Source organism: Cupriavidus sp. 05L411 (assembly GCF_056398045.1).
This window is the reverse complement of sequence record NZ_JBFTOQ010000005.1, coordinates 1-56,983: the sequence shown is the minus strand read 5'-3', so window position 1 is coordinate 56,983 and position 56,983 is coordinate 1. Positions and strand designations below refer to the sequence as shown.

Genomic DNA, 56,983 nt, shown 5'->3' with positions numbered 1-56,983 from the left:
CGGAAAATTGTTGCATCAGCATTCCTAGGATCTGGCGCCCCGGCATCCAGGTCACGATCCACTGGTATGCAGGGAAGATCCATGACGGAAAAACGCCGGGGGTGGTTTATCGGGCTACGACCGAAGTGCCGCAATACAACGGAGAGGATACGGCTGGCATGTGGGCCATCTTTTTGCGGGCGACCGGGTCAAGATCATGGTCGCGGATGGGAATGCTAATGGCAGAAACAGCGTCGATGTGCGTCCTGCCGACGACGATCCCTTTATCGCTCATGGTGTGCTGGATGATGAAGAGACCAAGGGCGTGCGCGCGCAGGCACGAATAGCTGACTGCGCCAGCGACGAGCGAGACTGTCCACCGGAGTTAAGGGAAAGGAACTATGAGAGCGGCTTGTGCAAGGCATGGCCTGCCATGCCCTCCGACATCCAAAAAGGAGAAGACGCGATGAATATTCTGCGCTGGCCGGCCAAGATGCCGGAACGAGACAGCGGGCGCTTGCCAGAAGGGCGCGAAGCCTATCCTCTCGGCAAGGCAAAGGTGATCGATCCGCTCGGGGCATGCGAACAGGCAATCCATGTCAACGACGGCACCACCAACAACGATGGCAAGCAAACTCATCGACGGAACGCCGCCAAGCATAACAACAGCGGTGTTGCGCGAATTTTATGGCGAATCGGCGCGAGCCTTTCTCTGGTCGCGGCACTGGGCGCATGCTCCGATCGGGTGTCGGCTTGGTTCTCGCCGGTGTTTTCCGATGCAGAAGTGGAGGCAGCACCCACGCCTGGTCGCATGCTTGGCGCAGGAGTGAGTGGGCTCAATTACACGCCGCACTTCATCGGCTGGTTCCGCATTACCGGCCCGGATGGCATGCGCGGAGGCGGACCCAATATCAGGCCGGCGCCTCCAGGAGGGCGCTCCGGCGGCGGTGCACAGAACTGCTGCATCGGTATTCCTGCGGTCTGGCGTCCCGGCATTGAGGTCACGGTCCACTGGCATGTCGAGAAAGTTCAGGACGGAAAAACACCGGGTGTGGTTTATCGTGCCACGACCGAGGTGCCGCAATACGATGGTGCCAACTCCGGGGAAATGTGGGCGATATTCCTGCCGGATGATCGGGTCAAGATCATGGTCGCGGATGGGAATGCAAATGGCCGAAACAGCGTTGATGCACGTCCCGCCGACGATGACCCCTTTATCGCTCATGGTGTGCTGGATGATGAAGAGACCAAGGGCGTGCGCGCGCAGGCACGAATAGCTGACTGCGCCAGCGACGAGCGCGACTGTCCACCGGAGTTAAGAGAAAAGAACTATGAGAGTGGCCTGTGCAAGGCGGGCCTGCCATGCCCTCCGACATCCAAAAAGGAGAAGAACCGATGAATATTCTGCGTTGGCCGGCCAAGATGCCGGAGCGAGACAGCGGGCGTTTACCGGAAGGGCAAGATGCATATTCGCTTGGCAAGGCAAAGGTGATCGATCCGTTAGGTGCATGCGAACAGACGATCCATGTCAACCTCTTTTTCGACGGCACCAATAACAACGATGACGAAAAGAACCCCTGGCGGGACTCCAAGGGCTTTGCCCACACTAATGTGGCGCGCCTATATAACGTGACGAAGGAAAGGCCAGGAGAAGGGCACTTCAAATACTACATTGTCGGAGTCGGTACGCCGTTCCCCGAAGTCGATGAGCATACTTATTCCTCGACGGGAAAGGCGTTTGCCACTGGCTTCGGCACACGCTGTGTCTGGGGTTACACACGCTTATTGCACGCGGTCCATTGGGCTATCTCAGGGAAATTCGATGAAATTTTCATGGGGAATGAAATAGCCGCCAAAATCTGCCAACAGTTAAACCCAACCGTCACCGCGACCGTGTTCGGCGCAAGACCGTCATCCCCCCTGCTTGAGCAGAAGCTGAACGCCCTGGCCGGCCTGCAGCGCGCCATGGAGAGGGATTGCCAGCGCAACAAGGTGATCAAGAAGGTATGGGTCAACGTCTTCGGCTTCTCGCGCGGGGCGGCGTCGGCGCGTGTTTTCGTCAGCAAGCTGGTCAATGAGTGGGCCAAGGACGGCAAGCTCGCCGGGCTGATCCCCTACCAGGTGAACTTCCTTGGCCTCTTCGACACCGTGGCCTCGGTGGGGCCGCCCGACTCCACCGCGAGCGCCCTCGATTTCGACACCTTCGATGGCCACTTCGACTGGGCAGGGAGCGGCCGGCTCAATGTCCCGAAGTCCGTCCGGCGCTGCGTGCATTTCTTCTCGATCCACGAGCAGCGCATGAGCTTTCCGCTCGACACGATCCGTAAGGGCCGCAGCTATCCGGGCGGCMCGGACCAGCTCCTGGAAGTGCCCTATCCCGGTGTGCATTCGGACGTGGGTGGCAGCTATCCTCCCGGAGACCAGGGCAAGTCGGTGGTGAACGATGCGCACAAGCTCGGCAAGATTCCGCTGCATGACATGTATATCGAGGCACTCAAGGCCGGAGTTCCCCTGTTGCTCAAAAGCGAGATTGAGACCAACAGATTGCTTGTGCAAGACTTCGCGATCGCCCTCCCCGTCATCCAGGCCTTCAACGCCTGGCTCGACAGGCTGCCACAAGTGGACAGCGTGGAAGAGGCCATGGACCTCGGGCTGCGCCAGAACCTGATGTGGCGGTCCCTGCGGGCGCGCGTTGGCACCGGCGAGTACGTCAGCACCCAGCCGTTCTACAAAGCCTGCGTGAGCCGCGAAGGCAAACTGACGCCGCATCAGATCGAGTCGAGGATCGAAGCTGAGCAGGCCAATGACCCGGAGACGCAGCGGATGCGGGCCGAGCTGGAGGCGCTAAAACGGCAATTCACACAGCTTGGCAGCCGGGCCGCATCGATGGGAATCGGTGGCAGCGGTACCGTGGCGCAGCGCCAGGCGTTGATGAAGGAAGACGCTCTGCTGAGGGCCAGCATTGCCGCGAAGAAGGCGGAGATCCAGCGCCGCAAGGAGGAGCTGTATGCCAAGATCGCGGGCAAGAAGCCGGAAGACGCGCGTCCCGGCGAGGGCGCGGATGAAATCGTTGCCAATGACCAGCGCGACCTGCGCGAAGCCGCGGAGGAGTTTCGGCTGCTGTTGGGCTTTCTTCACCCGGATCAGCGTGAGGCGCTGGGTGTGCAGACGCATTTTGTCAGGCGTCCGCCCATGCCTGGCGATGTCTTCGGCACCCTGCGCGGCATCGTGGGCCGCATTCTCGCTGGGCCCATCGGCGACGCGGGCAGCCTGCTCTGCGTGCGGCGGGACAGGAACCCCGACTCGGCGGTGGTCACGCTGGTCCAGCGCGATCTGATGGTGTCGACCGCCGCGGTGCGGTCCTTCAATGCGGGGGACGACGTGCTGGTGCAGCCCACCGAGGAAATGATCGACTACCTGCGCAAATGGACCTCGCCGGCAGCCGTCGATCGTTTCGCCATTCAGGAGCGGGCAGCCATTGCCCTGTTCGACGATTTTATCCATGACAGCCGGGCGTGGTTCCGGGTCCCGCACTTCCACGAGTACTCGCTGGGCGGCTATGGTTGGGCACGTACGCTCTATATTGGCGACAACACACGTGTGCGGCACCTCGGCATGACCAAGCTCAGCACCTTCGATGCCATGATCGGCGTCAGCAAGGCGGCGGTCCAGTCGGCCAGGAAGGCGGCGCTCGATACGGCGGCCGAGGCAGCAGGCCGCGCCGCGGATGCGGTGCTGGACGCCGCCAAGTCACGTGGGAAGTCGTTGCTGGACGACATGATCCCCAAGGGGCCGCCATGGCCCCGCCTGTGATGGTGCTGCCCGCGTCCCCTTACTTTCCATGCCTTTCCATTTCATTCCATTCCATTCAATTTCCACTTGAGGAGACTGCAATGCCCCAATCCATGATCGTGCTCGGCGACGAAACCTCGCATGGTGGCCGCGTGATCACCGGCTCGCCCAGCGACATGATCGACGGCCGGCCGATTGGCCGCAAAGGCGATCTGGTCGACTGTCCGATGCGGTATCCGGACGGGCGGCCGCACGGCGTCAATCCGATCATCGAGGGCGACGATTCCCACAGGCTGGATGGCCGGCCGATTGCTCTGCATGGGCACCGCTCCGAATGTGGCTGCACGCTGATCGGCAGTACCAGCAGCTTTGTCGGGGGCTGACATGGGCGCTTCGGCAAAAGCGGAAAGTCATCCGCGCTCTCAAAAGGTGCCGCGGCAAAAAACCCGGGCACGGGTGAAGCCTGTCGCGAAGACGAAATCCGAGGCGACCGCGGCAGTCGCGGTCGAGGGGGGCACCGAGCCGCTACCGACACTTGGACCGGTGCCGGAGGAGGTACTGGCGAAGCGACTGGCCGAGATGAAAAAAACGCGGAATCCGCTGCTGACGGCCGCCGACCCGCTCATGCTTTTCTTGGCAAAGATCCCACTGGGCATCATCAGCTTCAGCCAGCGTGGCAAGATCGACTTGTTTCGGGCGCAGCTTGAGCAAGAGATGGAGGCCTTCGAGACGTTGTGCTGCCAGGCAAATATCCCGCCCGCGCTTGTCGTCGGTGCCAGCTATTGCCTCTGTACGGCGCTGGATGAGGCGGTTCACGATACGAAATGGGGTGGCGACACGGCACAGGGCCTGGGCGCCTGGTCGCAAAACGCATTGTCCGTCCGGTTTCATGGAGACCGGGATGGCGGCACAAAGGTCTTCCAGCTGGTTGGCCGGCTTGTCAAGGATCCCGACGGCAATCGCGATCTGCTTGAACTGATTTTTCAGGTCATGAGCCTCGGTTTCATGGGGCGTTACCGCGTCGACAGCGATGGTCGTCGCAACCACGAACACATCCGCCAACGCCTCTATAGGCTGGTGCAGGCTGGCCGCCCGCCAGTGCCAAAAGAGCTGTCCCGGAATTGGCGGGGCGAGCCGGCTGGCAAGATGAAGCCGCTATGGCATATTCCCGTGTGGATGGCGGCGCTCACCTACAGTGTGATCTTGCTGGTCATGTACGCCTGCTTTTCCTACCAGCTATCTGTGCGGACAGATGAGGTTGTAAAGGCGATTCTTGCGATTGGGGAAATGCGCCCCCCAAGCGAATCCGACCTCGAAGCCGAGCCACCGCCCGTCACGCCAGGTGAGGCGGGGCCGGTGCGGTAATGGAAAGTGTGGGCGCGTCACGGGATGAATGGATGCGCAGGACGTGCAGGTGGTCGCACGCCGTGTGTTAACTCCGCGCATCTTGCTGGGAGGGCCAATCGATGATTGACCCTCCCGCCAGCACCAAGGTCTGCTGAGGCCGAACGTTGGCGCCCGACGAAACCCGCCAAACTAAATTCTTGTCACCGCACACCACCCCCTTCCATCCCGCCAACCCTGTCCTATAATGATTGACTCCACAATCATTGATGGAACAACAAAATGATTTCGCAGCCTCACGAGGCGCATAGCAGCGGGCAGGTGCTGCCATTCCGCGAGTCCCTGCTGGCCATGCTGGGTATCGCGTTCGTGGTGATGTTGGTCGCACTTGACCAGACCGTGGTCGGCACCGCGCTGCCGACCGTGGTGGCGGAGCTGCAGGGGTTCGAGTACTACGCCTGGGTGGCGACGGCCTATCTGCTGATGTCGGTGATCACGGTGCCGATCTTCGGGCGGCTGGGCGATTACTACGGGCGAAAGCCCTTCGTGATGGTGTCCATCGTCGTGTTCACGCTGGCTTCCGCGCTGTGCGGCATGGCGACGAGCATGCCGTTCCTGGTGCTTGCGCGCGGCCTGCAGGGCATCGGCGGCGGCATGTTGGTGGGCACTGCCTTCGCTTGTATCCCTGACCTGTTCCCCGATTCGCATGTGCGCTTGCGCTGGCAGGTGATGATGAGCGCGGCGTTTGGCATTGCCAATGCGGTGGGGCCGTCGCTTGGCGGCGTGCTGACCGAGGCCTATGGCTGGCGCTCGGTGTTCTATGTGAACTTGCCCGTGGGCTTGCTGGGGTTGTGGTTTGCCTGGCGCTACCTGCCGCACTTGCGCCAGCAGGCTAATACCGGCGCGATCAAGGTGGATTGGCTCGGCGCGGCGTTGATCGGCGTGGGGCTGGGCGGCTTGCAGTTGTGCGTGGAGTTGATGCCCGAGCGTGGGTTCGGGCTGGTCACCGGCGGCTTGCTGGTGATGTCGGCGTGTGCCTTGGTTGGGTTATGGCAATGGGAGCGCTACACGCCGAACCCGATCCTGCCGCTGGAGATGTTCCGCAATCCCGGGCTGGCGCCGTTGTTCTTGCTGGCCGTGTTCGTCGGCTTCGCGATGTTCTCGTTGCTGCTGTACGCGCCGCTGCTGTTTCAGGGGGGCTTTGGCTATTCGCCGAAGGAGGCGGGCGTGCTGGTGACCCCGCTGGTGGTGTGCATCACGGTGGGCAGTATCATCAATGGGCGCATCATCACCCGCATCCGCCAGCCTAACAATATGCTGTATGCGGGATTCGGCATGCTGGCGCTGGCTTGCCTTGGGCTGTCCCAGGCAACGCGCGGGATGTCGCACCATTTGTTGCTGGGCATGATGCTGCTATGTGGCTTCGGGCTCGGTTTCATCATGCCCAACCTGACGGTGTTCGCGCAGCAGACCGCGGGCCGCGAGCATCTGGGCATTGCCACGGCGATGCTGCAGTCGCTGCGCATGGTCGGCGGCATGATCGGTACTGCCGTGGTGGGCACGTTGGTCACGCGCAGTTACCTCAGTGGCGTGCACGACGCGCTGCAGAGCGCCGGTGCCGGGCAGTGGCAGGCGCGCATGGCGGATCCGCAGATCCTGATCGACCGTGCGGCGCAGGCAAGCCTGCTGTCGCAGCTGGAGGCGGCCGGGCACAATGGCGCCCTGTTGCTGGAGCAGGCCCGGCTGTCGCTGGTTGGGGCCATCCATATGGGGCTGGCGCTGGCCGCGGTGATTGCGGTGCTGGGCCTGTGGCGTTCACGGCGGGTGCCGCCGATCAAGCTGGAGCGTGCCGTCAAGCCGGTCATGGCAACGGAGTAGGGCGGGACGCGGGGCTAGCCGATAATGTGGGGGAGGTTGCCCGTCGCGTGACGGAGCCCCAAGCAGGAGATTGGAGTGGAATTGGAGCGTCAAAGCCTGGCTGTGCTACAGCAGTTCGGGCGAACTTACCGGGCTTATGCCGCGGCTTTCGAGCAGCGCATCGGCCATCCCTTGCCGCGCTGGCGCATTCTGTCCGCGTTGTACGCCCATGCCGGGCCCATAGCGCAGAAGCCCCTTGCCGACCGCGTCGGCATGGACCCGGGCGCGCTCACGCGCCAGCTCAAGGCGCTGCAGGAGCTCGGCTGGGTAGAGCGCAACACCAGCGAGCGCGACAACCGCGTGACCAATGTCACGCTGTCGGCGCTCGGCCATGGCGTTGTGGAGCAGGCATTGCCGCTGCGCTCGGCATTTCTGCAGGACGTGCTGGAAAACGTCTCCGAGACCACCATGCGCAATCTGTCCAAGGGCCTGGAAGAGCTTGAGGGCGGCATTGCCGAAGCGGTGCTGCGCACACAGCAGGACAAGGCGGACGCCGTGTGAGCGCGGCATCCACGACGACCTTGATCCAACCGTCCTGACTAGCTCAGCCCTCCCTACGGCCGAGCCAGTTGCAGCCTCAAGGGCGCCGTCCATATCTCGGCCAGCAGCACGCCCAACACCGTGAGCACCCCACCGACCGCGTGATATGGCGCAAGCGATTCGCCCAGCAAGCCCGCCGCAATCAGCGCGGTGAGCAGGGGGATCAGGTTGAAGAACATGCTCGCACGGCTCGGCCCGATGCGGGCGACGGCGTGCATCCACACCAGCGGTGCAACCATCGACGCCATGAGCCCGGCGAACCCGACCAGAGGGAGATTGGCGGCCGAGAGGCCCATCTTTGGCGTGAGCAGGTAGAGCGGCAGCAACGCGATGACGGCGGCGACGATCTGCAGGTAAAGCATTTGCAGCGCCGGCACGTCCTTCATCTTCCAGCGCTTGAGCAAGATCACATAGACCGCGTAGGCCAGCATGGCCAGCAGCATCAGTGCGTCCCCGAGGTTGGCGCCGCTGGTCAGCAGGCTGCCCAGGTCTCCGGAAGATACGACCACCAGCACGCCGGCGATCGACAGCACGGACCCCGCCACGGCGCCGGCAGTCAGGCCCTGCCCCAGTAGCAAGATCGACAATGCCAGCACCATCATCGGCGTGAGCGAGCCGATGATGCCCATGTGCGTGGCGGTGGTCAGGTAGGCGGCATAGTAGGCCAGGCACTGATAGGCCACCATGCCGAGCAGGCCCAGCACGGCGATCCGCCCCAATCCGGGCCGGATCGCGGCCCAGTTGCGCAGCACGGGGCGCAGTGCCAGCGGCGTGAAGAGCACGGCGGCCAGGAGCCAGCGGTAGAAGCTGATCTCGGCCGGCGCGATGGTGCCAGCGGCCATTTTGCTGACGACGGTGTTGCCCGACCAGATCACGACGGCCAGGAGCGGAAAGGCGTATTGCCACATGAGCGCTTTCTCTGATGTGTATGGAACGCTATCATGAGCGCGTCTGTGTTGATCTATATAGCTCAATCAGGACATATCGACCGGAATTCCGGACTAATTCCGGACTCTGTGTAGCAACGGACCCAGCGAACATGGCTATGGCCGACAAGTGGCGTTTCCTGCCGATCCTGGATGTCGAAGGGATGGAGGGCCCCTTCTATTTGCGCTACGACGAGTTCGGCGCCGATACGCTGGCGGAGGCGCACAGCCATAGCTGGGGTCACCTGAACTACGCCGCGCACGGCTCGATGCAGATGGAAACCGAAGGCATGCGGCTGCTTTCCCCGCCGCAGTACGCGATATGGATTCCGCCAAAGGTGGTGCACAGCTGCACGTTGCGCCACGCGATCGTTTACCGCTCGATCTACATCGAGCCCGGCCTATGCGCGCAGCTGCCGGCCGAGCCTTGCACGGTGCGCATCAGCCCGATCATCAAGAGCGTGCTGGCGGACTTTGCCGCGCGCGACCTGCATGTGCCACGCACGCCGGCCGATCTTCGGCTGGCGCATGTGGTGGTCGACCAGCTTGCCGTGGCGCCGGTGCAGCGCTGCTACCTCCCGGCGGCAAGCACGCCCGCCCTGGCCGCCGTGCTGGAGGCGCTGCAGGCCGATCCTGGCGACCATCGCACGCTGGCCGAATGGGCCGCCAGCGTGCACATGACCGAACGCACCCTTGCGCGCCGTTGCCAGCACGAGCTGGCCATGTCCTTCGGCGACTGGCGCCAGCGCCTGCGTTTCCTGCGTGCTATCGATGCCCTGGAGGCGGGCCGCAGCGTGCAGGAGATCGCGTTCGAACTCGGCTACAGCACGGCCTCCGCGTTTATCGCGATGTTCCAGCGCGAGGCTGGCGCCACGCCGGAGCAGTACCGGCGCGAGTTTTGTGGCATTGCGTGATGTTTGCGCTTACCGCGCGCCGCTGAACAGCGCCGCGATGGCCAACGGGTTGGACGGGAAATACAGATGCGTGTACGACGCCGTCAGCGCGCCCTGCCGGAACACCGCCTCGCCCCGCGACCCGTCGCGCGGCACGGTGGCGTGGCAGTAGGGCGCCAGCGGGGTTTGCGCGCTGGAGTAGTGGAAGGTGTGGCCGCGCAGGGTGCCTTCGGGCAGTGCCAGTTGTTGATGGCCGAGCGCGGCAAGGCGGCGTTGCATTGTCACCGTGCCAGGCAGCAGGCCCGCCACGGCGTGGCTATCCCCGGCCTTGTCGACCAGCGTCTCGAACAACGCCATCATGCCGCCGCATTCGGCGAGGATCGGCAGGCCGTTGGCATGGGCTTGGCGCAGGGCGGCCAGCATGCCTGTGTTGGCCGAGAGGCGCGCGGCGTGCAGCTCGGGGTAGCCGCCGGGCAGCCAGAGCGCATCGCTGGCGGGCAAGGCAGCGTCGTCGAGCGGGGAGAAGAAGGCCAGCCGGGCGCCGAGTGCCTGGAGCGTATCCAGGTTGGCAGGGTAGAGAAAGCGGAAGGCGGCGTCGCGGGCGATGGCGATGGTCCTGCCGGCCAGCAGCGGCGGCAGCACGGGCAGCGGCGGCGCCGAGGCGATCTCCACGGCCGCGGGCAGGGCGCCGATGGGTTGCCCGGCGAGGGCATCCGCGAGGCGGTCCAGCCGCGTGTTGAGGTCGGGCAGTTCATCCGCCGCCAGCAGGCCCAGGTGCCGCTCGGGCAGCGATGCCGCGTTGTCGCGCGCCAGCGCGCCGGCCCAGGCGATATGCGCCGGCAGGCTCTCTTGCAGCATGTCGGCATGCCGCGGGGAGGCCACCCCATTGGCAAGCACTTGCATGGAGGCCAGCGGCTGGCCGTAGCCAGCGAGGCCGAAGGCCAGCGCGCCGAACGTCTGCGCCATTGCGCCGGCCTGGATCACGCTCAGCACGGGGAGGCCGAAATGGCGTGCCAGGTCGGCGCTGCTGGGGGTGCCGTCGTGCAGGCCCATGACGCCCTCCACCAGGATCAGGTCGGCTTCGGCCGCTGCCTGGGCAAGGCGTGCCGCGGCGTCTTCGGCGCCGGTCATCCACAAGTCGAGCGAGTAGACCGGCGCGCCGCTGGCAGCCGCGAGAATGGAGGGATCGAGGTAGTCAGGGCCGCTTTTGAAGACGCGGACGGTGCGGCCGGCCCGGCGGTGCAGCCATGCCAGCGCGGCCGTCACGGTGGTCTTGCCCTGGCCGGAGGCCGGCGCCGCCACCAGCATGGCGGGCACGCGCAGGGGCCTTGCCGCATCGGATTGGGTGCCTGGAACGGCGGGTGCGACGGTTGCGGCAAGATTGGGCATGGCGATGATGTTGGCTGACCAAGTAGCGGGACTGGCAGAAACGGCTGCCTGCGCGGCGCTGCGATTATATCCAGTCGGACTGGCCGGCCGGCTGGCTCTCCTGGGGACTATCCGGGTTCGGCAGCACCAGCCCCTGTTGCGCCGCGAAGTCGAACAGCTCGCGCTCATTGCTGGCCCCGAGCTTGCGCATGGCGCTGTTTTTCTGGCGGCTGATGGTCTTGACGCTGCGGCTCAGCTGCCCGGCAATCCCGGTGATCGAGTTGCCACTGAGGTAGAGCCGCATGACTTCGGACTCGCGTACCGACAGGCAGAGGGCGCCGGCGCGGCCGGGTGCGTAGTGGGCGCCGGACTGGTCCAGCACGCGCGCGGCGGAGTCGCCGATAAAGCGCAGCCCGCGTTCGACGCGGATGATGGCGGTGACCAGTTCGTCCAGCTGCGAGTCCTTGAGCAGGAGGCCATGGGCGCCTGCGTTCAGGATGGCGCGCAGAACCAGCGGGTTGGTGATCATGGTGAGCACCACCACGCCTAGCGCCGGAAAGTGCCGCCGCAGACTGGCTAGCAAGCGGATGCCATCGCTCGCATTGCTGCAGGGCATGTGGTAATCGGTGACGACGATATCAGGCCGGAATGCGCGCACGGCCTGCAGCAGCTCGGCGGAGCTGTGGACATCTGCGCAGACCTCCCAGCCCGTTTGGCTCCGCAACTGGCTCCTGACTGCGAGCGTAATGGCGGGATGGTCATCGGCAATCAATATTTTCAAAGGCATGGCAATGCTCCTGCACAAGCGCAGGCATGCACGGTGTCCGGGCCGTACATACCTGGCGCGAGCTGGAAGGGCTCACGGCACGGATGCCGCGAACATGAAAAGCGAGTGCTTCGATTCGCGCTGGGCGGCGCTTGCCGCAAGTGGATCGCGCCCTTGAAAAAACGCGCCGCACGGCTTTTCGCCGGCGGCGCGAACAGCACAGGAACAAAGCACCTCCAGGCGCATGCTTTGCTCGGACGAACAGGAAGCAGGAGGTGCCCACGAAGCATAAGCGCTGGCTTCGGCGTCAGGACTGAGACTATTCTCAATTTTGAGCGGAGGGCGCGGAAGCTCTCACGGGCCAGCGGGCGTGGCTAGCCGAAAGCCGACACACCGCGGCGCGGCGCGCTTCAGGGGCAGCAGGCTCAGGCTGCGTAGGCAGCGGTGCGCGTCTCGTGTGACAGATGACGGCGGTCGATGGTGCTGACGGGGTCATGCAGCACGGCGCTGCCGATCTCCATGATGCCGCGCAGTGCATTGCCGGCGCGGACCGGCGCCCAGAAATGTAGGGCTGCCCATTCCGGGAAGCTGCTGGGTGGCGCCAACAGGCGTGTTTTGTGTTTGCGTGCCACTAGTGGCACGTTGAAGTCCAGCAGTGGACAGATGCCGCCCGCGGCAAGCAGCAGCGCAACTTGCGTGTGCCAGGACGGCACCACGGTTTCCCGATAGGCGGGATCGTGCGCGAGCCGGTTCAGGAAGCCCTGCAGCGGGCTGCCGGGCTCGGTGTCTTCCTGCAGCAGTATCCACTCATGCCGGCCTTCGGCATCCTCGACGCCGCCTGGCCGCACCACGCTGACCAGGCGGCGCGGCGTGGCCATGATGTTGTGCAGCGCAACGTCCTCTGGCACAAAGTGGCTATCGACCACGAAGGCACAGTCCAGTTCGCCGCTGCCAAGCTGGGCAGCCAGCGCGGCGTCGGCAAAGACTGGCCGCGTCATGAAGCGGTCATCCGGGAACTGCTCGCACAAGGCCGTGAGGATCTCGGTGATGACCGGATCGCCGATCGACGGCGAAAACCCGATGGAGATGCGGCGGTGCGGGCTTGTCTCTTCGGCGACGGGGGCGAGCGGGCGTACCAGTTGCGCCCACTTTGACAAAATCTGGCGGGCGGTCTGCTCCAGCCGCAAGGCATGCGCGGTAGGTTCCAGCGTGCCATTGCGCTTGATGAAAAGGGGGTCACCGGTGATTTCGCGCAGACGCGCGAGGCTGTAGGCAATGGTCGGAACCCGGCCTTGCGTGCAGGCGGCGACGGCGCTCAGGTCACGATATTCCATCAACAAAACAAAAACGTGCAAGAGCTTGGTGCTGACATGCCGCATGGTGACTTCTCCCGATTCGAAACTTGTTTTTGTTTTCTTCTCTGTCTCTCCGCAGGTACGCCAAGGCCCCAAGGCCATGCCGCACCTGCCGTGCCGGGTAGTTGGCGTATCGGGTCCATTGCCGTGCCAGGCCGTCAACGCAGGGCCTCTCGCAGCGCCATTGCATCCGCAAGACATGACGGTTTTCAAAATCTCCCGGCTTACTTGGGAAATGACGACGCAGTGCTGCTTGCATGTGGCCCGGTATCTAGAAGCAACGCCGAAAAAACGACCAGCCGACCGGCTACGCGTTGCGCTTATCGTCGCCAGTCTGCGCCGGGGCGCGAGGCCCGGTTGCTGGAGATCGAAATTTAGTTAATGCCAGACAAGATTAATACAGAACTTTGAAACTTGCCAGTAGTCTTCTGGAAGTCATTTCATAAAACCAAGTCAAAAAGTGCTGTTTGTCATGACATAAAGACATTAAAAATATTTATGCCATTCGATTCATAACTTTGTGTGATTTGGTGCTTTGTGCGACGCAAAGTCGGCTTTTTTTCGCGTATCAGGATTTCTTTGCGGTTGTGTGACAGTAAAAAGAGAATCAGAGAATCGGGAAGTGGACTATCAAATTTTGGCAATTCGATCTAGTTTATTATGATTTTTTCCAGGTTGGCATGTGATGGCGCTAGATTTCAACATTGTTTTTATCGATAAATTAAAATGTTGAGTTGTTTTTTTGGTCATGGATGATATGCTCGCGGGTTTGCTTGCGTTGCCGTAGGTTGCCGGTCAGACGGGGGCCGCCTCGCGGCGGGTTGCCTCTCCAATTTGCTTAACTCGCGGCTTGAACACACTGAATTGCCTTTTGCGGTGCGGGTGGTAACTTTGCGGCAGGGGTAGAAATGGTCGAGCTCGGGCATTGGCACGAGCGGCCTTTGCTAGCGGAGGCAGTCAGTGAACAGACGTTTCTCGGAGGAGCAGATCCGCGGCTACCTGGCGGAAGCCGCTACCGGCGTGCCGGTCCGCGAGCTATGCGCGCGCTATGGTTTTAGCGACGCTTCCTTCTATGGCTGGCGCATCAAGTACGGCCAGGGCGCTGGCAGCGAAGCGCGCGACAGCCGCAAGTTGCGAGACCTGCAGGAGGAAAACACCCGCCTCAAGAGTATGCTTGCAGATGCGCTGCTCAAGCTTGAGTTGCTGCGCAATCGCACGGGTCGGGCTGGCAATGGCAAGGAACGAAGCTAAGTCTGGTTTGTTCCTGCATTGCCGGCGGCTGCCGCCACCTGAGGAGGGACATCGGAAACATGCGGTATTTCGGTATCAGCCGGCAGGGCGACCCCTGGAACATCGTCATGGGAGGCGCAATGCGTCCCCGCTGTGGAGAACTGAACATGAAACGGGCTTCGATCATCATGGCTGCCGCTCTGGGTCTGGGGCTGCTTGCGGGCCAGGCTGCCACCGCGGCCGAGCTGGAAGTGCCCGCGCCGATGGTCGCACCGCCGCCGCCGCGGCTCTTGCTGGATACCGCCACCGACAATGTCGGGCCGGCGGCGGACGGCACCCTCACGCCATCCCAGCGCACCCGTTGTCAGGGCTTGCTCGACAAGATCAACGCACTGCCCTCGGGAGCGCAATGGACCACCGGCAAAGCCACGGTGACCAGCGCGGATGGCAGCACCCATCCCAATATCGAGCGGCAGGCGGAACGCAAGAAGCTCGATGAGGCGTATCGCCAGGAATGCGCGCAGGAAAGAAAGTAAGCTCTATTTCGCGCTGCAGCGGTCTGGCGTAATCGTGACTTCTCCCAGCGGGCGGTTGCCGATTCCCGCGTAGCGATAGTTCAGCGTGACACCCAACTGGCCCAGCACCGGCACGTCCGGGTTGCGGCAGATGCCGCGCTCGAGCACGGGGCGGGCGCTTGCCATGAACGCCACAGTGCCCTCGCGGGTCGCATCCACGCCAACCAGGCTGAGGCGGAACTGCACGCGCTTGCCTGGCGAGACGCTGCATCCCTCCAGCCGCGTCGCGGCGTCCAGCGTGAATGGGCCGGCGCGAGTCAGTTCCTGGCAAGCCGTATTGAGTTCTGCGTCCGAGCTGGCCACACCGCCGGTAAGGCGTGTCACACCACTCATGCCGGTGCTCCTGCCATCTACCGTGCCTAGCAGCAGTCTGGCCAGCGTCGATAGCGAGGCCGGCGCGGCGGCCGCCGGCGTCAGTCCGGTCACCATCAGGAGGCCAAGCGGCGCCAGGCCCGCGCGCACGGCGAAAGGAAAGTCCCGCATAGAGATACAGGTAGATACAGGTACCGGAAGCGATGTCGAGTGCCAGCGGCATAGCCGCAGGGTGACTTCCCTGAGGGCAACCCCGCACACGGCGGCATAGTCTGAACATAGGCGCGTTTGCACGGCCTTGCTGTCGGCGTCTGTCCTACGCAACCGAGGCGCCCGCAATGCGGATGCCTCTGGTGGTGTCTAGCCGGGACTGGCTCGGAGCGGAGGCGGACAGGTTTTCCGTCGCCGGTTCGGGCGGGCGTAGCGGCACCCGCTCGGGGTCTTCATAGACGGAGCACAGCCCCGCCGGATCGACGATGCGCAATTGCCGCTGCCGCACGGTGATCAGCCCGACCGCGGCAAAACGCGCCAGCAGGCGGGATACGGTTTCCAGCGTCAGTCCCAGGTAGCTGGCTATATCGTTGCGGGACATCGCCAGGGTCAGCGCCGCTCCGGCATTGCCCCGGCGGCGCTGCTCGCCAGCGAGGTCGAGCAGCAGCATAGCCAGCCGCTGTGCGGCTTTCATCGACCCGATCGCGACCAGCAACGTGCGCTCGCGCTCGGCATTGCGGCGCAACGTGCTGAGCATCGGCTCGCGGTACTCGGCGCTGAGCAGGTGCGCGCGTGCCGTCTCCACCGGCACCACGCAGCAGCGCGTGTCCTGCATGGCCACTGCGCTGGTGCAATGGGCCTGGCCATCGAGATCCTCCAGCCCGAGCACTTCGCCCGGGTGCGCGAAGGCGGTTACCTGGCGCCAGCCAAGCGGGGACTCGAACACGGATTTGGCGCTGCCGTCGCGCACGGGAAACACGGCCATTACTGGCCGGCCCTGGCGGTGCACCGTTTCTCCGGCGCGCCAGAGCATGCTGGCCGGGGCCAGGCTGCGCTGCCGCCGATCGTTTGCAGCTGACGCTTCCGAGTTGCTGCAGATTGGCTGGAACAAGCACAGCGAGCAGCTTGGAAACGCTGCGTCGGGCGTGGTCATGACATTCTCCGTTTGCCTGCGATACACGCAAACGCAGTATAACCGCGCGCCTTTTTCCGCTATCTCTTAGTGATCTGCATTCTTTCGTCGGCTGTATTCAATGTTTTGGTAATTGTGGGAGCGAGCGGAAGTGCATCTGCGGGCGCATGCTGGATTAGACGAAAGAATCTAATGTCTTGCTTTCATAACATGTGATGGAAAAGCGACAGCAAGCGCCGGGTTGTCGTGTGCTATGCTGCATCGCAACAATATCGATAGCAGGAGTCTTCATGACCAAAAGCCTTTCGGCGGACTGGCATGCGCAGCTCCGGCAGATCAGCCGGGCGCAACCCCAGTCCGCGCACCATCTCAAAACGTGGTTCAACCGTATCGCTACCCTTAATCCCGCAGCGCCTCGTCTTCGGGCGCGTTCGCCGGCGCCGCTGCCTTTGCCGCCGCGCCACCCCTTGCCCGGAGAATGGGCTCCCCACCATCACCGCCTCGCGCCGCTGCCGGGCGAGCTGGTGCCTCGCTTGCCCTACTGGCTATACGTGCCTTCCGGCGCGCCCAAGCGGCCCATGCCGCTGGTAGTGATGCTGCATGGTTGCCGGCAGACGCCGGAAGATCTCGCGGCGGGCACGCGGATGAACGCGCTTGCCGAGCGCGAAGGCTTCATGGTGGCCTATCCCCAGCAGCCCCTACGGCGCCAGATGCAGCGCTGCTGGCAGTGGTTCGACCTGGGAGCCAAGGAAGGCGGCCGCGAGGCGCAGGCGCTGGCGGTCTTGATCGATGCGTTGGCGGCCAGGCGGGACGTTCGTGCCGACCAGGTGTATCTGGCGGGCTTGTCCGCGGGCGCCAGCATGGCGGCGGTAGTGGCCTTGCGTTATCCCGAGAAGATTGCCGCCGTGGGCCTGCATTCCGGGGTCGTGATCGGTGCGGGCCACACGGCCAGCGACGGCTTGCGTGCCATGCAGCACGGCACGCAAGCGGACCCGGCGATGTTGCTGGATGCCGCCGGCGTGACGCCGGGCGGACCGAAGATGCCGGCCATCGTGCTGCACGGCATGGACGACGGCGCGGTGCATCCCATCAACGCCCGCTTGCTTGCGCGCCAGTTCCTGGCCTACAACGGCATGAACGACCGGGTCGAGGAGCGGATGAACGGCGCCGCGGTGCGGCACCTCGCCGGCGCGGAGCAGGAAACCGCCGCGGCGGCGGATGCAGAGGAAGGTGTGGCGCAGGCTGACAGCGCAAACGGCCAGCCGGCCAGTGCCCTGCTGCCGGCGGGGGACTACCTGGAAGCCAGCTTTGGCACCTGGAACCGCGAACTGGTCGAGCTGTGCGAGGTTGCCGGCCTCGATCACGCCTGGAGCGGCGGCGATGGCGACTACCCTTACCATGCGCCGATTGGCCCCGATGCCAGCGCGTTGATGTGGGCGTTTTTCAAGCAGCATCGCCGCTAGCGCTGGCCAGCGCATGGGCGTAAAAAAAGGAGGGCGCGAATGTGGCCCTCCTTTTTTTCATGGCCGGCGTGTGGCTTGACGCAGGCGCAGCAGTTGCCATCAGGTTCAGGCGAGCGAGCGGTCCTTGACGAACAGCGCCGTCGCCATGCCCAGCAGGCACAGCGCCACCACGTAGTAGGCGGGGGCCAGCGGATCGTTCTTGAGCATCAGCGTCACGATCATCGGGGTCAGCCCGCCGAAGATCGCGTACGACAGGTTGTACGAGAACGACAGCCCGGAAAACCGTACCTGGGCCGGGAACGCCTTGACCAGCACATACGGCACCGCACCGATGGTGCCCACGAAGAAGCCGGCTACCGCGTACAGCGGAATCAGCAGGTCCGGGCGTGTGTGCAGGGTGCTGTAGAACACGTACGAGCTGATCGCCAGCAGCAGGCCGCCAACGAACAGGGTGACCCGTGGGCCTACCTTGTCGGCCATCAGGCCGGCCACCACGCAGCCGACCGTCAGGCACAGCGTGGCCACGCTATTGGCTACCAGCGCGGTGCGCGCATCGAAGCCATAGATCTTCTGCAGGAAGGTGGGCGTCATCAGAATCACCACCACGATGCCCGCGGACAGCATCCACGTCAGCAGCATCGATACCGCCACCGCGCCGCGGTGATCGCGCACCACCGTCTTGAGCGGCATTTCCGCGGCCAGCGCCTTGCGCTTCTGCAGCTCGGCGAACACCGGGGTTTCATGCAGCCAGCGGCGCAGGTACATGGAGCCGATGCCGAATACACCGCCCAGCAGGAAAGGCATGCGCCAGCCCCAGTCGACAAGCTCGGCCGGGGTGAAGATGGTATTGACGCCGGTGGCCACCAGGGAACCTAGCAGGATGCCGGCCGTCAGGCCTGCGGTCAGCGTGCCGCAGGCATAGCCGGTGCGGCGCGCGGGCACGTGCTCGGAGACGAACACCCAGGCACCCGGCACTTCGCCGCCAACCGCCGCGCCTTGCATCACGCGCAGCAGTAGCAACGCCACGGGCGCGAGCAGGCCGATCGCATGGTAGGTCGGCAGCAGGCCCATCAGCAGCGTCGGCACCGACATCAGCAGGATCGACAGCGTGAACATCTTCTTGCGGCCCAGCAGGTCGCCGAAGTGGGCCATGATGATGCCGCCCAGCGGGCGCGCCAGGTAGCCGGCGGCAAAGATGCCGAAGGTCTGCAGCTGGCGCAGCCAGTCCGGCACCGACGGCGGGAAGAACAGCTGCCCGATGACGGTGGCGAAGAAGACAAAGATGATGAAGTCGTAGAACTCGAGCGCGCCCCCGAGGGCGGCAAGGGCAAGCGTCTTGTAATCCTGTCCGGTCAGCGGGCGCGCTTGTTGGCTGTGCGCGCTATCTGCTCCGGCAGTACTGCTGATGGTAGACATGAGGAGACTCGCATGGAAATTGTTCGCATGCGAAGCGCGCAACACGGTTGACGTGGAGGGTTCTGGCCGGAGGATACAGCGCGGGAGAAGCAGGCACTAAGTGGCGGATAAGCCGCTGGCATGCGACAAGACGCTTCGCAAAGGCGTGACGATACCAGATCAGCGTTGAACCGGCTCCAGACGGCGCGCTTGAATTCCTTTTTGGACCCTCCTGAAATCCTCTTTAAATCCCTTTGAATGCCTTTGCTTTGCCCCCAAGCGTTGCGATAATGTCGTTAAAAAGTGAAATCCGGGCCACAAAGTGGCCGATCCGTTTGGCGACACCGTGTGGAATGCTTGCTACATCGTGCTCTCCGGCGGGTTCGCATAGCGGACGCGGGTAGTTGGGGTCGAATCTTCTGGGATCACATGGCAATCAAGTTCTCCATGCAGGCAGCAACTGCAACGCCACGTCGCCGGGCCGGCGTGCGGGTGGCCGGCGGCATTGTGGCCGCGCTGGCGGTGTTTGGCCTGGCCGGGTATTTTGGCGGGCCACCGCTGATCAAATCGTTTGCCGCCAAACAGGCCAGCGAAGCGCTGGGGCGCAAGGTCACGTTTGGGGGTGCCGAGGTGCATCCGTTCTCGCTGGCCGTCGACGTTTCCGACATTACCATCTACGAGCCCGACGGCACCACGCCCATGCTGACCGTGGGCGAAGCCAAGATCGATGGCGCCATCGCGTCACTGTGGCACTTCGCCCCGGTGGTGGATGCCGTGCATATCGACCGGCCCGCGCTGCATCTTGCGCGCGACGCCAACGGCCGCATGAACTACGCCGACATCGTGGAGCGCTTCGCGGCCAAGCCGCCTGCGCCAAAATCCGAGCCGGCGCGCTTCTCGGTCAACAATATCGCGCTGACCGGCGGCAGCCTGGTGTTCGACGACAAGCTGCTCAACCAGACGCAGCGCGTGGACAACCTGACCATCACGCTGCCGTTCCTGTCCAATCTGCCGCATGACGTGGAGATCGTCACCCGGCCCACGCTGAGCGCGAACATCAACGGCTCCGCGCTGGCGCTGGATGGCACCATGCTGCCGTTCGCGGCATCGCGCGAGACCCACCTCAATATCAACCTCGACGCCCTGGAGCTGGTGCGCTACATGCCGTTCGCGCCGAAGCTCAAGGATGCGGATATCAAGGGCGGGCTGCTGGATTCACGGCTGACGCTGGGCTTTATCCAGGACAAGGACAAGCAGGACGTCTTCCTGGCAGGCACCGCGGCGCTGCGCGACGCCGATATCCGCAAGCATGATGGATCGCCCCTGGTGAAGGCCGGGCGGGTAGCGGTGGACATCGCGCGCATTGAACCGTTGGGGCGGATGGCCCACCTGCGCAGCCTCTCCGTGGAGGGCCTGGCCGTGCAGGCAGTGCGGCGCGCCGATGGCTCGCTCGACCTGGCCGACGCGTTTCTGCCGGAAGCCGCCAAGGTCGAGAAGCCGGCCCACGCGCCGGCTGCAGCCGCATCGGCAGCCGCAGCGGCGCCCGCATCCGCGCCGGCCGTAGCCAAGGCGGGCCAGGCGTCCGCACCTGTCGTGGCCAAGGCCGGCCCTGCATCGGCACCCGCCGCCGCCGGCATTGCGCCGGTGCCTGAAAAGCCCTGGCGCTATGCGATCGACCAGATCACCGTCAAAGAGGCCCGCCTGGGCCTGCGTGACGACTCGGCGCCTTCCGGGCCCGGCACGCTCGCGCTCGGGCCGCTTGACGCCGACGTGGCGGGTCTTTCCGGCGACAGCGACAAGCCGGCCAAGGTGCAGGCCAAGCTGGCGATCGGCGAGGGCCAGACGCTCAGCCATGAAGGCGAGCTGTCCCTGCGTGGCGGCACCATGGACGGCACGCTGCAAGCCAGCGGCGTGAAGCCCCAAGGGTTTGCCGCATGGTGGCCGGCGGAGCTCCAGACCCGGCTTGGCGACACTGCCATCAACGCCGAGCTGCATTACAAGATGGCGTGGGGCGGCCCCGCTTTTGCCTTCTCGCTGGAAAAGTCCCGCGTCGAACTGGCGCCGCTCTACCTGAGCACCCGGGAGCCGGTGACGGTGGCGCAAGTGGCAGCCGCCACGACTGGCGCAAGCCAACCTGCCGCGGCCGATAGCGACCGCCGGCGCGACGCGCGCCGCGCGCGTGCCCGCGACGACAGCGACACCGCCAACCTGCCGGTGATGCTCGCCGAGCGCGTGGCGCTGGAGGACATCGCGTTCGACCTTGGCGCGCATTCCTTCCAGGCCGGCCAGTTGGTGGTCGCCAAGCCGCAGATCGCCATCACGCGTGACTTCCGCGGCGAAATGCTCGAAAGCGCGCGCCTGTGGGCTGTGCAATCCAGGCAGAAGTCCGCCCAACGCAGCACCGCCGTCCAGGCCAAGGCTGTCCAGCCCGAGAGCGCGGCTGCCGCCAAGCCATTGCCCTGGAAGGCACAGCTCGGCAAGTTCACGCTCGATGGGGGCAGCCTGCGCGTGACCGACTATGCGCCCGCGGCAGCCAACCGCGACCGTCCCGTGGTCCATCAATTCCGCAATATCAGCCTCGGCACGGGCGCGCTCAACTGGCCGATGGCGGCCGGGGCCATCCCGGTGAAGCTCAAGGCGGACGTGGGCCGGCGCGGCGCGATGGCGCTCGACGGCACCGTGCTGCCCACCGGGCCCGCGGCGCAACTGCAGGTCGACGTCCGAGAGCTGGACCTCGCGCCGCTGCAGCCCTACCTGGCCGACCGCTTCAACGCGGCGTTGCGTGGCGGCGCCGCTACCGTCAAGGGCCGCCTCGGCGTGGAGGCGCCCGCCGGCAAGCCAATCACCGCGCGCTTCACCGGCAATGCGCTGCTCGGCAATGTGCGCAGCGTCGACCGGGTGACCGGTGACGACTTCCTGCGCTGGCGCTCGCTCGCGGTGAACGGCATCGATTTCGCCATGGATGAGGCCAAGGGGCCGATGAAGGTCGGCGTGGCCGGTGTCGCGCTGTCGGATTTCTACGCGCGGGTGATCCTGAATGCCAACGGCCGCTTGAACCTGCAGGATGTGATGGCCGGCGGCGCTGCCAAGGGCGAAGCGGCGCCCACCACCAGCCTGACGCAAGCCAGTCCCGCGCCGGCGAGCGCCGCCGGCGCACCGGCCCCGGTGCCGGCGCCTGTGGCTTCCGCCGCGGCCAAGCCGCAGATCCGCATTGGCGGCGTGACGGTGGAGAAAGGCAACATCAATTTCTCGGACTTCTTCATCAAGCCGAACTACACCGCCAACCTGACCGACATGAAGGGCTCGGTCTCCAAAGTGTCTTCGACCGAGCCGGCGCCCGCCGACCTTACGCTGGCAGGCCGTATTGACGATGATGCGCCGGTCACGATCGACGGCAAGCTCAACCCGCTGGCCGACACGCTCTACCTCGATATTGCCGCCAAGGCCGCGGGCGTGGAGCTGACCCGGCTGACCCCGTACGCGGCCAAGTACGCCGGCTACCCGATCACCAAGGGCAAGCTCACGGTCGATGTGGCGTACAAGATCGAGAACGGCAAGCTGGACGCGCGCAACCACCTCTACCTGGACCAGCTCACCTTTGGCGACAAGGTCGACAGCCCTAGCGCGACCAAGCTGCCGGTGCTGCTGGCGGTCTCGCTGCTGAAGGACCGCAATGGTGTGATCGACATCAACCTGCCGGTGTCGGGCTCCTTGTCGGACCCGGAGTTCAGCATTGGTGGCGTGATCGTGCGGGTGATCGTCAATCTGCTCACCAAGGCCATCACCTCGCCGTTCTCGTTGATCGCCTCCGCCTTTGGCGGTGGCGACGAACTGGGCTACGTGGAGTTTGCGCCCGGCACCTCCACGCTCACGCCGGCGGCCACGCAGAAGATCGCGACACTGGGCAAGGCCCTGGCCGACCGCCCGGCGCTGCGCCTGGAGATCAGCGGCCGCATCGATCCCGCCACCGATACCGCCGGCGCCAAGCGCGCCTGGCTGGACGCGCGCGTGGCCGAGCAAAAATCGCGCGAGATGCGCGCCAGCGCGAAGGCGGGCGTCGTGGCTGAAGAGAACGAGGAGGGCGAGCAAGGCGCCAAGGTGACGGTGTCGCCGCAGGAGTACCCGAAGTACCTGGAAGCGGTCTACAAGCGCGCCTCCTTCAAGAAGCCGCGCAATATGGTCGGGCTGGCGAAATCCCTGCCCACCAAGGAGATGGAGGCGCTGCTGCTGGAGAATGCACCAGTGACCGATGTGGAACTCCGGCAATTGGCCGAGCAGCGGGCGCTGGCGGTCAAGCAGGCGCTGGAGCGCGATGCCAAGGTGCCGGAAAGCCGCCTGTTCCTGACCGCCTCGAAGCTCAGCGCCGATGGCATCAAGGACAAGGGCGCACCCAACCGGGTTGACTTCACCATTCGGCAGTAAATCGCCGGCAAACCTGGCCTTGCCCGCGCAGGGGGTGGCGTTGCCGTCCCCTGCGCCCTGCCGCTCGGCCCAATCGGCGAGGTACGAGCAAGAAACGCTGTATCATTTCGCCCGGAATCGATACAGGAGTGCGTTTTGCAGCAGGAAGCCGTTGTTTACAAGACTTGGGTTTGCTTGATTTGCGGATGGGTCTACGACGAAGAGCAGGGCTGGCCGGACGATGGCATCGCCCCGGGCACGCGCTGGGACGACATTCCGGAAGACTGGCGTTGCCCTGAATGTGACGTGGGCAAGGGCGAATTCGCGATGATCGAGATCTGATCGGCCGGGCAGGCAAACGCAGCCAGGCAAACGACCAGCCACCGGGCCCTTCCGGCCCGGATTACGAATACACCACAGAGGGCGGCGCGCTTAGTGTCGCTGCATTTGCCGGCAGATGCCGGCGCGCTTGCGCTGCTCGGCGCAGCGCCGATAGCGCATGCGGTAGGGGTGGCTACAGCGCCAGATCGCCGTGGCCACGGTGACCAGCAGGAACGCCGCCATCAAGACAGCCAACAGGCTCAGTGTCATAGCGGCCCCCTTTTTCACAAGCAAGCCGGGAACGCTCGAAGCGTTCAGATAAGCAACGGGAGCGCCTCCAGCAAGGCCACCGCCAGCAGAGCCCCGAAGATCGCACCCGCCGCGCGGCAACTGATGCGCAAGGCCCGGGCTGTGAAGGGGATCCCGCCGAAGGCAATCATGCCAACCAACGCCATCGGAATCAGGAACACAAGATCATGTGACGTGAAGTGCAGCATTGCCGTCTCCTGTCTCTCTGCTTGTGCTTCCAGTATAGAAAGTGTCGCAGGGAGGCCAAGGACGATGACATTGGGGTTGTCCCGTAAGCTGCATTTTGTCGGGACGCGTGCGCAAGCCGCCTCGCTACATCCTTTGCTGCACCCGCCACCCATGCCGTGTTGGCCGCTGGCGCGGGCGCCAGGGCAGCCACCGGCGCCGGCCTGCTGCAGCGCTGCATAAATTCCCCTTGTAGCGCGCGTAAAAACTTCCTAAAAATTGGTCAGGCCACTTTACCTCCTGGCCCAAATCACTTTCGGGATCGCGCGCCGACATGCCCCTGCAGCAGATCGAACCCCGCCGCCTTTACCGCCAGATTGCCGACCAGTTGCGCCGGTTGATCGAGAACGGGGAGTTTCCCGTGGGCGCGCGCTTGCCGCCGGAGCGAGACCTTGCGGCGCAACTGGGCGTGTCGCGGCCATCGGTGCGCGAAGCGCTGATCGCGCTGGAGGTGGAGGGGCTGGTGGAGGTGCGGATGGGCTCGGGCATCTACGCCTGTCCGCCGGAGCGTGCGCGCGCTGCCAGCGTGATGGCCGAGCCGCCGCTGGATGTGATCCGCGCGCGCCAGACCATCGAAGGCGAGATGGCGGCCAACGCCGCGCGGCATGCCACGCCGGCATTGCTGGACGCGCTGGAAGAATCGATTGCCATCATGCAGGAGGAGGCCGGCGCCGGACAGATTCCGGTCAAGGGCGATCGCCTGTTCCATTTGCGGATTACCGAAGTCTCCGGCAATGCCGTGCTGCAGCGCCTGGTGGCCGAGTTGTTCGACGAGCGTCATAACCCGCTCTTTGCCCGCTTCGGCAGCCACTTCGAGAACGCGTCCAGCTGGCACGCGGCCATTGCCGAGCACCGCGCCGTGGTGGCCGCCATCGCCTCGGGCTCGCCGGATGCCGCGCGCGACGCCATGTGCCTGCACCTGGAAGCCTCGCACAGCCGCTTCTACGCGGCGTGGCCCGCAGGCGCGCCAATCGAGCCCACCGAGCCCACCGAGCCAACCCCAACGCGGCGCAAGCCGCGCAAGCTTGCCGAGGAGTCATGATGTCCCTGGTCTGCCATATCCATGCGAGCGAAGACCTGCGTTTCACGCAGGTGGAGCCTGCCGCTCCCGGGCCGTTCGAGGTCGAGGTGCGCCTTGGTGCGGCCGGCATCTGCGGCTCGGACCTGCACTACTACTTCCACGGCAAGGTCGGCGCCTTCGTGATCCGCGAGCCGCTGACGCCGGGCCACGAAGCGGCCGGCATCGTCTCCCGCGTTGGCAGCGCGGTCACGCGCGTCGCCCCGGGCAACAAGGTGGCGATCAATCCCTCGCATGCGTGCGGGCAATGCGACTACTGCCGGGCCGGGCGCGACAACCTTTGCCGGAACATGCGCTTTCTCGGCAGCGCCAGCATCTATCCGCATGTGCAAGGCATGTTTCGCGAGCACTTCCTGATGCACGAGCGCCAGCTGACGCCGGTGGACAGCGATATCTCGCTGGGTGAGCTGGCGTTTGCCGAGCCGCTCTCGGTGGCGCTGCATGGCGTGAACCGCGCCGGCGAGCTGCTGGGCAAGACCGTGCTGGTCACCGGCGGCGGCACCATCGGCAGCCTGGCGGTGATGGCCGCGCGCCTGGCCGGCGCCGCGCACATCATCGCCTGCGATATCGCGGACCGCCCGCTCGAAGTGGCGTTGCGGGTTGGCGCCGACCAGGTGATCCGCACCGACCGGGAGCCACCGCAGGCGCTGCAGGACCTCGCCGATGTCTGCCTGGAAGCTGCCGGCAGCGGCGCGGCGCTGGACACCTGCCTGCTGGCCGCGCGGCGCGGCGCCCGCATCGTGCAGATCGGCACGTTGCCGGCCGAGGGGCTGCACTTTCCGGCCAACAACATCATGGCGCGCGAGCTGGAGTATGTCGGCGCGTTTCGCTTCGGGCGCGAGTTCGACTGGGCCGTGCGCTACCTTACGCAAGGCCGCCTCGACGTGCGCCCGCTGCTGTCGGCGCAGCTGCCGCTGGCGCAGGCCGTGGAGGCATTCGCGCTGGCTGCCGACAAGACGCGCAGCACCAAGGTACAGCTCACCGCCGCATAGATCCATCCACGCAGCACCTGAGCGCCGCAAGCGCATCCGCAAGAGAGCGCAAGGCCCACCACACCGAAGGAGACGAAGCATGAAGCCATTTTCCCTGCGCCTGCCGTCAACGTTGCTGCCGGCCGCCCTTGTGCTGGCAACCTGCGTGGCCAGCCTGGCCTGCGGCACCGCGCTGGCCCAGACCAAGCTCAAGTGGGCGCACGTGTACGAAACCTCGGAGCCGTTTCACAAGTGGTCGGTGTGGGCCGCCGAGGAGATCAAGAAGCGCAGCAACGGCAGGTACCAGATCGATGTGTTCCCCGCCTCCCAGCTCGGCAAGGAGAACGACATCAACCAGGGCCTGGCGATGGGCTCGGTCGATATCATCATCTCGGGCTCCAGCTTTGCCGCCAAGTCGTTCCCGCGCATCGGCGTGACCTACTACCCCTACACCTTCCGCGACGCCAACCACCTGCTGGCCTATACCAAGAGCGATATCTACAAGGAACTCACGCGCGGCTACGAGGAAAAATCGGGCAACCATATCGTCGCCACGACTTACTACGGGACGCGCCAGTCCACCTCCAACAAGCCCTTCTCGCACTGCGCCGAGATGAAGGGCCTGAAGATGCGCGTGCCCGATGTGCCAGCCTACCTTGCCATGCCGCGCGCCTGCGGTGTGAATACCTCGCCAATTGCCTTTGCCGAGGTGTACCTGGCACTGCAGAACGGCACCGTGGAGGCGCAGGAGAACCCGCTGCCCACCATCGAAGCCAAGAAGTTCTATGAGGTGCAGAAGTACATCGTGCTCACGGGCCATATCGTCGACCACCTCAACACGGTGATCTCGGGTGGCCTGTGGAAGAAACTCTCCGAGGCCGACCGCAAGATGTTCAGCGACGTGGCGCAGGAAGCCGCCATGCGCGCCACCGCCGACGTGGTGGCGCGCGAGAAGGAACTGGTGGCGGTATTCAAGCAAAAGGGCCTGACGGTCACCGACATCAATGTGCCGGAGTACCGCGACGCGGTGCTGAAGAACGTGAGCTTTGAATCGCAGGGTTATCGCAAGGCCGACTGGGACAAGATCCAGGCCGTGCAGTGAACCTGGCGGCAGGCGCCGGATGGCAGATCACGGACCACAGATCAGGCAGATCGCAGTCTTTGCGGAGCAACACCATGGAAATGCGTTCCCGACTTGCAGACGACCTGCCTGCGCAGGCCGTTGCCGGCGAGACCCCAGGCGGTGCGCCGCAACTGGCCACCGTTGCGGAGCTGGCGCACAGTTTCGAGGAGGCCGACAACAAGCAGGTGGACCTTGCCGGCTACGCCGCCGAGGACTGGTTCACGCTGGGCTTGTTCTGGCTCATGACCGTGCTGGTCTTCCTGCAGTTCTTCACCCGCTACGTGATGAACGACTCGCTGGCCTGGACCGAGGAGCTGGCCACCTACTGCCTGATCGGCGTGGTGTTCATCGGCGCGGCCATGTGCGTGCGCAAGAGCCGGCATATCCAGGTGGACCTGATCTACCGCTACCTGCCGCATGCGCCGGCACGCGTGCTGTCCACGCTGGTGGACATTGCGCGCACTGCCTTTCTTGGCTATGCGGGCTGGCTGGTCTGGCGCTACATCCTGGTGGTGGGCGACGAGCCGATGACGACCATCGCGTGGAACAAAAGCTGGATCTACTACCTGGTGCTGGCCGGATTCGTCCTGATGTGCCTGCGCTCCTGCCAGGTGAGCTGGCTGAACTGGACGCAGGGTTTTTCCATCCTGGAGCGCCCCGAAGCGTTCGAGGCCAGCGACGACTGACAACGACGGACAACGACTGACGACAACCGACGACCGACGACCAACCCGGAGCGCGCCCCGCCATGTGGATCCTGATTGTTTCCTTCCTGCTGCTGATGGTGGTGGGCCTGCCGGTCGCCATTGCGATGGCGGTGGCTTCGCTGCTGTATATCTGGGCCTCCGGCACGGTGCCGGACGTGATCCTGGCGCAGCGCATGATTGCCGGCGTGGAGAGCTTCCCGCTCCTGGCCGTGCCCTTCTTCATCCTCGCCGGCAACCTGATGAACGTGGCCGGCATCACCGGGCGCATCTATAACTTCGCCGTGGCGCTGGTGGGCTGGATGCGCGGCGGGCTGGGCCACGTCAACATCATCGGCTCGGTGATCTTCTCCGGCATGTCGGGCACCGCCATTGCCGATGCGGCGGGCCTGGGCACCATCGAGATCAAGGCCATGCAGGACCACGGCTACGAGACCGAGTTCGCGGTGGGCGTGACGGCGGCCTCGGCCACGCTCGGGCCGATCATCCCGCCGTCGCTGCCGTTCGTGATCTACGGCATGATGGCCAATGTGTCGATCGGCTCGCTGTTCCTGGCTGGCATCGTGCCGGGCCTGGTGCTGACCTTGTTCATGATGGGCACGGTGGCGTGGTTTGCCCACCGCCGCGGGTGGGGCAGCGATACCGCGTTCTCCTGGAAGCTGCTGGGCAACGCCAGCATCGAGATCGCGGTGGTGCTGGCCTTTCCGCTGGCGATCTGGCTGATGACGCGCTTTGGCGTGTCCACCAACGTGGCCGCGCTGATCGCGCTGGTGGTGCTGCTGGCGCTGGACTGGTACTTCGACTTTTCCGCGGTGATGGCGCTGATGGCGCCGGTGATCCTGATCGGCGGCATGACGCTGGGCTGGTTCACGCCCACCGAGGCCGCGGTGGCGGCGGTGATCTGGGCGCTGTTCCTCGGGCTGGTGCGCTACCGCTCCATGACGCTGCGCTCGCTGGCCAAGGCCACGCTCGACACCATCGAGACCACCGCATCGGTGCTGTTCATCGTCACCGCGGCATCGATCTTCGCCTGGCTGCTCACCACCAGCCAGGCCGCGCAGATGCTCTCCGACGCTATCCTTGGCTTCACCCACAACAAATGGGTGTTCCTGCTGCTGGCCAATGTGCTGATCCTGATCGTGGGCTGCTTTATCGACACCACGGCGGCGATCACCATCCTGGTCCCGATCCTGCTGCCCATCGTGCTCAAGCTCGGCATCGACCCGATCCACTTCGGGCTGGTGATGACGCTCAACCTGATGATCGGCCTGCTGCATCCGCCGCTGGGGATGGTGCTGTTCGTGCTGGCGCGGGTGGCCAAGCTGTCGGTGGAGCGCACTACCGTGGCCATCCTGCCGTGGCTGGTGCCGTTGTTCCTGACGCTGATCGCCATCACCTATTTCCCGGCGATCACGCTGTGGCTGCCGAACCTGGTGGGCAGCAAATGAGCGCCACCATCGTCCAGGTCGAACTGCTGCAGGTGGACCTGCCGCCGCGTGTGCCGCGCTCCGACGCCATCCAGTCCTTCGTCACGCAGGAAACGCCCATGGTGCGCATCCGCTGCGACGATGGCGCCGAGGGCACGGGCTACGCCTATACCATCGGCACCGGCGGCTCATCGGTGATGGCGCTGCTGCGCGATCACCTGGCGCCGCGCCTGATCGGGCGCGATCCGGCCCAGATCGAGGCGATCTGGCGCGAGCTGCTGTTCGCCACGCACGCCACCTCGGTCGGCGCCATCACCAGCCTGGCGCTGGCCGCCATCGATACCGCGCTGTGGGACTGGCGCTGCCGGCGCGATGGCCAGCCCCTGTGGCTTGCCGCCGGCGGGGCGCAGCCGCGCGTGCCGGTCTACACCACCGAAGGCGGCTGGCTGCACCTGGATGCCGATACGCTGGTGAGCGAGGCCGTGGCGGCGCGCGAGGCGGGCTTTCGCGGCGCCAAGCTGAAGGTGGGCCGCGCGCGGGCAAGCGAGGATGCGGCGCGCCTCGCGGCGGTGCGTGCCGCGGTAGGTGATGGCTTCGAGCTGATGGTGGATGCCAACCAGTGCTTCACCGCTGCCGAGGCCATCCGGCGCGCGCCGCATTACGCCGAACTGGGCATCGCGTGGTTCGAGGAGCCGCTGCCGGCCGACGATATCGGCGGGCACGTGCGGCTGGCCGCATCCACCTCCGTGCCCATCGCGGTGGGCGAGTCGTTGTACTCGCCTGGCCAGTTTGCCGAGTATGTGCGCCAGGGCGCCTGCGGCATCGTGCAGGCCGATGTGGCGCGCATTGGCGGCATCACGCCCTGGCTCAAAGTGGCACACCTGGCCGAAGCCCACAACCTGTCGATCTGCCCGCACTTCTTGATGGAGCTGCATGTGTCGCTATGCGCTGCGGTGCCCAACGCGGCCTGGGTGGAGTACATCCCGCAGCTCGACGAGGTTGCTGCCAGCAGCGTGCGCATCGAGGCTGGCTACGCCATCGCCCCGGACGCGCCGGGCCTTGGCATCGAATGGGACTGGGCCGCGATCGGGCGCCGCACAGTGGCGCGCGCGCTGGTTTCCTGATGATTTCACCGGCTACGCAAACGTGGCCGGGACCGCTCATGGAGAACGACTGATGACGCAACGACTCGCTGGCAAGCTGGCCCTCGTCACCGCGGCCGGGCAGGGCATTGGCCGCGCCACCGCCGAAGCCTATCTGCGTGAAGGCGCGCGCGTGATCGCCGCCGATATCAACGAGCGCCTGCTCGAGGCGCTGGCCGGCCAGCCCGGCTGCACCACGCTGCGACTGGACGTGACGGACGGCGCCGCGGTGCAGGCCGCGGCGAAGCAGGCCGGCGCGCTCGATATCCTGTTCAACGGCGCGGGCTTCGTGCACCACGGCACCATCCTGGAATGCGACGAAGCGGCTTTCGATTTCTCGATGAACCTGAACGTGCGCGCCATGTACAGCATGATGCGCGCCTTCCTGCCCGCCATGGTGGTGCAGCGCCGCGGCTCGATCGTCAACATGGCSTCGGTGGCGGGCAGCATCAAGGGCGCGCCCAACCGCTTCGTCTACGGCGCCACCAAGGCGGCGGTGATCGGCATGACCAAGTCGGTGGCGGCGGACTACATCGGCCACGGCATCCGCTGCAATGCGATCTGCCCCGGCACGGTGGAGTCGCCCTCGCTGCGCCAGCGCATCGCGGACCAGGCGCGCGATGGCGGCAGGAGCCTGGCCGAGGTGGAAGCCGCCTTTGTCGCCCGCCAGCCGATGGGGCGCATCGGCAGCGCCGCAGAGATCGCCGCGCTGGCGGTGTACCTCGGTTCGGACGAATCGGCATTCACCACCGGCACGGCGCAGGTGATCGACGGCGGCTGGTCCAACTGAGGCGGCACATCCCGCTCGTCCCCTCTCAGCCATCTGCCCGGAGCCAGCATGCCAGCCGATAACGCCCCCAAGGTCATCCGCATACACCCCGCCGACGACATCGTCATCGCCTGCCGCCAATTGGTGCCGGGCACCGTCATCGCCGCCGAGGGCGTGACCGTCGCCAGCCTGGTGCCGCCCGGGCACAAGCTGGCGGTGCGCGCCATTGCCGCGGGCGCGCCGGTGCGGCGCTACAACCAGATCATCGGCTTTGCGCGCCAGCCGATCGCGCCTGGCCAGCACGTGCATACACATAACCTGGCCATGGGCGAGTTCACACGTGAATACGCTGCCGGCGCCGATGCGCGCGCCACCGAATACGTTGATGCACCGGCCAGCTTCGATGGCATCAAACGCGCCGACGGCAGCGTGGCCACCCGCAACTACATCGGCATCCTTACCTCGGTGAACTGCTCCGCCACGGTGGCGCGCGCCATTGCCGATTATTTCCGGCGCGAGCTTCGCCCCGAGGCGCTGGCCGCGTTTCCCAATGTGGATGGCGTGGTGGCGCTCACGCATGGCGCGGGCTGCGCCACCGATAGCGAGGGCGAGAACCTGCGCGTATTGCGGCGCACGCTGGCGGGCTACGCGCGCCACCCGAATTTTGCCGCGGTGCTGGTGGTGGGGCTGGGTTGCGAGGCCAACCAGATCGATGGCCTGCTGGCCGAGGAGGGTCTCGCTGGCATGGCCGGCGGCCCGCGCCTGCATGCGTTCAACATCCAGGACAGCGGCGGCACCGCCGGTGCGGTGGCGCGCGGCGTGGCTATCGTGCAGGACCTGCTTGCCGATGCCAATCGCGTGCACCGGCAAGCCATGCCGGCGAGCCACATCACGGTGGGCCTGCAATGCGGTGGCTCGGATGGTTACTCCGGGCTGACTGCCAACCCGGCGCTGGGCGCGGCCGTGGATCTGCTGGTGCGCCATGGCGGCGGCGCCATTTTGTCAGAGACGCCCGAGATCTACGGCGCCGAGCATCTGCTGACGCGCCGCGCGGCGTCGCCGGCGGTGGCCGCGCGCTTGCTGGCGCGGATCCGCTGGTGGGAAGACTATTGCGCGCGCAACCACGGCAGCATGGACAACAACCCCTCGGCCGGCAACAAGGCCGGCGGGCTCACCACCATCCTGGAGAAGTCGCTAGGCGCGGTGGCCAAGAGCGGCACCACCAACCTGGTGGAGGTCTACGAGTTCGCGCAGCCGGTACGCGCGCGCGGCCTGGTCTTCATGGACACGCCTGGTTACGACCCGGTCTCAGCCACCGGCCAGGTGGCGGGCGGCGCCAACCTGATCTGCTTTACCACCGGGCGCGGCTCGGCCTACGGCTGCGCGCCATCGCCCTCGCTCAAGCTGGCGACCAACAGCGCGCTGTGGCAAAGGCAGGCCGACGACATCGACATCAACTGCGGCGACATCGTCGATGGCGGCGCCAGCATCGCGCAGAAGGGCGAGCAGATTTTCCGGCTGATGCTGGAGACCGCATCGGGGCGAAAGACCAAAAGCGAGCTGCATGGCTACGGGCAGAACGAGTTTGTGCCGTGGTCGCTGGGCGCGGTCATGTAAGCGCGGGCAGGCGCCGGGAACCATCGACAATAACCACGCAGGAGAGAGCATGAAGATCACCGCCGCGCGCGTCATCGTGTGTTCCCCGGGACGCAACTTCGTGACGCTGAAGATCGAGACCGACGAGGGCCTGAGCGGCATCGGCGACGCCACGCTCAACGGCCGCGAGCTGGCCGTGGCGAGTTACCTGGAGGACCACGTGGCGCCCTGCCTGATCGGGCGCGACCCGCACCAGGTGGAGGACATCTGGCAGTACCTGTATCGCGGCGCGTACTGGCGGCGCGGGCCGGTCACCATGAGCGCGATCGCCGCCGTCGATACCGCGCTGTGGGACATCAAGGCCAAGGCAGCGGGCATGCCGCTTTACCAGTTGCTGGGCGGCAAGAGCCGCACCGGCGTGATGGTGTACGGCCACGCCAATGGCAGCGATATCGAGGCCACGGTGGACGAGGTGCTGCGCTACAAGGAACTGGGCTACCACGCGGTGCGCGCGCAATCGGGCGTGCCGGGGCTTAACAAGGTGTATGGCGTGTCGTCGGACCGCCTGTTCTACGAGCCGGCCGATGCCTCGCTGCCGTCGGAGCACGACTGGAGCACGGAGCGCTACCTGGACCACACGCCGCGCCTGTTCGAGAAGGTACGTGACGCGGCTGGCTGGGATCTGCACCTGCTGCACGACGTGCACCACCGGCTCACGCCGATCGAGGCGGCTCGCCTGGGCAAGTCGCTGGAGCCGTTCCGCCTGTTCTGGATGGAAGACGCCACGCCCGCGGAGCACCAGGAGAGCTTCCGGCTGATCCGCCAGCACACCACCACGCCGCTGGCGGTGGGCGAGGTCTTCAACACCATCTGGGACTGCAAGACGCTGATCCAGGAGCAGTTGATCGACTACATCCGCGCCACCGTGGTCCATGCGGGCGGCATCACGCACCTGCGCCGCATCGCTGACTTCGCCGCGATGCACCAGGTCCGCACCGGCTCGCATGGGGCGACCGACCTCTCGCCGGTGTGCATGGGCGCCGCGCTGCATTTCGACCTGTGGGTGCCCAACTTCGGCATCCAGGAATACATGCGCCACAGCGAGGAGACCGATGCGGTGTTCCCGCACGCCTACACCTTTGCCAACGGCATGCTGTATCCGGGCGATGCGCCGGGACATGGCGTGGAGATCGATGAGGCGCTGGCGGCCAGGTATCCCTATCAACGCGCTTACCTGCCGGTGAATCGCCTTGCCCACGATGGCACGCTCTGGCACTGGTAGTGCTAATGCCAGGCAAACACAGGCACGCCCCATGATGACGCCAAGACTGCATCCCGACACGCTCGCGCGACTTCCGCATGACGTACTGCGCCCGCGCTATCCGCGTGAACGCCTGCGCGGCGGCATCGTCCACCTGGGCATCGGCGCCTTTCACCGCGCGCACCAGGCGGCGGCGACGGAAGCCGCGCTGCACGCGGATGCCGCCGACGCGCACTCGTTAGACTGGGGCATCGTCGGCGTCTCGCTGCGCCGGCCTGACACGCGCGACGCGCTGGCGCCACAGCAAGGCCTGTACACGCTGGCGCTGCGCGGGGTGCGGGACGACGGCAGCCGCTTCGCGCAGTTGCAGGTGATCGGCGCGGTGATTGCGGTGCTGGTGGCCGCCGATGATCCCGATGCCGTGCTGGAGCGCATCGCGCATGCGGACGCGCGCATCGTCAGCCTGACGGTGACGGAGAAGGGTTACTGCCATGACCCTGCCACCGGCACATTGAACTTCAGCGACCCGGGCATCGCGCATGACCTGCTGCATGCTGGCGCCCCGGTTACCGCCATCGGCTATCTGGCGCGCGGCCTGCAACGGCGCATGGCACGCGGCCTGCCGCCGCTGACCTTGCTCAGCTGCGACAACATCGCCGCCAACGGCGACACGCTGCGCGGCTTGCTGCTGGCCTTCTGCGCGCGCGTGGATGGCGCGCTCCACGATTGGGTGGCCGAACGCTGCGGCTTTCCCAATGCCATGGTCGACCGCATCGTGCCCAAGACCACCGTGGACGATGCCGCGTGCATCAGCGCCGCACTTGGCGTGGAGGATGCATGGCCCGTGGTGGGCGAGCCCTTCCTGCAGTGGGTGATGGAGGACCGCTTCGTGGCCGGCCGGCCACGCTGGGAGGCGGGCGGCGCGCAGTTCGTCGAACACGCGCGCCCGTTCGAGACGCTCAAGCATCGCCTGGTCAACGGCAGCCATTCGACCATGGCCTACCTGGGCATGGTGGCCGGGTGGGCCACCACCGACCGCGCCATCGCCGTGCCGGCTGTGCGCGCGCTGGTGGCCGGCATGATGGAGCAGGAAATGCTGCCAACCTTGCCCGCGCTGCCGGGGCTGGACACCGCGGCCTATCGGCGCGACCTGCTGGCGCGCTTTGCCAATCCCGCGCTGCAGCATAAGACCAGCCAGATCGCCATGGACGGCTCGCAGAAGATCCCGCAGCGCCTGCTGGCGCCGATCCGGGAGCGCTCGCGCGCCGGCGCCCCGTTTCCGCGCCTTGCGCTGGGCGTGGCCGGCTGGCTGCATTTCCTGCGCGGCCGCGACGAGCGCGGCGCCGAGTACCGTATCGAAGACCCGCTGGCCTCGTCGCTGCATGCCTTGCTGGCCGAGGCCGATGCCCGGCATGCGCGGGAAGCGGATCGTATTGCGGCCATCGCGTCGTTCACGCCGGTGTTCGGGGATCTGGCTGCTTCGCGCGTGTTCGTCGAAACGCTTGCCACGCATACGCGCATGCTGCGCGAGCGCGGCGTACTGGCGACACTCGCGGCGGTCGCTGGCACGCAGGCCAGCGCCGCCTGAACGGATCGCTGGCCGCCAAGTACCGATCCTGTCACCCGCGCGTGGCACGTTGCGGCGCCAACGTGGCGCCGGCCCACCTCCAGCACTTATTTGCGCGTGTGCGGTCAAACGATCAGGCCGGCGTGTCCTATGCTGTGCAGATACGCAGGCCTGATCGGCAGTCAGGTCGCAACTTGCGTATAACAAGCGCAACCGCAGCAAAAGCGGCGGTGAAACAGCATATCCGGAGGTGGCTATGGAACTTCACATGCAATCGCACCACTACGTGCGCCGCATGCCAGACTGGACCGCGGCAGCGGTGTCGGGGCTGGCGGCCGGGGCGCTGCTGATGGTGATCGAGCTGTTCTGGTCGACGATGGTGGCGGGCATCAACCCGTGGGGCACGACGCGGATGATCGCGGCGATCCTGATGGGGCAGGACGTGCTCCAGACTTCGTTGTTCAGTGTGGGTACCGTGGCCGCGGCGCTGATGATCCACTTTGTGCTCGGCGCGGTGCTGGGCATGATCCTGGGGGCCATCATCGCGCCATTTCACCTGGATTCGAGCACGGGCCTGGCATTGCTTACCGGCGCGGTATTCGGCATTGCCGTGTACCTGCTCAACTTCTACGGCATGACGCGCTTTTTCACCTGGTTCGCCGATGCGCGTGGCTGGCATACGCTGGTTGGCCACATGATCTTCGGCATGACCGCGGCCATTGCCTACTGGAAGCTCGAAAGCAAGGATGTATCTCACTGAGCACGCAAACCGGAGGAAATACCAGCCAATCCATCAGCGAATCCATCAGCGCGTGCCGCAGCGCATCCCTGTTTCCATTGCCCTGCGTCTACGCGCTGTTTAGCGGCTTAGCAATTTAGCGGTTTAGACCCGCGCATTGCCACTACACGGGCCGTGCGGGCCGGCGGCGGCGGATGAAAGCTCCGGCTTTCTCCGCCGCTTTTTGTTTTGCCGCTGGTGGCGCGTGGCCGGGCCGATTTTGTGTGGCATCGCACCCAAAGCGCTGTCAAGGCCGCCTTGCCGGTGGCGGACCAGATGCACTAGTCTTATCTCAGCTTGCGTGTAGTTCGCATCCTTCTGTACGCAAGCGGGGAGGGTCGGTATGGCGATAGCCATTGCAATCGTGATCATCGTCGTTGCTTCGGTGCTCTTCCATTTTTTGAGCCCGTGGTGGGCGACGCCGCTTGCCTCCAACTGGAAGCAGATGGACGACACGCTGACCATCACGCTGGTCATCACCGGCATCTTCTTCGTCATCATCAACCTGTTCGTCGCCTACATTGTCTGGCGCTACCGCCATCGCGACGGCGCGCGCGCGGCCTACCAGCCGGAGAACCGCAAGCTGGAGTTGTGGCTGACCGCGGGCACCACGCTTGGGGTGATTGCGCTGCTGGCGCCGGGCCTGTTCGTCTATGCCGAATACGTGCGCCCACCCGCCGACGCCATGGTCCTGGAGGTGGTGGGCCAGCAGTGGCAGTGGGGCTTTCGCTTTCCCGGCCGGGGCGGCCAGCTCGGCACCTCGGACCCGCGCTTTGTCACACCAGCCAATCCGCTGGGCGTGAACCCGGACGACCCGCGCGGGCAGGACGACATCATCGTCGCTGGCCAGGAAGTCCATCTGCCGCTGAATCGCCCGGTCAAGGTGCTGCTGCGCTCCAAGGACGTGCTCCACGACTTCTACGTGCCGCCGTTTCGCGCTCGCATGAACATGGTGCCAGGCACCGTCACGTCGTTCTGGTTCACGCCGACCAAGGCGGGCACGTACGAGATCCTGTGCGCGCAACTGTGCGGGGTCGGCCACTACAACATGCGCGGCCATGTGGTGGTGGAGGATGAGGCGGCGTTCCAGGCATGGCTCGCGCGCCAGCCGACGTTTGCGCTGACCATGGTGAAGACGCCCGCTGCGGTGACAGGGGCAGCGCCTGCTGGCGCGCCGGCGGCCGATACGCTCGCCGAGCGGGGCCGCGCGCTGGCACAGAGCAAGGGCTGCGTGGGTTGCCACAGCATGGATGGCACCGTTGGCGTGGGGCCAAGCTGGAAGGGCTTGTATGGCAGTACCGGGACCTTTGCCGATGGCAGCAGCGCGAAGGTCGACGACGCATACCTGAAGACGGAGATCACCGATCCGCAGGCGCGCCTGGTCAAGGGTTTCGGCCCGCTCATGCCAAAGATGGCCCTGAGCGACGAGGAGGTGAGCGCGCTGATTGCCTACATCCGCGCCAACGGCGCGCCCGGCGCGGCAACGCAGGCGGGCGCCGCGTCCGGCGCTGCGGCCAGGTAGATCGCAGGCAGGTTGCGAAGAAGGCTACAGGAGGGAGTGCAATGGCATACGCCGACGAGGCCGCCCACGACGGACCGCAGAGCTTCTTTACCCGCTACATCTGGAGCCAGGATCACAAGGTGATCGCGGTGCAGTACACGCTGGTTGCCATCTTCGTGGGGCTGGTGGGCGTGGTGCTCTCCAACCTGATGCGCCTGCAGCTGGGTTTTCCCGGGCACTTCGCGTTTATCAATGCCAACCGCTACTACCAGTTCGTGACCATGCACGGGATGATCATGGTGATCTACCTGCTCACGGCGCTCTTTCTCGGCGGCTTCGGCAATTTCCTGATCCCGCTGATGGTGGGGGCGCGCGACATGGTGTTCCCGTACCTCAACATGCTGAGCTTCTGGGTCTACTTCCTCTCGGTGCTGGTGCTGCTGTCGAGCTTCTTCGTGCCGGGCGGGCCCACCGGTGCCGGCTGGACGCTGTATCCGCCACAGGCCATCCTGCCGGGCACGCCCGGCTATGAGTGGGGCATCATCCTGATGCTGGTGTCGCTGGTGATCTTCATCGTGGCCGCCACCATGGGCGGGCTCAACTACGTCACCACCGTGCTGCAGGCCCGCACCGAGGGCATGACGCTGATGCGCATGCCGCTGTCCGTGTGGGGCATCTTCATGGCCACCATCCTGGCGTTGCTGGCCTTTCCGGCGCTGTTCGTGTCGGGCGTGATGATGCTGCTCGACCGCACGCTGGGCACGAGCTTCTTCATGCCGGCGATSGTKTCGMTGGGCCAGCAGCTGAACTACAAGGGCGGCAGCCCGCTGCTGTTCCAGCACCTGTTCTGGTTCTTCGGSCAYCCGGAGGTGTACATCGTCGCGTTGCCGGCGTTCGGCATCGTCTCCGACCTGGTCAGCGTGCATTCGCGCAAGAGCATCTTCGGCTATCGCACCATGGTGTGGGCCATCCTGGCCATCGGCGTGCTGTCTGTGGTGGTGTGGGCGCACCATATGTTCGTGAGCGGGATGAACCCGTACTTCGGCTTTTTCTTTGCCACCACCACGCTGATCATCGCCATTCCCACCGCCATCAAGGTCTATAACTGGGTCATCACGCTGTGGCGGGGCGACATTCATTTCTCGGTGCCGATGCTGTTTGCCATCGCCTTTATCAGCACCTTCGTGATCGGCGGGCTGACCGGGCTGTTCCTGGGCAATGTCAGCGTGGACATTCCGCTGTCGAACACGTATTTCGTGGTCGCGCACTTCCATATGGTGATGGGCGTTTCGCCGATCCTGGTGGTGTTTGGCGGGATCTATCACTGGTACCCCAAGGTCACCGGCCGCATGCTCAACGACAAGCTGGGGCACATCCATTTCTGGGTGACGTTCGTCGGCACCTATGCCATCTTTTTCCCGATGCACTACCTGGGCATCCTTGGCATGCCGCGGCGCTACTACGCCTACGACAACTACGCCTTCATCCCCGAGTCGGCGCACACCATGAACGCTTATATCTCCGTGGCGGCGTTTATCGTGGCGGCGGCGCAGTTGCTGTTCATCTTCAACCTGGCCTGGAGCGTCAGGCACGGCAGGCCGGCGGGGTCCAATCCCTGGCGCGCGGCCTCGCTGGAGTGGCAGACGCCGGACACGCCGCCCGTGCACGGCAACTGGGGCGCGGAGCAGCCTGTGGTGCATCGCTGGGCCTATGCTTATAGCGTGCCGGGCGCGAGCGAGGATTTCATTGCGCAGAACGCGCCGCCGGAGGCCGGGGGCGCCGAGCCCGAGCCGCACACCAGCCATGGAGCCGTGGCATGAACGCGAACCTGGTCTATCGCACCGGTGCCGACGGCGAGCGGCGCCCGGGCCCCGGCCCCGGCGATGTGGGCAGGCAGCGCGCGGGGCCCGCGCCGGCCAGCATCGGGCTGTGGGTGTTCATGGGCGTGGCGAGTTCGCTGTTTGGTTTGTTTATCGCCGCGTACGCCATGCGCATGGATTCGCCGGACTGGCACGCGGTGGCGTTGCCGTGGCAGGTCTGGCTGTCCACGGCCTTGCTGGCTGCGGGTAGCGGGGTGATGCTGGTGGCCGCGCGCGCGGCGCGCGCCGGACGTGTCACGGTGGCGCATCGCGCGCTGTGCTTCGGCGGACTGGCGGCGGTGGCGTTCGTGGCTTCGCAGTTGTGGGCATGGCAGGCCCTGCTCGCCATCCACGTGGTGCCTGCCAATAACCCGTCCGGCAGCTTCTTCTACCTGCTGACCGCCATGCATGGCCTGCATGTGCTGGGCGGCCTGGCTGGCTGGGCGATGGCCATGCGCGCCGGGCCGGGCAGCGCGCTGCGCATTCGCCTGTGCGCGCGCTACTGGCATTTCCTGCTGGCCGTGTGGCTGGTGCTGCTGGCCGCGCTTGGCTGGCTCACGCCGGAATTCGTTCGCTTTATCTGCGGCCGCGGCTAGGCGGCCCGCCTGAATCCCGAAGGAGACGTGCCCATGTCTTCGCTACCCACTTCATCGGCACCGGCGGTGACCGGCTTGCGCGGGCTTGTGGCCGACTGGTCCTCGGACCAGCGGGCCTTCAAGGTGTCGTGGGGCAAGGCGATGATGTGGATCTTCCTGCTGTCCGACACCTTCATCTTCAGTTGTTTCCTGACCGGGTACATGACGGTCAGGATCGCCAGCACGGCGCCCTGGCCGAACCCCAGCATCGTGTTCGGGCTCAAGGTGGGCGGCACCGAGGTGCCGTTGCTGCTGATCGCCATCATGACCTTCGTGCTCATCAGCAGCAGCGGGACGATGGCGATGGCCGTCAACTTTGCCTACCGGCGCGATCGCGTGAAATGCGCGTTGCTGATGTTTGCCACGGCGCTGTTCGGCGTGGCCTTCGTCAGCATGCAGGCCTTTGAATGGACCAAACTGATCGTGACCGAGGGCGTGCGCCCGTGGGGCAACCCGATGGGGGCGCCGCAGTTCGGCTCCGCTTTCTTCATGATCACCGGCTTCCATGGCCTGCATGTGAGCTGCGGCGTGATCTACCTGCTGATCGTCGCCACCAAGGTGCTGCGGGGCCGCTACGAGCGCACGGGGAACTACCAGATCGTGGAGATCGCCGGGCTCTACTGGCACTTCGTGGACCTGGTGTGGGTGTTTATCTTCGCGCTGTTCTATCTCTGGTGAGGCCCCTCATGGCTGCGTCGACCCCATCTCCCGAATTGCCCGCGCAGGCCCCCGCCGTTGCCGGCTCGCACGGCGATTTGCCGCACGGGCAACCGCTTGGGCAGCAACATGGGCAGCAACATCCCATTGGCCTGTACCTGAAGATCTGGGCACTGTTGTTCGTGTTGTCCACGCTGTCGTACCTGGTGGACTACTTCCATTTCGAGGGCTATCTGCGCTGGACCCTGATCCTGCTTTTCATGGTGATGAAGGCCGGATTGATCGTGGCCGTGTTCATGCACATGGCCTGGGAGCGGCTGGCGCTGATCTGCGCCATTCTGCTGCCGCCGCTCTGCCTGCTGGTGCTGGTGGGCCTGATGGCGGCCGAGGCGGACTACACGTTCCTCTTGCGCGGGGTCTTCTTCCGCTGAGCGTGCAGTGCATGTACCGTGCGGGCCATCCGGGTACACTTGCCCGGTTGCCCGCCATTATGAGGAAACCATGCACCCAGCTACGGAAGCCATCCTGATCTATAACCATGGCCGCGACCCCGAGCGGCTGACCCGCAAGCTCGCCGCCATCGCCGCCGATCCGTTCGCCTTCCTGCGCGGCACCAACCATCTCTACGCGGCCTCGGTGGGCACCGAGGCCGCGCTGATGGAAGCACCCACCACCTATGTCTGCGGCGATCTCCATCTGGAGAACCTGGGCAGCTTCAAGGGCGACAACGGCCTGGTTTATTTCGATCTGAACGACTTCGACGACGCGATGGTCGCGCCGCTGACGGTGGACCTTGTGCGCCTGCTGTCCAGCCTGATGATCGCGGCGCCGCAGCTTGGCCTGTCAGCTGCCGACGCGCGCGCGGGCGCCGAGCGCATGCTCGATACCTACGCGGCGGTGCTGGCCAGCGGCAAGCCGCGCTGGGTGGAGCGCGCCACCGCTACCGGGCTGGTGGCGACGCTGCTGCGCCGCGTCAAACGCCGCCGCCGCGGGGAGGTCCTGGCGGCACGCACCGTGCGGCGCGGCGGGAAACGGCGCCTGCTGATCGACAACATCCATGCGCTGGCCCCGCTCAAAGGCGAGCGCAAGCGCGCTGGCGCCATCCTGCGCGAGTTTGCGCGGCAGGCCCATCACGGCCAGTTCGTGGCCGACGACGCCGCGCGGCGGGTGGCGGGCGTGGGCAGCCTGGGGCTGGAGCGCTATGTGGTGCTCGCGCATGCGCCCGGCACGCCCACCGCCCAGCGGCTTATCGACATCAAGCGCGCCGCGCCCAGCGCGTGGCAGGGCTTGCCGTATGGCGCGCAACCCGCTTGGGGCAGCGACGCGTCGCGCGTGGTGCATATCCAGCACGCCATGCAGGCGGCTTCGCCTGCGCTGCTCTCGGCGGTTGCGATGGGTGCCGGGTCAGGAGAGCCGTCCTACATCGTCAAGAGCCTGCAACCCACGGCCGACCGCGTGAACCTTGGGCCTCACACCGATCGCGCCAGCCTGAACGAGGTGCTTCTCACGATGGCGCGCTCGGCGGCCTGGGCGCACCTGCGCGGCTGCGGACATGAAGCCGCCGATCGGATCGAGGCGTTGCAGGAATTCGCTGCCGGTACGCGCTGGCGCGCGCCGGTGCTGCGGCTGGCGCGGCATGGCTGCGAGATGGCGCAGGCGCAGTGGAAGGACTTTGCAGAGGACTACCACAAGGCCCGGGGGAAATAGGCCTGGTTTGCGCGCTCGCTAGCCGTCGCCAACCCTCTTTTCCTGGCGGGGCGGTTGCCCGGCCAGGACGGTACATCAGACCTGCGTGATGAACTTGGTCACCAGGTAGCCATCGAAGGTTTCCTGGCCGCCTTCGCTGCCGATGCCGGAATCCTTGATGCCGCCAAACGGCGTCTCGGCCAGCGCCATGCCGAAGTGGTTGATGTTGACCATGCCGGCTTCCAGGCCGTTGGACACCACCGTCGCCGTCTTCAGCGAGTTGGTGAAGACGTACGAGGCCAGGCCGAACGGCAGGCTGTTGGCGCGGCGCAGCACTTCTTCCACATCCTTGAATCGCGTCACCGGCGCTACCGGGCCGAAGGGCTCGTCGACCATCAGCTTGGCGTCGTCGGGCAGGTCGGTGACCACGGTCGGGGCAAAGAAGAAGCCCTTGTCGCCGATGCGCTTGCCGCCCGCCACCACCTTGCCGCCGCGATGATTGGCGTCGTCCAGGAACTGCTCCATCGAGGCGATGCGGCGCTCGTGCGCGAGCGGCCCCATCTGGGTGCCGTCGTCCAGGCCGTCGCCAACCTTGATCGAGCCGATCACTTCAGTAAAGCGCGCCAGGAACTTGTCGTAGGCTTTTTCCTGCACGTAGAAGCGCGTGGGCGACACGCACACCTGGCCGGCGTTGCGCAGCTTGAAGCGCGCCAGCATTTCCGCTGCCGGCTCGATGTCGGCGTCGTCAAACACCAGCACCGGCGAGTGCCCGCCCAGTTCCATGGTCACGCGTTTCATGTGGGCGCCGGCCAACGCGGCCAGCTGCTTGCCCACCGGCACCGAACCGGTAAAGGAGATCTTGCGCACGATCGGCGATTCGATCAGGTAGGTGGAGATCTCGCCCGGCACGCCCCAGACGATGTTCAGCACGCCCGGGGGCAGGCCTGCATCGTGGAACAGCTGGGCCAGCGCGACCACCGCGCTGGGCGAGTCTTCCGGGCCCTTGAGGATCAGCGTGCAGCCGGCGCCGATGGCCGAGACCATCTTGCGGATCGCCTGGTTGAAGGGGAAGTTCCACGGCGTAAAGGCAGCGCACACGCCGATCGGCTCGCGCACCACGATCTGGCGCACGTTGGGCTGGCGCGGAGGGATCACGCGGCCGTAGATGCGGCGGCATTCCTCGGCGTGCCATTCGGCGTGCTCGGCGCAGATCATGACTTCGCCGATGGCTTCGGCCAGCGGCTTGCCCTGGTCCAGCGTGATATTGCGGCCGATGTCCTTGGCGCGCTCGCGGGTCAGTTCCGCCACGCGGCGCAGAATCTTGGAGCGCTCCAGCGGCGAGGTCTTCTTCCAGCTCTCAAAGGCGCGCTGCGCGGCGGCCAGGGCGCGGTCCAGATCGCCGCGGTTGGCATGCGGCAGCTTGCCCAGCAGTTCCTGGGTGGCGGGGTTGATGACGTCTTGCTCGCGTCGGTCCCCTCCCTTGACGAATTCCCCGTCGATGTAGAGGGCGAGATCCTGGTACATGCCTTTCTCCTGAAGAAGGTTGCGTGCGACAAGCGCAGCCGGTGCCGCCGCGGTGGGGGATGCCGCGCGTGGGCGCGGCGGCCAAACCGCAAGCTTAACGCGTCGGCCGGTTTTGTGCATCGGCAGGCGCCGGCGTTTCCGAGGGGCGGGGGAAAGTGCTGCAAAGGCCACCGTCCGCGCTCTCTCACGGGCTCAGGAAGAATGGCCGATGCCCGGGGCTCAGCCGCGCCGCATCGCCACCATGCTGCGCGTAGCCAGCGCTAGTGCGTTGTGCCGGTTGCCGCCGCCCAGGTCATCGGAGATCTCCGTGGCCGCGTTCAGCACCAGCGCGGCAAAGCCCTTGATCTTGTGCGGCTTGAACCGCTCAGCGGGCCCCGACAGCCCGATGGCGGCGATGACGTGCCCGTTGCCGTCGCAGATCGGCGCGGCCACGCCGTAGACGGTCTCGCGCCACTCGCCGTGGTTGACCGCATAGCCCTCTTTGCGCACCTTGGCCATCTCCCGCAGGAAACGCTCGGGCTCGACGATGCTGTTGGGTGTGGACGGCACCAGCGTGGTGAACATGCGCTGCAACGCGGTGTCCGGCTGGAAGGCTAGCATCGCCTTGCCGGTGGCCACGCAGTGCGCCAGCGCCCGCCCGCCGATCTGGGTATAGGCGCGCACGGGGTTGGGGCTGTCGATCTTGTGCACGTAGACCACCTCGGCGCGGTCCAGCACGGACAGGTGCACGCTCTCGCCGCTGGCGTGCATCAGCTTGTCCATCCACGCCTGGGCATGGCGGCGCAGGTCCAGCCGCGAGAGCACCGCCGAGCCCAGCTCCCAGAGCTTGATCGACGCACTGTAGCCGGTGCCGGAGGCGTCGCGAATCACATAGTTGAGTTCGGTCAGCGCTTGCAGCAGCCGATGCACATTGCTCTTGGCCAGGCCCAGGTGGGTGGCGATCTCGGTGAGGCCCAGCGGCCGGTCGCTGTGCGCCAGCAACTCGATCACGCCGAGGCCCTTGATCAAGGTGTTGTTCATTGAAGCTATGTCTTAATGCGAATGGCGCAACCCTGTTCTCAAATGTGGAACGATAGTATCGTATTTTGCAACTCCCTATAATCGTCGCAACGCGGCAGGCAGCCTGCCGAAGAGGTCGGCTGACTCACTGCGCCGCCTCTCTCTCCTTCCCTGTGGATGCTTCCCATGCGTGATCTCGACCAACAGGACCTGCCGCTGCAAGGCGTGCGGGTCGTGGAATTCTGTACCGTTGCCGCCGGGCCCTTTTGCGGCATGCTGCTGGCCGATATGGGCGCCGAGGTGATCAAGGTGGAAGCGCCCGAGGGCGACACCTTGCGGCAGTGGCCGCCGCTGTCCGATGGCTTCTCCGAGAACTTCGCCTCGCTCAACCGCAACAAGGAGTCGGTGGCGCTCAACCTGAAGGATGCCGCCGACGTGGCGCTGGCGCGTGCGCTGATCCTGGATGCCGACGTGGTGATCGAGAACAACCGCCCGGGTGTGATGGACCGGCTCGGGCTGGGCTACGCCAGCTTTCGCGAGCAAAAGCCAGGGCTGGTGTATTGCTCAGTGTCCGCCTACGGCCAGAGCGGCCCGCGCGCAGGCGAGGGCGGGTTCGACCTGACCATCCAGGCTGCCGCCGGCGTCATGAGCGTAACCGGCGAGCCCGGTGGCGCGCCGGTGAAGTGCGGCGTGCCGCTGGCCGACTTTGCTTCGGGGCTGTACGGCGCCTTTGCCATTGCCAGCGCGCTCACGCGTGTGCGGGCCGGCGGCGCGGGCGCGCATATCGATGTGCCGATGTACGGTTGCACGCTCGGCATCGCCGCACTGCAGACCAGCGAGTACTTCGGCACCGGCCGAAGCCCCGCCAAGCTGGGCTCCGCGCATCCGCGCAATGCGCCCTACCAGGCCTTCCAGGCCGCCGATGGCTACTTTGCCATCGCTGCGGGCAACCAGAAGCTGTGGCTCGAAGTGGTGCGCGTGGTGGCACTGCCCGCGCTGGCGCAGGACGCGCGCTTTGCCACCACGCGCGACCGCGCGGCCAACCAGGCCGCACTGAAGATCCTGCTGGAAGAGCGCTTTGCCACCGCTGGCGTGGCGCACTGGATTGCCGCCTTCAATGCCGCTGGCGTGCCGCATGCGCGCATCAACGACTATGCCGCCGCGCTGGATGATCCGCAGGTGGCGCATATGGATTGGGTGCGCCCGCTGACGCTGCCTGGCGGCCACCAGACCCGCACCTTCGCCTCGCCGCTGCGTTTCGACGGGCTGGGCTTGCCGATCCGCCGGGACCCGCCGGCGCTGGGCGAGCACAACGCCGCCGTGCGCGCCCGCTACCAGGCGGGCAGCGCAGCCACGGAACAAGACCCCACGTAAGTTAAAGGCAGATAGAGGAATCATCATGAGCGACAAGACCGGCAACATCGATCGGCTGCGCGCGTTCGTTGCCACCATCAGCCGCGTGGTCACGCAGGCGGAACGCGAGGGCAGCAGCGAGCCGGACATCCTCGCGCAAGCCAGCGCCGCGCTGAGCGAACTGGTGGCGCACGACGACTGGCTGCCTGAGGCCATGGCGCGCCCGCATCCTGTCTACTACCAGCAGCATCTGCTCTATGGCGATCCGCTCGATCGTTTTTCGCTGGTCAGCTTCGTCTGGGGGCCGGGCCAGCAAACGCCCGTGCACGACCACACGGTGTGGGGCCTGATCGGCATGCTGCGCGGCGCCGAGGTGGACCAGCACTACCGCGTGGAAGGCGGCCGGCTGGTGGAAGACGGCGATGGCGTGGTGCTGAGCGCGGGCCAGGTGGCCGCGGTCTCGCCCACGCTGGGCGATGTGCACCGCGTGCGCAATGCGCATGACGACCGTGTGTCGATCAGCGTGCATCTCTATGGCGGCAATATCGGCCGCATACAGCGCCATGTGTATGACGCCGCCAGCGGCGCCACCAAGCCGTTTGTATCCGGCTACTCCAACGCGCTGGTGCCCAACCTGTGGGCGCCAGTGGCACCACCACCGGCGCAGGGGTGAACGTGGAACAAGCCGGTCTGCTGATTGACAAGCAAGGCGACGTCACCCGATTGACGCTGAACCGGCCCGAGCGCGGCAATGCGTTGTCGGCCGGGCTGGTGGAGGCGCTCGCGGCGGCGGTGCTGGCGTGCTACCACGATGGCACCCGCCTGCTCGCCATTGACGGCGCCGGCACGCATTTCTGCACGGGGTTCGATCTGGGTGAGCTGGATAGCGAGAGCGACGATTCGCTGCTTGCGCGTTTCGTGCGCGTCGAGCTGCTGCTGCAAAGCGTGCATGGCGCGCCCTTCACCACCGTAGCGCTGGTCCAGGGCCGCGCCATGGGCGCGGGCGCCGACCTGATGGTGGCCTGCGAGCAGCATTGGATCGCGCCGGGCAGCACGCTGGCTTTTCCCGGCGCGGCCTTCGGCCTGGTGCTGGGCAGCGCTCGGCTGGCCCAGCTGGTGGGTGTGGCGACGGCGCGGGACTGGATCGCGAGCGGACGGGCCGTTCGGGCCGAGGAAGCGCTGGCCTGCGACATGGCCGGCAATTTGGTGGCGCCGGAGGCGCGCGCCGGCGCGCTTGCCACGCTGGCGCAGCGTGCGCGCCGGCTGGATGCACCAACCCATGCCGCTATCCAGGCCGCCACGCAGGGCGGCCACGCCATGGCCGAAGCGGCACGCGCGGCGCAGCTGGCCGAGCTGGTGCGCTCCGCTGCCCGGCCGGGACTCAAGGCGCGCATCGCCGCCTACCGGGCGGCGTCCAGGCGCTGACTCAGCGCGGCTCGGGGCTGAATGCCGGCAGGTCCGGCCATGCCAGCGCCGCCCAGGGGCCCTTGGGCGGCGCCAGCAACTGGCGCAAGCTGGCTGCATCGAAGGCCTTGCCCAGAGGGTCGGCGCGGAATGCGGCAAGCCATTGCTGGCGGCCGGCGATAAAAGCGTGGCCGAAGTCTTCCCAGCTGGCAAAGCAGTCCTGCGCGCGCTGCGCGTTGAGCAGGAGCACGCGCCACGCGGCCATCGGCTCGACCCAGCCCATCAGCATGACGGTGCGCGCAAAAAAGGCCATCCGGACGCAGGCAAAGGCCAGCGCGGCGCGCGGATCGTCTGTCGGCAGCAGCGCATGCAGGTCGGCGCGAAACCACCGCGACTCGAACACCTGGGCGAGGTGCTGGCGCACTTCGTCATCCGTGGCATTGGCGCGGAATTCCATCTGATGCAGCAACTGCACGCGGAACAACGCGCGCGCCGCGTCGGTCATGTGGTCCGAGGCGGGGTTGAAAAACCCCGTCATGCTGGTGGCATCGGCCATGGGCTGCGCCAACGTCAATGCCCATTGCTTGCGCCGGGTGAACATAGCGGGACGCTTGGGGCGCAGGAAGCGGTAGACCCGCCATAGCACAAAGGCCCCGAGGAGCAGGTAGAAGACACTCATCCCATTCATCCGATCTGGCGCTGCGCTATGCCTCGCGAGGGCGAAGCCTGGATTTGCGCCGCGTGCGACAGCGAGATGTCCGGCCATGGCACCCCTTCCGTGGCGACAACCGCCTCGGCGTCACCCGCGCCCGGCGTTTGCCGAGTGGCATACCGGACCGATGCCGCCATTGGCGAGCGCTCCGCCAGCAAGCCAGGCTGGCGCGCGGCGACCAGCCACTCCACCATTGGCGTCGGCGCGCAGAGCCTGACAAAGAGTTGTGGGTAGCGGGCGACCAATCGGGTCTGCGTCGTGGCGTCGGCCACGTCTTCAATGCGCGCCCAGCCGGCTGGCGTGCGTACCACGCCGATGGCGATGCAATCGTCCGGGGTCTCCTCGTCGGTACCCAGGGCGTTCAGGCAGGCCAGCACATCTTCCACGTAGCGCGCGATGGGCGGCTTGTTCTGCTTGCCCTTGACCTGGTCGACGGTGAGCGCGCCATTGGCCAGCACATGCACGCTGATGGTGATATGCGGTTGCCCGCTGGCATCGCGGAAACTCAGCAGGCGCAGGCGCTGCTGCGCCACCGCTTCGGCATAGCGCTCGCCGTAGCCGCCGGACAGCGCGCGCCGGTCGGAAAACTGCCCCAGGCAATGCCGCATGACATAGCTTTCAAAGGCCATTTCCGCGCGCAGCAGCGCGCTGTCCGGCAGCAATTCCACGAACACGCCATGCGACGTCGACAGCAAGGTGCGCAGCGCTTCGGGCTGGCTATGGCGCCAGCCGCGCTCGATGCGCGTGGCCATCTCGGCATGTTCCTTGTCCCACAGCGCCAGCGCCTGCGGGCAGGTGATGCGGTCGAGCTTGCCGTCAAGAGCGGTGCCCTTGCGCGAGGTCAGGAACTCGACGAGCCGCGCTTCCAGCGCCAGCAGGCGCGGCTCGACAGGATCCACCCAGACGACCGGGGCCGGTGGCGCTGCTGCTTCACCGCCGCTCGCCTTGGCGGGCGCGCCAAAGCGCGCCGCAACCCACTCCGGCATCGCCTCGGATCTCAGGGCCTGTCGCGCACCGTCGAGCGAATCAATCTTGACGGCCGGCTCGAAATTGGCAACGAGATGGCGATAGAAGTGGTTGAGCAGCCAGGCGCGCACCGCGGCATCGTCGCCGCGCGCCTGGCTGCGCGCGGCGACGCTCGCCTTAAGCGCGCCGGCATTGAGGGCGTTGCGCGGCGCGTAGCCCGTCGTCCGCCTGGCGGTACTCATTTCCAGACTTGCCACCAGCTCTTGCTCTTGCCGGCGGGGTTGGCTTGCGCGCGGTAGAGCGCCACTTTTTCCTCCATCGCCTTGACATCGGCGAGCTCGTATTCGTTGCTGCGCGGATTGAGTGCGATGGCACGCTCGAAGAGCGCGGCGGCCTCGGCGTGGCGCTGCAGCCCACTGAGCGTGTCGGCCGCCAGGCTGACCATCCAGGATTCCGAGCAACCATCGACGTGGCGCGCGATGCGGCTCCACAGGGCCGCGGCTTCTTCCGGGCAGTTATGCGCCAGGTTGAAAGCCATTTGCAGGCGCACGCCCAAGTCCCTGCTCGACAGGTTGCTACCGTCCTGGCCTTCTTCCCGCTCCCATTTCACCAGGCGCTCCACCCAGATGGGAATCTCGCGGTCGCGATCGAGCTTGTACAGGGCCTGCGACACCTCGCTCAGGTACTCGTTGGGGTCATGCCGGCTGTAGCCAAACTCGGCGGCGTAGTGCCAGAGCTGCTCGGCGGCGCTGATGATCCCCTCGGAATCCTGCATTGCGATCCGCACGCTCAGCAGGCCGGCGTAGTGTTCTGCAAACGGGCTGGCGGCGATGCCGCGCCTGTGCAGCTCGACGGCATCCTCGTAGCGCCGCTCGTCGTACCGATAGATGATGGCCAGGTTGTTGCACAGCATGGAGTAGAGGTGCGCGCAGGCATCGTACGGATGGCCGGCATCGCTCTCGAAATAGCGCTCCAGGCACGCCTGCCCTTGTTCGTAGGCGGCAATCTGCAGCTTGATGAAATCGCTGTAGGTTTCGTTGCGCGACTCGGCGGGGACGCGGTCCAGGTGTTCCCCGAGCAAATCGCCAAGCGCGACCCCGAAGTTGTACGCCCACAGCCCGCTTGGCAGCGAGAAGGCCGGCAGCTTCAGCGTCTGGATCACCCCAAGCGATTGCACCCGAGCCTCGAACAGGGCATAGGCCGTGCGGTTGTCCTGCATGCCGCCTTCCTGCGCCGCCGCATACAGCCGCGCCGCTTGCGTCGTGGCATCGATGCGGCCCGCCGCGCCGTCGTTGACTGCCGCCAGTCTTGCGATCCATGGATGGCCCGGCGAACGCTGCTCGGCCAGTGCGCGTGCCGCGTCGAACACCGCCTGCAAGGCCTGCGCATCCACTTGCTCACCCACGGCGCCAAAGAGCGCTTCATGGGTCGGGGAGAGGGTCCGCAGATCCTGTTCTCCCTCTTGCGCTTTTGACAGGAAGGCTGCCAGCGTCTCTTCCGTGTTGCAGGCCCGCATGGCGCACAATGGCCACCAGGCCGAGTCGTCGGCCGCATCGGCCAGCCGCGCGTGTACCAGCTGCGCGGCGCCGTCCCACATCTCGTCCTCGACCTGATAGATGTGCAGGAACGCCCGGCGGCCGGCATCGTCAACGCGCTGGGCTTCCATCAGCCACGGCAGCTCGTATTCGATGAAGTCATCGCTGCCGTTCGACGACAGGCTATGGCGCGCGGCGGAGCAGGCGTCCAGCGCGCCGGGCAAATCGCCTTGCGCGTACAAGGCGCGCGCCGCGAGCCGGGACAGCCGGACTTCCAGCTCACGGCGCTGCGGCAAGGACCATTGCGCTGTCAGGGCCCTCGTGGCCTGCTGGAAGTCGGCAAGGCGCTCGGGCGCGATGCCGATCAGGGCGCTGCCCAGGCGCAGCCAGTCGTTTTCGTCGACGTCCTGTTCCGCGTCGGCCGTCTGCAGCGCCAGGATGGCCGCGCCAGCCGCTGCGCGGGCCTCGTCGTTGCTGTCATGGCGCGACAGCGCCCAGGCGCGCCGCCGCTGATAGTCGGCGAGGTCCCATGCACGGAACGGCGCACGTTCCGCGATGGCCCCGTTCAATGCATGGCGCAGGTCAATTGTCTCCAGCGCAATGCCCAGCTTGCGCACTTCCAGGCTATCGAACACGCGAAGCTGCCGATATCGGTCCGCATTCAGCTCCGGCATCCCTGCCACGATGGCGCGCATCTCAGCGAGGGCACGCTGGATGCGCTCCTCCTCGTTGACGTGGTTGGCTATCTGGAGGCGATAGAGCGCCAGGTGCATGCGCAGCTCGGCTTGCGCTTCGCGCGGCGTGGCTTCCAGCGTGCCGGCGCCGTCTGCGTTGACCACCGCCAGCGCAGCCTCCGGATCCCCCGCGCGCATCCATAGCGTATGCAGCCGGTCGATGGACTCAAGGGAATCGGCCCGCAGAGGCTTGGCGCGCAATCTGCCCAGCAAATCGGCGGCTTCGCTTGAGTTGCCTTCCTCGAGATCGGCTTCGAGGCGGTCCAGTAACTGTTCCAGCTGAGCACCTGTCAATGCGTTGCCATTGCTATCCACGGTTCTTTCCATAATGTGATCTAGTTTGCACCTAACGCGCGATTCTACCCGGAGATGCCACAGACCCGGAAATTGCGCCTGATGGTTCGCCCAACGGCGCTGCGGCTCGAGCGATCACCACGCTAAAACGCCCCGCCTCCTTGGGGGAGGCGGGGCGTTTTAGCGTGGTTGCCCGTAACGGGTAAGGGGAAGGGGTAAGCGGCAAAAACGCGGCCGTATGCGCTTAGTTCTTCTGTGCGTCGGCGGGCGTGGCCGACATGTCCTGCTTCATGGTGTCGTTGTTGGCCTTCTTCTCGGCGCTCTTTTGTTGCTTGGCGGACTTCACGTCCTGCTTGTACTCTGTCTTGGCGGCCTTTTTCTTGGCCTTGTATTCGTCCGAGGCCTGCTTGTTGGCGTCGCGGCGCTGGACCAGCGGATCCTTCGGCGGCTCGATCTGTGTCATGCCGGCCGGCACCGCGGCGTTGCCGCTATCGGCAGGAACGGCGGGCGTCTGGGCAAAGGCGGCCGCACATAGCAGGCCAGCAGCCAGGGCGGTGGAAGCTTGCAAAAGGCGAATCGGCTTGTTCTTCGTCATATCGGACCTCACGGTTCATGGATGGAAACGGCGCTTGGATGCCATGGCGGGGGACACCGCCATGGCCGCTCTGCGAGACACCAAGGGCCACTTGTGTATCGCGTTTCATCAATGTTTGACTCCTTGCGCGCAGGGCTCGTGCCCTGATCCAAACAACTGCTTACAATTGGCTTTCTGTCTGACAGACGACTACCGACAAGGGCTGTCAGCAAGGTGTGACATAGTGGCGAACGTGGGCATCGCGCATGGCATTGCCCCACGTTTCCCGACGATCCCAGGCGCAATCAGAACACGACAAGAACACGATAAAAACACGAGACCACCCCCGAACATGCCAACAAAATCCAAAGCCCAGCTGACCACGGGCCCGATCGGCCGCACGTTGCTGCTGTTTTCGCTGCCGGTGCTGGGCAGCAATATCCTGCAGTCGCTCAACGCCTCGATCAATTCCGTATGGGTGGGGCATTTTCTCGGCGAGGCGGCGCTGACCGCCACCTCAAATGCCAACATCATCCTGTTCTTCCTGCTCGGCGTGGTGTTCGGCATCAGCATGGCCAACACCATCATGATCGGGCAAGCCGTGGGGGCGCGCGACCTGGTCGAGGCGCGCCGCGTGGTGGGCACCAGCACCACCTTCTTCATCCTGCTATCGGTGCTGGCGGCGGCGCTGGGCTACGCCTTCACGCCCGACATCCTTGCCGCGATGGGCACGCCGGCGGATGCCAGGGCGCTTGCCATCAGCTACCTGCGCATCATCTTCCTGGCGTTGCCCTTCATGTATTTCTACAACTTCGTGATGATGACGCTGCGCGGCGCGGGAGACTCGCGCACGCCGTTCTATTTCATGCTGTTGTCGGTGGGGCTGGACGTGGTGCTCAATCCGCTGCTGATCTTTGGCATCGGGCCGTTCCCGGAGCTCGGCATCGCAGGCTCGGCGCTGTCCACGCTGATCGCGCAGTTGGCGAGCCTGGCCGCGATGCTGATCGTGCTCTACCGCCGCCACCACTTCCTGGCGCTGCGGCGCCACCAGCTCGCCTACCTGAGGCCCGATACCGCGATCCTGCGCGCGCTGGTGGCCAAGGGCTTGCCGATGGGGCTGCAGATGGTGGTGATCTCGTCGTCGGCGATCGTGATGATGTCGCTGGTCAATCGCTACGGCTCGCAGACCACCGCCGCTTATGGCGTGGCCTCGCAGTTGTGGACGTACGTGCAGATGCCCGCGCTGGCGGTTGGCGCCAGCGTGTCGTCGATGGTGGCGCAGAACGTGGGCGCCGGGCTGTGGAGTCGCGTGACGCGCATCACACGCGTGGGGCTGATGTTCAACCTGCTGATGACCGGTACGCTGGTTGCCCTGATCTACCTGTTCAACCGTCACTCGCTGGGCTTGTTCCTGCCCGATGACGGCACGGCCATCGGTATTGCGCAGCATATCAACGCCATCGTGCTGTGGTCCTTCATCCTGTTCGGCTTCACCATCGTGTTGTTCGGCACCGTGCGCGCTACCGGCGCGGTGATGGCACCGCTGGTGATCCTGTTCCTGTCGATGTGGGTGGTGCGCCTGCCATTTGCCTGGGTGCTCGAGCGCACCGTCGGCGCCGATGCGATCTGGTGGAGCTTTCCGCTGGGCTCGGTGGTCTCGGTCACGCTGGCCGTGGCGTATTACCGCTTTGGCAACTGGCGCGCCGCCCATATCCTGCCGGTCGCGCCCGGGCCGGCCCCGGAGCCGGAGTTCGCGCCCCAGGCGCCCGATACCAGCATGGGCACAGCGTGCGAGGAAGCCCTGAGCACGGCCAGCGCCGCCGGCGAGCCGGCGCTGGCGGGCGAGTCACGCGCGATGTCGAAGCAGGGTGCCGACTGAGACGCTGGCCCGCATGTCGCCGGCGCCAGCAGAAGCCCACTGAACAGGCCAAAACCGCGCGCCGTGACGACGGCTGTCTCTCCCTCGCCCCTAAGGGGGAGAGGGCCGGGGCGCGCGACAGCGCATATCCGGCGTGCCGGTAAGGTGATGCAAGCGGCCCTCGGGTCAGCCGGCACGCGTCCGCACCAGGTTGATCCTCGTGTTTTCCTTACGTTTTCCTTTCGTTCCCCTTCAATTTCCCTTCGGCTTCCTTTCATTCGTCTTTCGGTGTTACATCACAGCGTGATGTATGTGTTTTGGCGGGATTTCCCGGTGTATCGGTGAATACCCCTAAACCAAGACAAATGAAAGCAAGCTGAAAGATCGCCTCTCTAATGTTCGTTCCATCCTGCAGGGACACTATTTTCTTCCTGCCGAACGGACCACCTCCGCATGCAAAGAGCCTGCGAGCGGAGGGGCACTGCTTTCATGTACTTTGAGGAGAATCGTTTTGCGCATACGCAGCCAAAAGGACTTTGCCTCCGGCCTGATGTTCATTCTGGTCGGATTGTGCTTTTCCTGGGTCGCCCGCGGCTATTCCATGGGAACAGCCGCCAAGATGGGCCCCGGATATTTTCCGTTTCTACTCGGCCTGGTACTCGCCGTGCTCGGTGCATTCGTGCTGATCGGCTCGGTATCGAAAAAGGGTGAAGCTGACCAGCTCGCCCGCTGGGACTTGAAGACCCTGTTGTGGATTCTGGGTTCGGTGGTGCTGTTCGGCCTGCTGCTCAAGCCGCTCGGCATGGTGTTGTCGGTGTTCGTGCTGGTGCTGGTGTCGTCGATGGCCAGCCATGAATTCAGCTGGAAGGGCGCGGTCTTGAACGCGATCGTTCTGGTGCTGATCAGCATGGGCGCCTTCGTGTACGGCATCAACCTGCAGATGCCGGTGTGGCCTGCTTTCATTACTGGTTAAGGAGTCGGCCACATGGAATTGATTGACCATCTTGCCTTGGGCTTTTCCACGGCGCTTTCGTTGCAGAACCTGGCATACGCCTTCCTGGGCTGTGTGCTGGGTACCTTGATCGGCGTGCTGCCGGGCCTGGGGCCTCTGGCCACCATCGCCATGCTGCTGCCGGTGACTTACACGCTGCCCCCGGTGGCCGCGCTGATCATGCTGGCCGGTATCTACTACGGCGCACAGTATGGTGGCTCCACCACCGCTATCCTGGTCAACCTGCCGGGTGAATCGTCGTCGGTGGTGACTACCATCGATGGTTACCAGATGGCACGGCGGGGACGAGCGGGGGTGGCGCTGGCCACGGCCGGCCTGGGTTCCTTCTTTGCCGGCTGCGTGGCCACCCTGATCCTGGCCGCGTTTGCCACGCCGCTGTCGGAACTGGCGTTCAAGTTCGGTCCTGCCGAGTACTTCTCGCTGATGTGCCTGGGCCTGATCGGCGCCGTGGTGCTGGCTTCGGGCTCGCTGCCCAAGGCGGTTGCCATGATCGTGCTGGGCCTGCTGCTGGGCCTGATCGGTACCGACGTGAACTCGGGCGCCGCACGCTTCTCCTTTGACATCCCCGAACTGACCGATGGCATCGACTTCGTCGCGCTGGCCATGGGTATGTTCGGCTTCGCGGAAATCATCGCGAACCTGGAGCAGAAGGAAGCCCGCGAGACCTTCACCGACAGCGTTACCAACCTCTGGCCGACCAGGGAAGATTTCCGTCGCATGATCCCGGCTGTGCTTCGCGGCACGTTCCTGGGCTCCGCGCTGGGCATCCTGCCGGGCGGCGGTGCGGCACTGGCTTCGTTCGCAGCCTACTCGCTGGAAAAGAAGACCTCCAAGTACGCACATGAGTTTGGCAAGGGCGCCATCGAAGGCGTGGCAGGTCCGGAATCGGCCAACAACGCCGCGGCGCAGACCTCCTTCATCCCGCTGCTCACGCTGGGCATTCCGCCCAACGCCGTGATGGCGCTGATGGTGGGCGCGATGACCATCCACAACATCCAGCCGGGCCCGCAGGTCATGACCAGCAAAGCAA

51 protein-coding genes (1 of these 51 cut by a window edge) are annotated in these 56,983 nt (G+C 65.6%); 36 read left to right on the top strand and 15 right to left on the bottom strand.

What is annotated here, in order from left to right:
* From AC1DQR_RS07250 to AC1DQR_RS07220, 7 genes are all read left to right on the top strand, one after another.
* A protein-coding gene (locus AC1DQR_RS07250) for a DUF3304 domain-containing protein (RefSeq protein WP_477132796.1) crosses the window boundary here: on the top strand, positions 1–326 show its 3' end. It extends 493 nt beyond the left edge of the window; the window shows 326 of its 819 coding nt (coding positions 494–819); its start codon lies beyond the left edge, outside the window; the stop codon is at positions 324–326.
* A gap of 86 nt (positions 327–412) precedes the next feature.
* Positions 413–1,378, top strand: a complete 966-nt coding sequence (locus AC1DQR_RS07245) for a DUF3304 domain-containing protein (protein WP_416051642.1) — start codon at positions 413–415, stop codon at positions 1,376–1,378.
* Positions 1,375–3,792, top strand: a complete 2,418-nt coding sequence (locus AC1DQR_RS07240) for a T6SS phospholipase effector Tle1-like catalytic domain-containing protein (RefSeq protein WP_477132795.1) — start codon at positions 1,375–1,377, stop codon at positions 3,790–3,792. Before AC1DQR_RS07245 ends, AC1DQR_RS07240 begins: the two co-directional genes overlap by 4 nt.
* 80 nt (positions 3,793–3,872) lie before the next feature.
* Positions 3,873–4,154: a PAAR domain-containing protein gene (locus AC1DQR_RS07235; RefSeq protein WP_416051644.1), complete on the top strand. Its 282-nt coding sequence runs from the start codon at positions 3,873–3,875 to the stop codon at positions 4,152–4,154.
* A gap of 1 nt (position 4,155) precedes the next feature.
* A complete protein-coding gene (gene icmH, locus AC1DQR_RS07230; RefSeq protein ID WP_416051645.1) occupies positions 4,156–5,136 on the top strand; it encodes a type IVB secretion system protein IcmH/DotU in 981 nt (326 codons plus the stop codon).
* A 261-nt stretch (positions 5,137–5,397) separates the two neighbouring features.
* Entirely contained in the window at positions 5,398–6,993 is a 1,596-nt protein-coding gene (locus AC1DQR_RS07225) for an MFS transporter (protein ID WP_416051646.1), read from the top strand.
* Positions 6,994–7,068: 75 nt separating this feature from the next.
* Positions 7,069–7,533 carry a MarR family winged helix-turn-helix transcriptional regulator gene (locus tag AC1DQR_RS07220; RefSeq protein WP_150987357.1) on the top strand — a complete coding sequence of 155 codons (465 nt, stop codon included), beginning with the start codon at positions 7,069–7,071 and terminating at the stop codon, positions 7,531–7,533.
* A 53-nt stretch (positions 7,534–7,586) separates the two neighbouring features.
* Here AC1DQR_RS07220 and AC1DQR_RS07215 read toward each other — a convergent pair whose 3' ends face one another.
* Positions 7,587–8,480: a DMT family transporter gene (locus AC1DQR_RS07215; RefSeq protein ID WP_416051647.1), complete on the bottom strand. Its 894-nt coding sequence runs from the start codon at positions 8,478–8,480 to the stop codon at positions 7,587–7,589.
* A 137-nt stretch (positions 8,481–8,617) separates the two neighbouring features.
* On the opposite strand from AC1DQR_RS07215, the gene AC1DQR_RS07210 reads away from it, so the two are divergent.
* Positions 8,618–9,412 (top strand): AraC family transcriptional regulator, encoded by a 795-nt coding sequence (locus tag AC1DQR_RS07210; protein WP_477132873.1) that lies wholly within the window; start codon positions 8,618–8,620, stop codon positions 9,410–9,412.
* A gap of 9 nt (positions 9,413–9,421) precedes the next feature.
* Here AC1DQR_RS07210 and AC1DQR_RS07205 read toward each other — a convergent pair whose 3' ends face one another.
* The 3 genes from AC1DQR_RS07205 to AC1DQR_RS07195 form a co-directional block, all read right to left on the bottom strand.
* Complete coding sequence (locus AC1DQR_RS07205) at positions 9,422–10,780, bottom strand: cobyrinate a,c-diamide synthase (protein ID WP_477132794.1); 1,359 nt, start codon at positions 10,778–10,780, stop codon at positions 9,422–9,424.
* A 64-nt stretch (positions 10,781–10,844) separates the two neighbouring features.
* Positions 10,845–11,546, bottom strand: a complete 702-nt coding sequence (locus AC1DQR_RS07200) for a response regulator (protein WP_477132793.1) — start codon at positions 11,544–11,546, stop codon at positions 10,845–10,847.
* A 404-nt stretch (positions 11,547–11,950) separates the two neighbouring features.
* Positions 11,951–12,904 carry a LysR substrate-binding domain-containing protein gene (locus AC1DQR_RS07195; RefSeq protein WP_416051650.1) on the bottom strand — a complete coding sequence of 318 codons (954 nt, stop codon included), beginning with the start codon at positions 12,902–12,904 and terminating at the stop codon, positions 11,951–11,953.
* A 936-nt stretch (positions 12,905–13,840) separates the two neighbouring features.
* On the opposite strand from AC1DQR_RS07195, the gene AC1DQR_RS07190 reads away from it, so the two are divergent.
* Complete coding sequence (locus AC1DQR_RS07190) at positions 13,841–14,131, top strand: transposase (RefSeq protein WP_150987366.1); 291 nt, start codon at positions 13,841–13,843, stop codon at positions 14,129–14,131.
* Positions 14,132–14,277: 146 nt separating this feature from the next.
* Entirely contained in the window at positions 14,278–14,646 is a 369-nt protein-coding gene (locus AC1DQR_RS07185; RefSeq protein WP_416051651.1) for a hypothetical protein, read from the top strand.
* 3 nt (positions 14,647–14,649) lie between these two features.
* Here AC1DQR_RS07185 and AC1DQR_RS07180 read toward each other — a convergent pair whose 3' ends face one another.
* Together AC1DQR_RS07180 and AC1DQR_RS07175 are read right to left on the bottom strand one after the other, a co-directional pair.
* Positions 14,650–15,168 carry a hypothetical protein gene (locus AC1DQR_RS07180; RefSeq protein WP_416051652.1) on the bottom strand — a complete coding sequence of 173 codons (519 nt, stop codon included), beginning with the start codon at positions 15,166–15,168 and terminating at the stop codon, positions 14,650–14,652.
* 145 nt (positions 15,169–15,313) lie between these two features.
* Entirely contained in the window at positions 15,314–16,141 is an 828-nt protein-coding gene (locus tag AC1DQR_RS07175; RefSeq protein WP_477132792.1) for a Crp/Fnr family transcriptional regulator, read from the bottom strand.
* A gap of 269 nt (positions 16,142–16,410) precedes the next feature.
* Between AC1DQR_RS07175 and AC1DQR_RS07170 the strand changes: the two genes are divergently transcribed.
* The gene (locus tag AC1DQR_RS07170; protein ID WP_477132791.1) at positions 16,411–17,583 is read left to right on the top strand and encodes an extracellular catalytic domain type 1 short-chain-length polyhydroxyalkanoate depolymerase; all 1,173 of its coding nucleotides are present in this window, start codon (positions 16,411–16,413) and stop codon (positions 17,581–17,583) included.
* Positions 17,584–17,688: 105 nt separating this feature from the next.
* Here the strand turns inward: AC1DQR_RS07170 and AC1DQR_RS07165 are convergent, their stop codons facing one another.
* Positions 17,689–18,999, bottom strand: coding sequence for an MFS transporter (locus tag AC1DQR_RS07165; RefSeq protein WP_416051655.1), 1,311 nt, complete (start codon positions 18,997–18,999; stop codon positions 17,689–17,691).
* Between the two features lie 408 nt (positions 19,000–19,407).
* Here AC1DQR_RS07165 and AC1DQR_RS07160 point away from each other — a divergent pair, with 408 nt between their 5' ends.
* Together AC1DQR_RS07160 and AC1DQR_RS07155 are read left to right on the top strand one after the other, a co-directional pair.
* On the top strand, positions 19,408–23,400 hold the full coding sequence (locus AC1DQR_RS07160; protein ID WP_416051656.1) for a DUF748 domain-containing protein: 3,993 nt from the start codon (positions 19,408–19,410) through the stop codon (positions 23,398–23,400).
* Between the two features lie 135 nt (positions 23,401–23,535).
* Complete coding sequence (locus AC1DQR_RS07155) at positions 23,536–23,721, top strand: rubredoxin (RefSeq protein WP_043356767.1); 186 nt, start codon at positions 23,536–23,538, stop codon at positions 23,719–23,721.
* A gap of 90 nt (positions 23,722–23,811) precedes the next feature.
* On the opposite strand, the gene AC1DQR_RS07150 is transcribed toward AC1DQR_RS07155, so the two are convergent.
* Positions 23,812–23,970 (bottom strand): hypothetical protein, encoded by a 159-nt coding sequence (locus AC1DQR_RS07150; RefSeq protein ID WP_170301920.1) that lies wholly within the window; start codon positions 23,968–23,970, stop codon positions 23,812–23,814.
* A 44-nt stretch (positions 23,971–24,014) separates the two neighbouring features.
* Positions 24,015–24,197 (bottom strand): hypothetical protein, encoded by a 183-nt coding sequence (locus AC1DQR_RS07145; protein ID WP_006163669.1) that lies wholly within the window; start codon positions 24,195–24,197, stop codon positions 24,015–24,017.
* A 311-nt stretch (positions 24,198–24,508) separates the two neighbouring features.
* Here AC1DQR_RS07145 and AC1DQR_RS07140 point away from each other — a divergent pair, with 311 nt between their 5' ends.
* The 17 genes from AC1DQR_RS07140 (at position 24,509) to AC1DQR_RS07060 (ending at position 43,009) form a co-directional block, all read left to right on the top strand.
* On the top strand, positions 24,509–25,276 hold the full coding sequence (locus tag AC1DQR_RS07140; protein WP_416051657.1) for a FadR/GntR family transcriptional regulator: 768 nt from the start codon (positions 24,509–24,511) through the stop codon (positions 25,274–25,276).
* Positions 25,276–26,304, top strand: coding sequence for an L-idonate 5-dehydrogenase (locus AC1DQR_RS07135; RefSeq protein ID WP_416053361.1), 1,029 nt, complete (start codon positions 25,276–25,278; stop codon positions 26,302–26,304). Before AC1DQR_RS07140 ends, AC1DQR_RS07135 begins: the two co-directional genes overlap by 1 nt.
* A gap of 79 nt (positions 26,305–26,383) precedes the next feature.
* Complete coding sequence (locus tag AC1DQR_RS07130) at positions 26,384–27,385, top strand: sialic acid TRAP transporter substrate-binding protein SiaP (protein ID WP_416051658.1); 1,002 nt, start codon at positions 26,384–26,386, stop codon at positions 27,383–27,385.
* Positions 27,386–27,459: 74 nt separating this feature from the next.
* Positions 27,460–28,092: a TRAP transporter small permease gene (locus AC1DQR_RS07125; RefSeq protein WP_416051659.1), complete on the top strand. Its 633-nt coding sequence runs from the start codon at positions 27,460–27,462 to the stop codon at positions 28,090–28,092.
* Positions 28,093–28,154: 62 nt separating this feature from the next.
* Positions 28,155–29,558 carry a TRAP transporter large permease gene (locus AC1DQR_RS07120; protein WP_416051660.1) on the top strand — a complete coding sequence of 468 codons (1,404 nt, stop codon included), beginning with the start codon at positions 28,155–28,157 and terminating at the stop codon, positions 29,556–29,558.
* Positions 29,555–30,661, top strand: coding sequence for a mandelate racemase/muconate lactonizing enzyme family protein (locus AC1DQR_RS07115; protein ID WP_477132790.1), 1,107 nt, complete (start codon positions 29,555–29,557; stop codon positions 30,659–30,661). Before AC1DQR_RS07120 ends, AC1DQR_RS07115 begins: the two co-directional genes overlap by 4 nt.
* Before the next feature lie 52 nt (positions 30,662–30,713).
* Positions 30,714–31,469, top strand: a complete 756-nt coding sequence (locus AC1DQR_RS07110; protein WP_477132789.1) for an SDR family oxidoreductase — start codon at positions 30,714–30,716, stop codon at positions 31,467–31,469.
* 48 nt (positions 31,470–31,517) lie between these two features.
* Positions 31,518–33,065 (top strand): UxaA family hydrolase, encoded by a 1,548-nt coding sequence (locus AC1DQR_RS07105; RefSeq protein WP_477132788.1) that lies wholly within the window; start codon positions 31,518–31,520, stop codon positions 33,063–33,065.
* Between the two features lie 49 nt (positions 33,066–33,114).
* On the top strand, positions 33,115–34,326 hold the full coding sequence (gene manD, locus AC1DQR_RS07100; RefSeq protein WP_416051663.1) for a D-mannonate dehydratase ManD: 1,212 nt from the start codon (positions 33,115–33,117) through the stop codon (positions 34,324–34,326).
* A 31-nt stretch (positions 34,327–34,357) separates the two neighbouring features.
* Positions 34,358–35,893: a mannitol dehydrogenase family protein gene (locus AC1DQR_RS07095; RefSeq protein WP_477132787.1), complete on the top strand. Its 1,536-nt coding sequence runs from the start codon at positions 34,358–34,360 to the stop codon at positions 35,891–35,893.
* A gap of 235 nt (positions 35,894–36,128) precedes the next feature.
* Complete coding sequence (locus AC1DQR_RS07090; protein ID WP_174424233.1) at positions 36,129–36,632, top strand: hypothetical protein; 504 nt, start codon at positions 36,129–36,131, stop codon at positions 36,630–36,632.
* Positions 36,633–36,993: 361 nt separating this feature from the next.
* Complete coding sequence (locus tag AC1DQR_RS07085) at positions 36,994–38,172, top strand: cytochrome c oxidase subunit II (protein WP_477132786.1); 1,179 nt, start codon at positions 36,994–36,996, stop codon at positions 38,170–38,172.
* 41 nt (positions 38,173–38,213) lie between these two features.
* A complete protein-coding gene (gene ctaD / locus AC1DQR_RS07080; protein WP_477132785.1) occupies positions 38,214–39,971 on the top strand; it encodes a cytochrome c oxidase subunit I in 1,758 nt (585 codons plus the stop codon).
* Positions 39,968–40,606 carry a cytochrome c oxidase subunit 3 family protein gene (locus tag AC1DQR_RS07075; RefSeq protein ID WP_477132784.1) on the top strand — a complete coding sequence of 213 codons (639 nt, stop codon included), beginning with the start codon at positions 39,968–39,970 and terminating at the stop codon, positions 40,604–40,606. Before ctaD ends, AC1DQR_RS07075 begins: the two co-directional genes overlap by 4 nt.
* Positions 40,607–40,639: 33 nt before the next feature.
* Positions 40,640–41,323 carry a heme-copper oxidase subunit III family protein gene (locus AC1DQR_RS07070; RefSeq protein WP_043356740.1) on the top strand — a complete coding sequence of 228 codons (684 nt, stop codon included), beginning with the start codon at positions 40,640–40,642 and terminating at the stop codon, positions 41,321–41,323.
* An 8-nt stretch (positions 41,324–41,331) separates the two neighbouring features.
* Entirely contained in the window at positions 41,332–41,733 is a 402-nt protein-coding gene (locus tag AC1DQR_RS07065) for a cytochrome C oxidase subunit IV family protein (protein WP_416051668.1), read from the top strand.
* Between the two features lie 70 nt (positions 41,734–41,803).
* Positions 41,804–43,009, top strand: coding sequence for a DUF2252 family protein (locus tag AC1DQR_RS07060; RefSeq protein ID WP_477132783.1), 1,206 nt, complete (start codon positions 41,804–41,806; stop codon positions 43,007–43,009).
* A 75-nt stretch (positions 43,010–43,084) separates the two neighbouring features.
* Here AC1DQR_RS07060 and AC1DQR_RS07055 read toward each other — a convergent pair whose 3' ends face one another.
* Positions 43,085–44,512 (bottom strand): NAD-dependent succinate-semialdehyde dehydrogenase, encoded by a 1,428-nt coding sequence (locus tag AC1DQR_RS07055; RefSeq protein WP_043356737.1) that lies wholly within the window; start codon positions 44,510–44,512, stop codon positions 43,085–43,087.
* 219 nt (positions 44,513–44,731) lie between these two features.
* Positions 44,732–45,532 carry an IclR family transcriptional regulator gene (locus AC1DQR_RS07050; RefSeq protein ID WP_477132782.1) on the bottom strand — a complete coding sequence of 267 codons (801 nt, stop codon included), beginning with the start codon at positions 45,530–45,532 and terminating at the stop codon, positions 44,732–44,734.
* Between the two features lie 165 nt (positions 45,533–45,697).
* On the opposite strand from AC1DQR_RS07050, the gene AC1DQR_RS07045 reads away from it, so the two are divergent.
* The 3 genes from AC1DQR_RS07045 to AC1DQR_RS07035 are packed head-to-tail and all read left to right on the top strand — an operon-like array spanning position 45,698 to position 48,289.
* Entirely contained in the window at positions 45,698–46,885 is a 1,188-nt protein-coding gene (locus tag AC1DQR_RS07045; protein WP_477132781.1) for a CaiB/BaiF CoA transferase family protein, read from the top strand.
* 25 nt (positions 46,886–46,910) lie between these two features.
* Positions 46,911–47,537 carry a cysteine dioxygenase family protein gene (locus AC1DQR_RS07040; RefSeq protein WP_477132780.1) on the top strand — a complete coding sequence of 209 codons (627 nt, stop codon included), beginning with the start codon at positions 46,911–46,913 and terminating at the stop codon, positions 47,535–47,537.
* A 2-nt stretch (positions 47,538–47,539) separates the two neighbouring features.
* Complete coding sequence (locus AC1DQR_RS07035; RefSeq protein WP_477132779.1) at positions 47,540–48,289, top strand: enoyl-CoA hydratase/isomerase family protein; 750 nt, start codon at positions 47,540–47,542, stop codon at positions 48,287–48,289.
* 1 nt (position 48,290) lies between these two features.
* Here the strand turns inward: AC1DQR_RS07035 and AC1DQR_RS07030 are convergent, their stop codons facing one another.
* From AC1DQR_RS07030 to AC1DQR_RS07015, 4 genes are all read right to left on the bottom strand, one after another.
* The gene (locus tag AC1DQR_RS07030; RefSeq protein WP_416051674.1) at positions 48,291–48,947 is read right to left on the bottom strand and encodes a DUF1266 domain-containing protein; all 657 of its coding nucleotides are present in this window, start codon (positions 48,945–48,947) and stop codon (positions 48,291–48,293) included.
* 5 nt (positions 48,948–48,952) lie between these two features.
* Positions 48,953–50,188, bottom strand: a complete 1,236-nt coding sequence (locus AC1DQR_RS07025) for a hypothetical protein (RefSeq protein WP_416051675.1) — start codon at positions 50,186–50,188, stop codon at positions 48,953–48,955.
* Positions 50,185–52,530, bottom strand: coding sequence for a hypothetical protein (locus AC1DQR_RS07020; protein ID WP_416051676.1), 2,346 nt, complete (start codon positions 52,528–52,530; stop codon positions 50,185–50,187). Before AC1DQR_RS07020 ends, AC1DQR_RS07025 begins: the two co-directional genes overlap by 4 nt.
* Positions 52,531–52,753: 223 nt before the next feature.
* Positions 52,754–53,104: a hypothetical protein gene (locus AC1DQR_RS07015; protein WP_416051677.1), complete on the bottom strand. Its 351-nt coding sequence runs from the start codon at positions 53,102–53,104 to the stop codon at positions 52,754–52,756.
* A gap of 331 nt (positions 53,105–53,435) precedes the next feature.
* Here AC1DQR_RS07015 and AC1DQR_RS07010 point away from each other — a divergent pair, with 331 nt between their 5' ends.
* From AC1DQR_RS07010 to AC1DQR_RS07000, 3 genes are all read left to right on the top strand, one after another.
* Positions 53,436–54,962, top strand: a complete 1,527-nt coding sequence (locus tag AC1DQR_RS07010; protein ID WP_477132778.1) for an MATE family efflux transporter — start codon at positions 53,436–53,438, stop codon at positions 54,960–54,962.
* A 490-nt stretch (positions 54,963–55,452) separates the two neighbouring features.
* A complete protein-coding gene (locus AC1DQR_RS07005; protein ID WP_150987427.1) occupies positions 55,453–55,914 on the top strand; it encodes a tripartite tricarboxylate transporter TctB family protein in 462 nt (153 codons plus the stop codon).
* A 12-nt stretch (positions 55,915–55,926) separates the two neighbouring features.
* Positions 55,927–56,983, top strand: a 1,057-nt coding sequence (locus AC1DQR_RS07000; RefSeq protein WP_477132777.1) for a tripartite tricarboxylate transporter permease, incomplete at its 3' end; no start/stop codon positions are given.

Excerpts from the sequence above, each read along its gene's own strand:
- AC1DQR_RS07030 (WP_416051674.1), bottom strand. The coding sequence starts at position 48,947 with ATGAGTGTCTTCTACCTGCTCCTCGGGGCCTTTGTGCTATGGCGGGTC.
- AC1DQR_RS07070 (WP_043356740.1), top strand. The coding sequence starts at position 40,640 with ATGTCTTCGCTACCCACTTCATCGGCACCGGCGGTGACCGGCTTGCGC.
- AC1DQR_RS07215 (WP_416051647.1), bottom strand. The coding sequence starts at position 8,480 with ATGTGGCAATACGCCTTTCCGCTCCTGGCCGTCGTGATCTGGTCGGGC.
- AC1DQR_RS07225 (WP_416051646.1), top strand. The coding sequence starts at position 5,398 with ATGATTTCGCAGCCTCACGAGGCGCATAGCAGCGGGCAGGTGCTGCCA.
- AC1DQR_RS07065 (WP_416051668.1), top strand. The coding sequence starts at position 41,332 with ATGGCTGCGTCGACCCCATCTCCCGAATTGCCCGCGCAGGCCCCCGCC.
- AC1DQR_RS07160 (WP_416051656.1), top strand. The coding sequence starts at position 19,408 with ATGGCAATCAAGTTCTCCATGCAGGCAGCAACTGCAACGCCACGTCGC.
- AC1DQR_RS07150 (WP_170301920.1), bottom strand. The coding sequence starts at position 23,970 with ATGACACTGAGCCTGTTGGCTGTCTTGATGGCGGCGTTCCTGCTGGTC.
- AC1DQR_RS07185 (WP_416051651.1), top strand. The coding sequence starts at position 14,278 with ATGAAACGGGCTTCGATCATCATGGCTGCCGCTCTGGGTCTGGGGCTG.
- AC1DQR_RS07040 (WP_477132780.1), top strand. The coding sequence starts at position 46,911 with ATGAGCGACAAGACCGGCAACATCGATCGGCTGCGCGCGTTCGTTGCC.
- AC1DQR_RS07125 (WP_416051659.1), top strand. The coding sequence starts at position 27,460 with ATGGAAATGCGTTCCCGACTTGCAGACGACCTGCCTGCGCAGGCCGTT.
- AC1DQR_RS07075 (WP_477132784.1), top strand. The coding sequence starts at position 39,968 with ATGAACGCGAACCTGGTCTATCGCACCGGTGCCGACGGCGAGCGGCGC.
- AC1DQR_RS07245 (WP_416051642.1), top strand. The coding sequence starts at position 413 with ATGCCCTCCGACATCCAAAAAGGAGAAGACGCGATGAATATTCTGCGC.
- AC1DQR_RS07140 (WP_416051657.1), top strand. The coding sequence starts at position 24,509 with ATGCCCCTGCAGCAGATCGAACCCCGCCGCCTTTACCGCCAGATTGCC.
- AC1DQR_RS07060 (WP_477132783.1), top strand. The coding sequence starts at position 41,804 with ATGCACCCAGCTACGGAAGCCATCCTGATCTATAACCATGGCCGCGAC.
- AC1DQR_RS07085 (WP_477132786.1), top strand. The coding sequence starts at position 36,994 with ATGGCGATAGCCATTGCAATCGTGATCATCGTCGTTGCTTCGGTGCTC.
- AC1DQR_RS07050 (WP_477132782.1), bottom strand. The coding sequence starts at position 45,532 with ATGAACAACACCTTGATCAAGGGCCTCGGCGTGATCGAGTTGCTGGCG.
- AC1DQR_RS07130 (WP_416051658.1), top strand. The coding sequence starts at position 26,384 with ATGAAGCCATTTTCCCTGCGCCTGCCGTCAACGTTGCTGCCGGCCGCC.
- manD (WP_416051663.1), top strand. The coding sequence starts at position 33,115 with ATGAAGATCACCGCCGCGCGCGTCATCGTGTGTTCCCCGGGACGCAAC.
- AC1DQR_RS07180 (WP_416051652.1), bottom strand. The coding sequence starts at position 15,168 with ATGCGGGACTTTCCTTTCGCCGTGCGCGCGGGCCTGGCGCCGCTTGGC.
- AC1DQR_RS07025 (WP_416051675.1), bottom strand. The coding sequence starts at position 50,188 with ATGAGTACCGCCAGGCGGACGACGGGCTACGCGCCGCGCAACGCCCTC.
- AC1DQR_RS07045 (WP_477132781.1), top strand. The coding sequence starts at position 45,698 with ATGCGTGATCTCGACCAACAGGACCTGCCGCTGCAAGGCGTGCGGGTC.
- AC1DQR_RS07235 (WP_416051644.1), top strand. The coding sequence starts at position 3,873 with ATGCCCCAATCCATGATCGTGCTCGGCGACGAAACCTCGCATGGTGGC.
- AC1DQR_RS07115 (WP_477132790.1), top strand. The coding sequence starts at position 29,555 with ATGAGCGCCACCATCGTCCAGGTCGAACTGCTGCAGGTGGACCTGCCG.
- AC1DQR_RS07015 (WP_416051677.1), bottom strand. The coding sequence starts at position 53,104 with ATGACGAAGAACAAGCCGATTCGCCTTTTGCAAGCTTCCACCGCCCTG.
- AC1DQR_RS07195 (WP_416051650.1), bottom strand. The coding sequence starts at position 12,904 with ATGCGGCATGTCAGCACCAAGCTCTTGCACGTTTTTGTTTTGTTGATG.
- AC1DQR_RS07200 (WP_477132793.1), bottom strand. The coding sequence starts at position 11,546 with ATGCCTTTGAAAATATTGATTGCCGATGACCATCCCGCCATTACGCTC.
- AC1DQR_RS07010 (WP_477132778.1), top strand. The coding sequence starts at position 53,436 with ATGCCAACAAAATCCAAAGCCCAGCTGACCACGGGCCCGATCGGCCGC.
- AC1DQR_RS07170 (WP_477132791.1), top strand. The coding sequence starts at position 16,411 with ATGACCAAAAGCCTTTCGGCGGACTGGCATGCGCAGCTCCGGCAGATC.
- AC1DQR_RS07210 (WP_477132873.1), top strand. The coding sequence starts at position 8,618 with ATGGCCGACAAGTGGCGTTTCCTGCCGATCCTGGATGTCGAAGGGATG.
- AC1DQR_RS07145 (WP_006163669.1), bottom strand. The coding sequence starts at position 24,197 with ATGCTGCACTTCACGTCACATGATCTTGTGTTCCTGATTCCGATGGCG.
- AC1DQR_RS07205 (WP_477132794.1), bottom strand. The coding sequence starts at position 10,780 with ATGCCCAATCTTGCCGCAACCGTCGCACCCGCCGTTCCAGGCACCCAA.
- AC1DQR_RS07105 (WP_477132788.1), top strand. The coding sequence starts at position 31,518 with ATGCCAGCCGATAACGCCCCCAAGGTCATCCGCATACACCCCGCCGAC.
- icmH (WP_416051645.1), top strand. The coding sequence starts at position 4,156 with ATGGGCGCTTCGGCAAAAGCGGAAAGTCATCCGCGCTCTCAAAAGGTG.
- AC1DQR_RS07175 (WP_477132792.1), bottom strand. The coding sequence starts at position 16,141 with ATGACCACGCCCGACGCAGCGTTTCCAAGCTGCTCGCTGTGCTTGTTC.
- AC1DQR_RS07090 (WP_174424233.1), top strand. The coding sequence starts at position 36,129 with ATGGAACTTCACATGCAATCGCACCACTACGTGCGCCGCATGCCAGAC.
- AC1DQR_RS07135 (WP_416053361.1), top strand. The coding sequence starts at position 25,276 with ATGTCCCTGGTCTGCCATATCCATGCGAGCGAAGACCTGCGTTTCACG.
- AC1DQR_RS07095 (WP_477132787.1), top strand. The coding sequence starts at position 34,358 with ATGATGACGCCAAGACTGCATCCCGACACGCTCGCGCGACTTCCGCAT.
- AC1DQR_RS07165 (WP_416051655.1), bottom strand. The coding sequence starts at position 18,999 with ATGTCTACCATCAGCAGTACTGCCGGAGCAGATAGCGCGCACAGCCAA.
- AC1DQR_RS07120 (WP_416051660.1), top strand. The coding sequence starts at position 28,155 with ATGTGGATCCTGATTGTTTCCTTCCTGCTGCTGATGGTGGTGGGCCTG.
- AC1DQR_RS07055 (WP_043356737.1), bottom strand. The coding sequence starts at position 44,512 with ATGTACCAGGATCTCGCCCTCTACATCGACGGGGAATTCGTCAAGGGA.